Origin of the sequence: Pantoea sp. (genome assembly GCF_028283705.1) — a bacterium.
Classification (GTDB): Bacteria; Pseudomonadota; Gammaproteobacteria; order Enterobacterales; family Enterobacteriaceae; genus Pantoea.
In genome coordinates this window covers 173,015-229,416 of record NZ_JAPWKD010000008.1, presented here as the reverse complement: position 1 = coordinate 229,416, position 56,402 = coordinate 173,015, and the positions used below count along the sequence as shown (strand labels likewise).

Sequence of the window (56,402 nt, the reverse complement as noted above, 5' to 3'; positions counted from 1 at the left end):
TCAACTGACCACTCACGGTCGCCGGGCTGCCGCTCGACAGACCATTCGCTGCGTCATCATAAGAAACGTCAACGGTGTTCAGTTCAACTTTACCTGCGTTGCTGCCAGTTGTTCCATCAGTATCAACAGATACAGAGTAGTAATCGCTGCCAGACTGTACCACGTATTCGCTGGTGCCAGAGATCTGGTGCAGAGACAGAGTACCGCTGCTCACGCCCAGTTTGCTTGCTACGTCAGTCAGGTCGATATCTTTCATCACGCCGGTGCCGGTATCAGCAACCTGAGTGATAGAGTCAGACACATCCAGAGAGTTTTTAGAGACGGAGAAGCCGCTCAGACCCAGAGTAGAAGAGTCAATCTGCTGCAGGTTGATATCGATGGTTTCGCCATCGTTAGAACCGACCTGGATGCTCATTGAACCGTTTTTAGACAGCACGTTCACGCCGTTGAAGGTGGTCTGGCCAGACACACGGTCAATTTCGTCGAGACGTGATTTGATTTCGTCCTGGATTGAAGACAGGTCGGAATCAGAGTTGGTACCGTTCTGTGCCTGTACGGTCAGTTCACGGATACGCTGTAAGTTGTTGTTGATTTCAGACAGTGCGCCTTCAGTGGTCTGCGCAGCAGAGATACCGTCGTTGGCGTTACGCGCTGCCTGAGTCAGGCCGTTGATGTTAGAGGTGAAGCGGTTGGCAATCGCCTGGCCCGCTGCGTCATCTTTAGCGCTGTTAATACGAAGACCAGAAGACAGACGCTCGATAGAAGTAGACAGAGCAGACTGGTTCTTGTTGATGTTGTTCTGAGTGATCAGCGAGAGGCTGTTGGTATTAATGACTTGGGCCATGATAAATATTCCTGTTAATCAAGTCTTTCGGTTAAGGTGTGGGCTTCAACCCGCCGGCTTCAGCGCCGTCAAAGTTGTTATCGTCTGCCTTTAAACAACCTTTAGATTTTTTTTAGTACCAGGCAAAAATTTTTCACTTCAGCCTGTCACGCTTATCTTTATCGCCCAGGTCCTGCACTTCTTTAGTGCTGAATGATCACTTTTCTAGCGTCAGAAATACCCTTCTCTATATGCGCTATTCGCTTTATTACTCTAAGGTAAATACTTTTAAACTTTCACCATCCTAAGCCGATAACCCCGGTATTCACTCTCCGTGTCGACATAAATAAGGAAACAACATGGCAGCAACGATTACTAACCTGGGTGTCGGTTCAGGCCTTGATTTAAGTAGCATTCTGGATAGTCTGGAAACCGCCGAAAAAGCGTCATTAACACCGATCTCCAATCAGCAGACGGCGTACACCGCTAAACTGAGTGCCTATGGCACGCTGAAAAGTGCGTTGACGACGTTCCAGACAGCCAATACCGCGTTAAACAGTGCTGACCTGTTTACTGCAACAACCGCGACCAGCACTTCCAGCGCCTTTAGCGCCACCACGTCTGGTAACGTTGTCGCCGGTAATTACACTATCAGCGTATCTCAGCTGGCCCAGGCACAGACGCTGACCTCCGCCACGCAAACCAGCAACAGCACTGCACTAGGCGATAGCTCGGCCAGCAGCCGCACCATGACGATTAAACTGGTGGATGGCACCAGTAAAGACATCACCCTGACCAGCGATCAGACCTCGCTGACCGGTATGCGTGATGCCATCAACAGCGCCGATGCCGGTGTCACCGCCACTATTATTAAAACCGGCGATAGCAGCTACCGTCTGTCACTGACCTCAACTGAAACCGGCAGCGATAATGCCGTCAGCAGCATCACGGTGACAGGCGATGATACGTTGCAGGGTATCGTCGGCTATGACGCCAGCGCCAGCAGCAACGTCATGACAGAAAGCGTTGCCGCGCAGAACGCCAAACTGACAGTGAATAACGTGGCGATTGAGAACAGCAGCAACACCATCAGTGATGCGCTGGAAGGGATTACGCTTAATCTGAACGATACCACCACCGGCAACCAAACGCTGGCCATCACTAAAGACTCATCGAAAGCAGATAACGCAATCACCAGCTGGGTGAGTGCTTATAACGCCCTGCTGACGCAGTTCGACACCCTGACCAAATATACCGCGGTGGATGTGGGTTCAGATTCACAGGACTCCAGCAACGGCGCACTGCTCGGCGACAGTACCCTGCGTACCATTCAGACCCAGCTGAAAAGCATGCTGACCAATGCGCAGAGTTCATCTACCTATAAAACCCTGGCACAGATTGGCATCACCACCGATCCGACATCAGGTCAGCTGGAGCTGGATTCCGACAAACTGTCAACCGCACTGAGCACCGATGCCGCTGGCGTTAAAGAGATGATTGTCGGCGACGGTAAAACCACGGGTATTACCACCACCATTGCTACCAACCTGACCAGCTGGCTCTCGACTACCGGTATTGTGCAATCAGCAACTGATGGTGTCAGTAAGACCCTGAACGACCTGACCGATCAGTACAACGACATGAGCACGCGTATTGATAACCTGATTGCGCGCTATAAAACGCAATTTACCCAGCTCGACGTCACTATGAGCTCGCTGAATAGCACCAGTACTTACCTGACTCAACAGTTCAGTACGTCATCCAGCAGTAGCTCATCCTCATAAGGAGTGATTCATGTATAGCGCAAATGGCACAAAAGCCTATGCCAAAATCGGCGTTGAAAGCGCCGTCATGAGCGCCAGCCAGCAGCAACTGGTGGTGATGCTGTTTGACGGTGCGCTCAGTGCGCTGGTTCGCGCCCGCCTGTTTTTACAGGACGGTAATATGGAGGGCAAAGGCCGCTCGCTCTCACATGCGATCAACATTATCGAAAACGGACTCAAACAGGGTCTGGCAGACAGCAACGGTGATGAGCTCACCGATAACCTGTTAGGGCTGTATGCCTACATGGTTCGCCGTCTGTTACAGGCTAATCTGCGTAATGACGTGGAAGCCATCGAAGAAGTTGAAGGCCTTCTGCGTAATATCGCTGATGCCTGGAAAGAAGTCGCTCAACCTCAACACCTTCAGGACGCCGTTTAATGACTATCGCACCGCATCTGATTGCCATTTACCAACAGTTACTCGATCTCAGCCAGGGAATGCTGCGCCTTGCCGCAGATGGCGAATGGGATGAATTGATTCAAAAGGAGTTGGAGTATGTCAGTGCGGTGCAACAGCTAGCCCGATCAACGCAGGATGCTGCACCTTCGCTGCAAACCCAGGAACAGTTGCGCCCGGTACTCCGCCATATCCTCGACAACGAGAGTGAAGTCAGACGTCTGTTGCAGGCTCGTATGGATGAACTGGCACAGCTGGTAGGGCAGACATCACGGCAGAAGTCGGTGATGGGCGCTTACGGCAAGCAAGGCAGCGTACTGGTGCCGCGCGAATCGGTGTAAGTTTTACCCTCACGCAGCGGCAGAGAAAGACATTTCCCCGCCGCTGCGTCTTTTTATTGCTGAGCGACGCTCTGCATCGGTCGCAAAATTTCCGGCTCAATATTCTGAATCACCGCTTCATTTGGCCGCGCCGCCACTTCATGTAAGGCCTGCTGACATTCAACTGTCGGGCGCTCCACTTTGCGCATGCGCAGACCATCGTAACGCAGCTCACCATTTTGCAGTCGCAGCGGCATCACGCGCACCAGACGCGTCACGTTGACCCACTGATCGTCAAAACGCGTCAGTTTGCCCGGCTTGGCGATCACGCGTTGCCATTGACGGCAATCCAGCGTATCCCCTTTAGCACCGATGATCAGACTCGCCATCGCCTGGTCACTGATAAGCTTGCTCTGCGGCCCTGTGGTTTGCCAGTAACCCTGCAATTCTGCCGGAGGCGGGGTTTTCACGGCGGCTTCATAGTTGTTAATCTGCGCACAACCGGTCAGCGCCAGCGCCGCCAGTATCATCCACTTTTTCATCTTCGGTCCCTACACTCGCTTCAATGGCGGCTACGTTATAATTTTTCCAGTGAGTTTCGCAAGCTATCTGCGCGCTGGTTGTTCGTATCACGCTCTTTTTCCGTCATAGAAGCGCGCCCGGGCGACAACCCGGCTGCGGCACGTTACACTACGCGCCGAGTCGATCAGCAGGAATTCCGCATGAAAACACCAGAACAATATTACGCCCAGGCGCGCGAGATGTTTTTTGCCGCCCACCCTGATTTCCAGTCCGCACTGGATGAACTGACGGAGCAGGATGCCCAGCAGGCGAGCATGGCATTAGCCGCCCTGCGCCAGTGGCACGCGGAGCGTATCTACGCCGCATTTCTCCGCCAAAAAAATCTCGACGGTATGCTGTTTTCCATTCAACTCGCCGAGCCAGACAAGGAAGTGGCGGCAACCGCTATCGAAACTTATCTGAAATCACACGCTACGGCGCTGGGAATGACGTGGGAAGAGTTCTGCATCAAAAACGAACTCTGACTCCGCAGCACGATTTCATCTGGCCCTAAAAAGCTCAAAATGATCAGGATAAAGTTGTACAACTCAATAAAAGTTGTATAACTTAATCTCACGACTTCGGTCGTAGATTGTCCTTGAACGAATGGTGCCTTTGCACCGCCTCTGGAGGTGTTGCTGGATTTCCACCTCCAGAGGTAAAATTTTTTTGCTACTCTTCGCGTTCAATCGCCTTCACTTCTACATAACGCGCCACGGCCAGCAGACGGTTAATGTGCGTCAGCAACAGATCCACATCTGACTGCAAGAACTCCTGTGATGAGCGTGATGCCGTCACAATGGCGTCCTGCACCGTGTCACTGATGGTCAGCGAATTATCCTGTTTGGCCTGAATCAGCAGCGCAGCAATCAGCAGCGACTGTGCTTCCACCTGTGCCATGAGTTCTTTTGCTTCCACATCCATTTTTGCCATCTTGAGCAAAATATCGATGACCAATTGCCGCATGTTTACCCCCTGGAATGTAAAGTATCCTGATCAAAGATAATATTTTCGTCTTATCCCTTCCCGCCGCTTGATACTGTTTTTATTTACAGTAATATGACGCTCTGATTCATTAAATGGAATGCCCTGATGTTTGTGGAGCTGATTTACGACAAGCGCAACGTAGCGGGATTGCCCGGCGCGCGCGAAATGATTTTGCAGGAACTGGAAAAACGTGTGCAGCGGGTGTTTCCGGAAATTGAAGTGCGGGTTAAGCCGATGGAACGCAATGCCATCGAAACCGACATGAGTAAAAACGAGAAAGCCACCCTGGCACGTATCATCGAAGAGATGTTCGATGAGGCTGATATGTGGCTGGTGGCTGATTAACCACCAGCTCCATCGGCTTAGCTTTCCTGCTCGCTATGATTGATGGCGATTTCCAGATCCTGAATCGCCTGATCAATATCATCCAGCAATTTTCCCTGCCTGTTGATCAACCCATCAAACCGGGTGGCATACTCTTTATCTTTATATTCACCCGCATCAAAGGCCAGCCAGTGACTGGAAAGCGTTTCAGTATTGGTTTGCGCGTAATGACGCATCTCTTTTAGCTGTGAGGTGACATCACGCAGGTAGTCAGTTTTGGTTTTGATTGCCTCTGAATCACTCATGCTATTTTCCTTTTTCTAAAAATTGCCAGTTTTAATAACGTGCGAATGATTAAAGTTAGTAGAAAATAGCGGTAACGCCTTAGGAATAATCGGAACTGATTGCAGATCAATATCGGGCAAAAAACCCGCACAGTGGCGGGTCAAATAAGACAAAACTACGGCAAAAATTACAACACGTCGGTCAAGTGATCGACGACAACCCTTCCGTTTACATCGGTTTGCGTAATGCGATAACTGACGCACCAGGAACGCTGGATACACATTTTATCAAACAGGGACACCCGCCCTTTATGTTCGCCATTCGCACCGATAATGCGCCATTCAGTAATATCTTCCTGACCGCGATTGTTAAGCCTTTGCATACCCTGTTCTACTAAGCGATCGCTATCATCAATCTTCAAATAATCACGCAACATTGTACTCACCTCCCGTTAACGAAGGTTACATTACGCTTTTTATTTGTCGTTTCAATCTAATTTTTTTATCGATAAGCGAGTAACAATCTGATGCAGAAAGAATCCGACTTGACGTAAACCCATCGGCACGTTCCAGCCGGTGAAAGAAAGGAAAGCAACGGCAAAGATAAATCATCTGTCATATCGTCTTTTTCCGTCATCGCTCTGTTAATGTAGGTCACACAAAAATAATGCTGTGGAACCTGCCATGCTCTCAACCGTCCTTTATCGCAGCCATCTGTGCGACCATGTTCCGGTAAAAACTCTGGAAGATATGGTTGATAAAGCCAATAAAAAGAATGAATTATCGGATGTAACGGGCATTTTGTTATTTGATGGTCTGCATTTTTTCCAGCTGCTGGAGGGACCGCCTGAAGCCGTGCAGTCTATCTATGAGCGGATCTGTAAAGACGCGCGTCATGAGAACCTGGTTGAATTGTTGCATGACTATGCTCCCGCCCGCCGTTTTGGCAATTCCGGTATGGAGCTGTTTGACCTGCGCGAGCATGATAAAGCCACGGTGTTGCAGGCAGTGCTGAACAAGGGGACATCTAAGTATCAGCTTACCTTTGAAGATCGGGCGTTACGTTTTTTGCGTACCTTTGTCGAAGCCAGAGAAAAAGAAAACTATTTTGAAATTCCGCCGGCCAGCACCTGGGAATTTATCGCTGATAGCGGGGAAAAGGTGCTTATCGACGTGATTCCCGATCCCACCACGCAGTGCCACTTTGCTTTTCAACCGATTATCGACCCGTTCTCACGCGAAGTCCTGGCGCTGGAGGCGCTAATTCGCAGCGCGGATGGCGGACCGCCACAAAAGTTCTTTGCTCCCTACAGCCGCAAGCAAGCCTATGAGGTCGATCTCAAAAGTAAAAGCCAGGCCTTTAAGCTGGCAAAACAGTTCGGCATTCCGGAACTGACGCTGTCGATTAATCTGTTACCGATGTCGCTGGTGATGGTGCCCAACGCCGTGGATTATTTGCTGGCTGAAATTCGGGCCAGTGGCCTGGTGCCTGAGCAGATAGTGGTGGAGGTGACCGAGGATGAAGCCATCTCCCGTGCCGATGAATTCGCCGCCGCAATTAAACAATTAAAGGCCGCCGGGATCAGCGTGGCGCTGGATGACTTTGGTGCCGGGTTTGCTGGCCTGTCGCTGCTGGCAAAATTTCAGCCCGATAAGATCAAAATCGATCGCAGCATCATCAAAGACGTACACAAAAGCGGCCCGAAGCAGGCTATCGTGCATGCCATGATTAAGTGCTGCTCCTCACTGGAGATTTCAGTGATTGCCGAAGGGGTAGAAAAAGCTGAAGAGTGGATGTGGCTGGAAGCTGCCGGGATCAGCAAATTCCAGGGTTTCCTGTTTGCCCGCCCGCAGCTGAACGGCATTCCTGCCGTGGCCTGGCCGGAGATTCAATAGGTTTTATGATGCCATAGCAGACAGGCCACCCGCAGGTGGCCTGTCTTGAAATTAATGCCCCACCCGGCGCTTATCTCCGGCACTCGTAATTGGCTTAGCTCTTGAAGGGGCAGAACAATCATCTCAGATTATTCCCAACAAAACTTAGCAATAGTTGCTAAGTTTATTATTAGCCTGAAAACAGTATGTTTCGGGTATTAACTCTGTTTCTACACCGACATATTCATGATGTCGGTATAAGCCGAGACCAGCTTGTTTCTGACCTGAATTCCCATCTGCATTGAAATCGATGATTTCTGCAAATCGACCATCACGTCGTTCAGTGCGACGCCTGGTTTACCCATCTCAAAATCCTGCGCCTGGGTGCGTGCGTTGTTCTGGGTGTCGCTGATTTTATCCAGCGCGGCTTTCATGGTGGCTGCAAAATCCACCTGCTGTGTGGTGTCACTCTGCTGACCGCTGGCCTGCACCGATGTCAGCTGGAGCTGCTGCAGAACACCATCAATTGCCTGAATCGACATGCCATTACCTCGTTGAAGTTGATCCGAATTTTCACGATGGAAAAGTTAGCACACTGTCAATAAGACAAAGGCGCTAAATGACTGCAAAAAACCCGGCTTATTCAGCCATCAAATTTCGCGATTCAGAAAATAATGCAAAGCATTGGAGTGGAATTTCATTTTTCGACGTTTCAGGGAGTCAGTTTTGTCACCACAACACACCCGGTCAATTATGTCAGGCAGGAATCGGTCATGAATGCGAGTGCAGCCGCTACACAGGATACAACAAAGAAAGGCTTCAGTGACCTTATCGCCCGCCTGCGCGCCAATCCGCGAATTCCCTTAATTATCGCTGCCGCTGCGGCTATCGCAGTGGTTTTTGCATTGGTACTGTGGGCCAAAACCCCGGATTATCGCGTCCTTTATAGCAACCTTTCCGATGAGGACGGCGGCGCGATTGTTACCCAGCTGACCCAGATGAACATCCCTTACCAGTTCTCAGAGACTGGCGGTGCGCTGATGGTGCCTGCAGAAAAGGTGCATGAACTGCGCCTGCGTCTTGCCGAGCAGGGGTTGCCGAAAGGGGGTTCGGTCGGTTTTGAACTGATGGATAAAGAGAAATTCGGCATCAGTCAGTTCAGCGAACAGGTGAACTATCAACGCGCTCTGGAAGGTGAACTGGCGCGCACCATCGAAACGCTCGGCCCCGTCAAAAGTGCTCGCGTCCATCTGGCAATGCCAAAACCGACGCTGTTTGTCCGTGAACAGAAAGCCCCTTCTGCCTCAGTCACCCTGAACCTGCAACCAGGACGCGCGCTCGATGAAGGCCAGATTCAGGCCATCGTGCATATCGTCTCCAGCAGCGTTCCCGGTCTGCCGCCGGGTAACGTCACGGTGGTGGACCAGGCCGGTCGCCTGCTGACCCGTTCTGACAGCGAAGGTCGCGATCTTAACGATGCCCAGCTGAAATTCACTTCCGAAGTGGAAGCACGTTATCAACAACGCATCGAAGCTATCCTCAACCCGATTGTTGGCCAGGGCAATGTGCATGCGCAGGTGACGGCGCAACTCAACTTTGATCGCAGCGAACAAACCGACGAGAAATATCAGCCGAACGGTGGTCCGGATAACTCGGCAATCCGCTCACGCCAGACCAGTACCAGCCAGCAAAACGGCAGCCCTTATCCGGGTGGCGTACCGGGTGCATTGTCTAATCAGCCGGCACCGGCCAATACGGCACCGGTCACCAACCCGCCAGCCAATAATGCCAACGGCCAGAACGCCAATGGGCAGAACAACGCGGCGAATGGCAGTACCACCAGCACCGCCCAGAACAGCGGCCCGAGCAACTCGCGTCGTGACGACACGGTGAACTACGAGCTGGACCGCACCATCCGTCACACCAAAGTGAATGTCGGTGATGTACAGCGTCTGTCGGTTGCCGTGGTGGTGAACTATCGCGCTGACGACAAAGGCAAACCTGTTGCCCTTAACGACCAGCAGATTAAGCAGATTGAAGACCTGACGCGTGAAGCGATGGGCTATTCGCAGACCCGTGGCGACAGCATCAACGTGGTGAACTCACCGTTCAACATGACTGAGCCTGCCGGTGGCGACCTGCCCTTCTGGCAACAGCAGTCGTTCTTTGATCAGCTGATGACCGCCGGTCGCTGGCTGCTGGTCGCGCTGGTTGCCTTCATCCTCTACCGCAAGCTGGTCCGTCCGCAGTTGCTGCGTAAACGTGAACAGGAACAGGCTGCCGTTGAAGCTGCTGCCGCCCGCGCCGCTGCGCAGGAAGAAGAGCAGGCCTACAACGTGCAGCTCAGCAAAGATGAAGTGGATCAGGAGCGTAAATCAACTAACCGCATGAGCGCGGAAGTGTTGAGCCAGCGCATCCGCGATATGTCTGAAAACGATCCACGCGTTGTTGCGCTGGTGATCCGTGAATGGATGAGTAACGAACTATGAGTCTGACCGGTACTGAAAAAAGCGCCATTCTGATGATGACCATTGGCGAGGATCGTGCGTCTGAGGTGTTCAAACACCTCAACCAGCGCGAAGTGCAGCATCTGAGTGCGGCGATGGCCAGCATGAAACAGATTTCGCACAAGCAGCTGACCGAGGTGTTACGCGAGTTTGAGATGAATGCCGAGCAGTTTGCCGCGCTGAGTCTCAACTCCAATGAATACCTGCGCACGGTGCTGGTCAAAGCGCTGGGCGAAGAACGCGCCTCCAGCCTGCTGGAGGACATTCTCGAAACGCGTGAAACCACCAGCGGGATGGAAACCCTCAACTTTATGGAGCCGCAGGCAGCTGCGGACCTTATCCGCGACGAACACCCGCAGATTATCGCCACCATCCTGGTCCACCTTAAACGTGGCCAGGCGGCGGATATTCTGGCGCTGTTCGACGAGCGTCTGCGTCACGATGTGATGCTGCGTATCGCCACCTTCGGCGGCGTACAGCCAGCGGCGTTGGCAGAGCTGACCGAAGTGCTCAACAGCCTGCTGGATGGTACCAACCTCAAGCGCGCGAAGATGGGCGGCGTAAGAACCGCAGCAGAAATTATCAACCTGATGAAAACCCAGCAGGAAGAAGCGGTTATCGAAGCGGTTCGCGACTTCGATGGCGAGCTGGCACAGAAGATCATCGACGAGATGTTCCTGTTCGAAAACCTGGTGGAAGTGGACGACCGCAGCATCCAGCGTCTGTTGCAGGAAGTGGAATCCGAGCAGTTGCTGATCGCCCTGAAAGGCGCCGAGCAGCCGCTGCGCGAGAAGTTCCTCAAAAACATGTCCGCCCGTGCGGCCGACATCCTGCGCGACGACCTCGCCAACCGTGGCCCGGTGCGTATGTCGGCGGTGGAAAACGAACAGAAAGCCATCCTGCTGGTGGTACGCCGTCTGGCAGAAGCAGGCGAAATGGTAATTGGTGGTGGCGAGGAAACCTATGTCTGATGCCTTTTCCGCCCGTCCGTGGCAGCCCTGGCAGCCTGATGATTTAGGGCGTTCGTTTGATGTGGAACCGGAACCGTTGCCGCTGGAATCTATCAGCGACGAAGAGCTGAGTCCCGAAGATGAGCAGCAGCAACAGCTGGAACGTCTGCAACAGCAGATGCGCAAAGAAGCTCAAACCCAGGGCTACAGTGAGGGTTACCAGAAAGGCCATGCCGAATCACAGCAGCATGGTTATGACGCCGGTTTTCAGCAGGGATTAGCCGATGCCCAGCAGCAGCAGGCTCCTTTGCAGGCGCGTATGCAGCAACTGGTGACGGAATTCCAGCACACACTGGAATCCCTCGATAGCGTGATAGCCGCGCGACTGATGCAGCTGGCACTGGAAGCCGCCCGTACGGTGATTGGCCAGGCGACCACGGTCGATGGCAGCGCCCTGCTGCGCCAGATCCAGCAGCTGATCCAGCAGGAACCGATGTTCAGTGGCAAACCGCAACTGCGCGTCCATCCTGACGATTTACAACGTATCGAGCAGACACTCGGCCCGACACTGGATCTGCACGGCTGGCGTCTGCTGGCTGACAGTACCCTGCACCCCGGCGGCTGTAAGCTCAGTGCAGAGGATGGCGATCTCGATGCCAGCGTGGCAACGCGCTGGCAGGAATTGTGCCGCCTGGCGGCACCGGGAGAGTTCTGATGACTACGCGCCTCAATCGCTGGCTCGGGGCGCTGGACGCCTTCGAAGATCGTATTTCTCAGGTCCAGACCGTGCGCCGTTATGGTCGATTGATTCGTGCCACCGGCCTGGTGCTGGAAGCCACTGGCCTGCAACTGCCGCTCGGAGCCACCTGTGTGATTGAACGCCACGATGGCGCGAATATTACCGAAGTGGAAAGCGAAGTGGTCGGTTTTAACGGCCAGAAACTGTTTCTGATGCCGCTGGAAGAAGTGGACGGCATTTTGCCCGGTGCCCGCGTTTATGCCCGCGTCACCGGCGATAACGCCCACAGCGGTAAACAGCTGCTGCTCGGTCCGCAACTGCTGGGCCGCGTGCTCGATGGCAGCGGCAAACCGCTGGATGGCCTGCCTTCACCGGAAACCGGCTATCGCGCCCCGCTGATCACCGCGCCTTTCAACCCGTTGCAACGTACCCCAATCGAAGATGTGCTGGATACCGGTGTGCGCGCCATTAACGCCCTGCTCACCGTCGGTCGCGGCCAGCGTATGGGCCTGTTCGCCGGTTCCGGTGTCGGCAAAAGCGTGTTGCTCGGCATGATGGCACGTTACACCAAAGCCGATGTGATTGTGGTGGGGCTGATTGGTGAACGTGGTCGCGAAGTTAAAGAGTTTATTGAAAACATTCTCGGTGCAGAAGGCCGTGCCCGTTCAGTGGTGATTGCCGCACCGGCGGATGTCTCACCGCTGCTACGTATGCAGGGTGCCGCCTATGCCACGCGTATCGCCGAAGATTTCCGCGATCGGGGTCAGCACGTGTTGCTGATTATGGACTCTCTCACCCGCTACGCCATGGCTCAGCGTGAAATCGCGCTGGCTATCGGCGAGCCGCCGGCAACCAAAGGTTATCCGCCTTCGGTGTTCGCGAAACTGCCTGCGCTGGTGGAACGTGCCGGGAACGGCACCCACGGCGGCGGTTCCATCACCGCCTTCTATACCGTACTGACCGAAGGCGACGATCAGCAGGATCCGATTGCCGATTCGGCGCGTGCCATCCTTGACGGCCATATCGTGTTATCGCGCCGTCTGGCAGAAGCCGGACACTATCCGGCGATTGATATTGAAGCCTCGATCAGTCGTGCCATGACGGCGCTGATCGATGAAAACCACTACGCGCGCGTGCGTCAGTTTAAGCAACTGCTCTCCAGCTTCCAGCGTAACCGTGACCTGGTGAGTGTGGGGGCATATGCCGCAGGGAGCGATCCCATGCTGGATCGGGCCATCAAGCTCTATCCACAAATGGAGGCTTTCCTGCAACAGGGGATTTTCGAACGCAGCGACTACGACGATGCCTGCCTGCATTTACAGGCGATGTTCGGTTAACCCGGTGTTAAGGGGAATGCAATGAAAACGGCCAATGCTATTGATACATTGCGCGATCTGGCGGAACAGGACCTGGAAAAAGCGGTTATTCATCTCGGTGATATGCGCCGCGGTCAGCAACAGGCGGACGAGCAGCTGCATATGCTGCTCGATTACCAGGATGAATATCGCAACAAGTTAAATCAGGACATGTCAGGTGGCATCGCCAGCACCCGCTGGACCAACTACCACCAATTTATTCAGACGCTGGAAAAAGCCATTGAACAGCATCGCCAACAACTGCAGCAATGGGAAAAGCGTCTCGATCAGGCTCTCAACAACTGGCGCGAAAAGCAAAAGCGGCTCAATGCCTACCAAACGCTAATCACCCGCGCTGCCGAAAACGCTTTACGACAGGAAAACCGTCTCGACCAGAAACGGATGGATGAATACGCCCAACGGGCTGCATTGAGGAAAGGCGAATGATTACGCTGCCAACAGTGGTGACGCAAACCCTGACTGCGGGTGATGCGGACACTTCAGTTTCGACGGACATTCTGCAGGGGGTGGAAAACCTGCCGCAGGACTTCGTCACCGCGCTGGGAAATAAGCTGCTCACGCTGGCGCAACAACAAGGCACCAGCACGCAATCGGCTGATTCATCAACAGAAAGCGATGAAAAATCCAGCAAAGGTGTCTCTCTGAGTACGCTGATGGAGGCACTGGACAAACCAGAGACCCTGAACGCACTTTTACAACCGGAAAATATTAAAGCCACGCTGAAATCAGCCGATGATAAGGATAAGAGTGAGGCAAGTTCGTTAAGCGCCAGCGACTTACAGAATGTTCAGGCCCTGTTCGCCATGTTGCCAGCTGCGGTAGAAAACCGGACCACGCAGACAGCAGCAACCAGCGCGCTGAGTGACAGCACCAGCGATAAAAACGCCAGCCTGAATAGCTCGTTACTCAATTCGCTGGCCAGCGCCATGAAGGATGAACAGCCCGAGACAACGGCGGCCACCACAACGGTGACAGCGAAGAAAACCAGTGATGTCGCGGATGCGTTAACCACGCAGACCAGCGCCACAGCGGCCACCAGCAGCACGGCCAGTAGCAGTAGCACGAACAGCACAGCCCTGACGCTGGATGAAAGTTTCCAGCAGGTGCTGAGCACGTTGGCTAAGACGGATGATAAGCGTGACCTGAGCAACAGCAGCGACGCGACCACCCCGATCACCAGCGCGCCATTAAGCAGTACCAGTACCCTGACCAGCAGCACCGCGTCGACCAGCGCTACGCCATCGACCCCGATGCTCAACGCGCAACTCGGCAGCGCAGAGTGGCAGCAGGCGCTGAGTCAGCAGATTGTGATGTTCAGCCGCAATGGGCAGCAAAACGCCGAATTGCGTCTGCACCCGGAGGACCTGGGTGCAATTCAGATCAGCCTGACCCTCGATAAGGATCAGGCACAGTTAAATATGGTTTCCAGCCACAGCCATGTGAGGGCCGCGCTGGAAGCGGCTCTCCCACAGCTGAAAACGGCGCTGGCGGAGAGTGGCATCAACCTGGGACAGAGTAATGTCAGCAGCGACGCCTCCGCACAGGGCCAGAATTATCAGGGCCAGCAGGAAGGTCGCCGTGATGGACAGTACGGTAGCTTTACCCTCTCCCAGGACAGTGAAAACGAGATAACGCCTATTGCCGTCCCGGCAGCCCTCCAGGCGCGCGCGACCGGCAACGGCGCTGTCGATATCTTTGCCTGACAGCGGCTAACGCTGAAGGTAAGCGTAAAACCCGCGTCTTTTCTTCCCATTGTTTGACTTAAGACGCGGGATAATCTGTCCAGGCGAGCCGAAAGGCTTGCCCATAATTCACAGGAAGTAACTGCAAACATGTCTGATAACGCGAAAGCTAAAGGCCGCAAACGTTCAATATTAATTCCGGTGTTACTGATTGTGACGCTGGCCGCTTGCAGCGTGGCAGGCTATGCAGTCTGGCGAATGATGAATAAACACGAGGGCGCTAAGCCGGAAGTGGCGAAAGTTGAGCCGCCACCCGCCCCCGTATTTTTTGCAATGGATACTTTTACGGTTAACCTGGTCAATCCTGACAACGATCCTGACCGTGTGCTGTACGTGGGCTTTACGCTGCGTCTGCCCGATGAGGATACCCGTCGTCGGCTGAATGACTACCTGCCGGAAGTGCGCAGCCGCCTGCTGTTGCTGCTTTCCCGCCAGAGCGCAAGTTCACTGGCATCGGAGCAAGGCAAACAGGCCCTGGTTGATCAAATCAAACAGGTGCTGTCACCGCCGCTGGTAAAGGGTCAACCTCCGCAGGTGGTCAGTGACGTGCTGTTTACCGCCTTCATTTTGAGGTGATTTAATGGGCGATAGCATTCTCTCCCAGGCTGAGATTGACGCGCTGCTCAATGGCGACAGTGACAGCGCGGAAGTAGAGAAGAGTTCCACCGGGGGCGATGGTGATATTCGTCCCTATGATCCCAATACCCAGCGCCGCGTGGTACGCGAGCGTTTGCAGGCACTGGAGATCATCAATGAGCGTTTTGCCCGTCACTTTCGTATGGCGCTGTTTAACCTGCTGCGTCGCAGCCCGGATATCAGCGTTGGGGCGATCAAGATTCAGCCGTACCATGAGTTTGCCCGCAACCTGCCGGTGCCGACCAACCTGAACCTGATCCACCTGAAACCGCTGCGCGGTACCGCGCTGGTGGTGTTCTCGCCGAGTCTGGTGTTTATCGCCGTGGATAACCTGTTCGGTGGTGATGGCCGCTTTCCGACCAAAGTGGAAGGCCGCGAATTTACCCATACCGAGCAGCGCGTAATCCGCCGCATGCTGAAGCTGGCGCTGGAAGGTTACAGCGATGCATGGAAAGCGATTTATCCGCTGGATGTGGAATATGTCCGTTCCGAGATGCAGGTGAAGTTCACCAATATCACCACTTCACCGAACGACATCGTGGTGAATACCCCGTTCCAGGTAGAAATTGGAAACCTGGTGGGTGAATTCAACATCTGTATTCCGTTTTCAATGATTGAGCCGCTGCGCGAACTGCTGGTCAATCCCCCGCTGGAAAACTCCCGTCAGGAAGATAACCACTGGCGTGACAATCTGGTGAAACAGGTGCAGCACTCGGAGCTGGAGCTGATTGCCCACTTCGCCGATGTATCGCTGCGTCTGTCACGTATTTTGCAACTGAAACCTGGTGACGTCCTGCCCATTGAGAAGCCGGATCGCATCATCGCACACGTAGATGGCGTACCGGTGCTGACCAGCCAGTACGGCACGTTAAATGGCCAGTATGCGCTGCGTGTCGAGCACCTGATTAACCCGATTTTGAATTCGCTGAATGAGGAACAGCCCAATGAGTGACAGCAAGAAACCGTCCGATGACGACATCTCCGCGGACGATCTGTGGGCTGCAGCAATGAACGAGCAGGCGGCAACCAGTGCGCCGGAGCAAAGCGATGGCGTGTTCAAATCGCTCGAAAGCGGTGCGGCCAGCGGTTCATTGCAGGACATCGATCTGATCATGGATATCCCGGTCAAACTGACTGTGGAACTGGGTCGCACCAAGATGACCATTAAAGAGCTGCTGCGTCTGACCCAGGGGTCAGTGGTGGCGCTGGATGGACTGGCCGGTGAACCGCTGGATATCCTGATCAACGGCTACCTGATTGCCCAGGGTGAAGTCGTCGTGGTCAACGACAAATATGGCGTACGCATCACTGACATCATCACCCCATCCGAACGTATGCGTCGTCTGAGCCGCTAATAATGTTAAAAGATGCGCAAACCGGTCAGCCGGTAATCCATAGCGAACCGGTGGTTTCAACCGGTTCGGTGGTAGGCCAGGTCAGCAGCGTGCTGGCAGTGATTATCCTGCTGATCCTCGCCTGCGGTTGGCTGGCACGCCGCCTCGGTTTTGCGCCGAAAACGGTCAACGGTCAGGCACTGAAAGTCAGCGCCAGCGTGCTGGTCGGCAAACAGGAGCGGGTGGTGATTGTCGATACCGCGGATGCCCGTCTGGTACTTGGCGTGACCGCGCAGCAAATTACCCATCTGCACAGCCTGCCGCCGATTGCACCGGAAGAGCTTTCGGCTTCCCCGGCAGCCGCGCAGGATTTTCGTCAGCTGCTACAGACTTTAGTTAAACGCCCCGGAAAACCCCAATGATGCGTCGATTGCTTCCCCTTCTGCCACTGCTGTTGCTGGCACCGGTTGCCCATGCGCAACTGCCAGGTCTGGTAAGCCATCCGCTGGCAAACGGTGGCCAGAGTTGGTCGCTGCCGGTGCAGACGCTGGTATTTATCACCTCTCTGTCGTTTCTTCCGGCAGTGTTGCTGATGATGACCAGTTTCACCCGCATCATTATTGTGTTTGGTTTGTTGCGCAACGCACTGGGGACGCCGTCAGCCCCGCCGAACCAGGTGCTGGTCGGTCTGGCGTTGTTTCTGACCTTCTTCATCATGGCACCGACCTTCGACAAAATTTATACCGATGCTTATCTGCCGTTCAGTCAGGACAAGATCAGCATGGATGTCGCCATTGATAAAGGTGCCCAGCCGCTGCGTGACTTTATGTTGCGCCAAACCCGCGAAGCCGACCTCGCCTTGTTTGCCCGTTTGGCTAACACGCCACCGATTCAGGGACCGGAAGCCGTGCCGATGCGCATCCTGCTGCCTGCCTATGTGACCAGCGAGCTAAAAACGGCCTTCCAGATTGGTTTCTCGGTCTTTATCCCCTTCCTGATTATCGACCTGGTGGTTGCCAGCGTGCTGATGGCGCTGGGGATGATGATGGTGCCACCGGCCTCAATTTCGCTGCCGTTCAAACTGATGCTGTTCGTGCTGGTGGATGGCTGGCAGTTGCTGGTGGGTTCACTGGCACAAAGTTTCTATTCCTGAGTGGCGTCGTTCGCCACTTTTCTCAACACAGGAGCGCAACATGACACCCGAATCGGTAATGGTAATGGGACAGGAAGCGATGCGTATCGCGCTGATGATGGCCGCCCCGATGTTGCTGGTGGCGCTGGTCAGTGGATTGATCATCAGCGTGTTGCAGGCCGCTACGCAGATTAACGAACAAACGCTGTCGTTTATCCCTAAAATTCTCGCCGTTGCCGCCACCGCCGTGATTGCTGGCCCGTGGATGCTGAATCTGATCCTGGATTACATGCGCAACCTGTTCAGCAACCTGCCCTATATCATCGGTTAATGATTACCCTCGACAGCAGCCAACTGGTCCACTGGGTCAGCCAGTTTTTCTGGCCGATGGTGCGTTTGCTGGCACTGTTTGCCAGCGCACCGGTTTTGAGTGAAAAAAGCATTCCTAACCGCGTCAAAATTGGCCTGGCAGTGCTCACCACCTGGATTTTGATGCCGCTGCTGCCCTCAGTTAACGTTACGCTATTTAGCGCTGCCGGTTTCTGGCTGCTGCTGCAGCAAATATTGATTGGTGTCGGCCTCGGTCTGACCATGCAGTTTGCCTTTGGTGCGGTGCGCATGGCGGGTGAAGTGATTGGTTTGCAGATGGGGCTGTCGTTCGCGACGTTCTTTGATCCCGCCAGTCGCCTCAATATGCCGGTACTGGCGCGTATCCTTGATATGCTGGCGATGCTGCTGTTCCTGACTTTTAACGGTCATCTGTGGTTGATCTCGATGCTGGTCGATAGTTTTCACACCATGCCGATCAGCGATCACCCCCTTAACGCCAACGCTTTTATGGCGCTGGTGAAGGCAGCGGGATTAATTTTCCTTAACGGCATGATGTTAGCGCTGCCTTTGATAGTTCTGCTCCTCACGATCAACATGGCCCTGGGTTTGTTAAACCGTGTTACACCACAGTTATCAATTTTCGTGGTGGGCTTCCCGATAACCTTATCTGTGGGTATCCTCAGCCTGGGTCTGATGATGCCTCTGCTCGCCCCCTTCTGCGAACATCTCTTCAGCGAAGTCTTTGATTTGCTCGCTCAGTTCATGTCAGAACTCTCCCGGCAAGGATGATTAACGATTCTGTAGCCGTTCTTAAGTGATAGTTAAGGATTCAAAATCTATTTGTGCATTTTTCGAACCATATTTCTCAGAAATCAACTGAGGATATTCTGATAAATGCGCATTTATGGTGAAAATTATTCTTATTAAACGACGCTTCAAGTATTTTAGTCAGACGAATCCTACGATGCCTAAACGTGTGGATTCGTTGAGAAAATGCCCAAAAGATTGTTTTTGAACAAAAAAAATTTAACAGCGATTTTTCTTGTAAGAATTCTTTTTTTACGGCATTGTCAACACTCGCTGAAGCGTCACACTTTCGCAATTCAAATGTTTTTAAGATTTGTCCTATCAGATTTGTCTGTGACATGCGCGATAGTGACATGGCTCGCAAAAACAGTGCGATCTAAGTACTTAAGGCAACTTCCCGGCGATTCCCACTATCGCGGGGACAAGAGTGACGTGAAGTAACACAACAAACTTCGCAGGACGGGTCAGGGAAGAGTCATTATGGCGTACGAGTCGCCAGACTGCTGAGCAGAATAAAAAAGTGTCTTTGGAAATCTCTCTCGTACCGCAAACGCGTAATTCATCGTTGATTTAAACGGATAACAAATTTGGTGAGGGTCGCTAACATGCCAACGATTATTATGGATTCATGCAACTACACACGCCTGGGATTATCGGACTATATGTCCGCAAAAGGAGTTAAAAAGAAAAATATTACTTCCGTGTCGGATATCGAACAATTGCAGCAACGCTGTGAACAGCTCAAACCCGGAGTAGTATTTATTAACGAAGAGTGTTTCATTCATGAATCCGATTCCAGTGATCGTATTCGCGGTATTATCATGCAGCACCCTGACACCTTATTTTTCATCTTCATGGCGATTTCAAACATCCATTTTGAGGAATATCTCTACGTTCGTAAGAACCTGATTATTACATCAAAATCGATTAAAACATCGACCCTGGACTCTTTACTTGGCACCTATCTGCAAAAGAAACTCAATGCAGCGCCGCGAATTTCAGCTGGACTTGATATTCACCCTCTGACATTAAGCCAGACGGAATCGAACATGCTGAAAATGTGGATGTCAGGCCACGACACCATTCAGATTTCAGATAAGATGCAAATTAAGGCGAAAACAGTTTCGTCACACAAAGGTAATATTAAACGCAAAATTAAGACCCACAATAAACAGGTTATTTACCATGTTGTGCGTCTGACGGATAATGTTACTTCTGGCATCTATGTCAACGTGCGATAATTTCACACGGTAAAAATAAGGGCTAATCAGCAGATTAGCCCTTTTTGCGTTTTATCCGTTTTGCGATGCAGATCCCACTCTGCCATCTAATCCTTTCTCCTGCCTTGCCGATGTTAGCTTCAGCACACCTACCTAACTGAGAGCAAGGATATGAAAACAGCATCGATTGATGAGCAACATAAGCTCAGCATCTGGCAGAACCTGCGCCTGATGCCTCTTTTCAGCATGATCTTTGGTGGCATTCTGCTGCTTTTTGCCCTGTGCATTGGACTCGCCAGCTACTTTCTGATTCAAAGCAATACGTCGCTGAATGACGCCACGGATGAAATTCAAATCCGCATGGGGATTTCCAACAGTTCCAACCACTTACGCACCGCCCGTCTGAATGTGATCCAGTCCGGCGCGGCAGCACGTATTGGTGAGATGGATGGCTACCGTGCCGATCTGGCACGCACCGAGCAGCGCATTGAACAGGCTCGTGCGGGCTTCAAACTGTATATGGACCGTAAAACCAAAACCGCAGAAGACCTGGCACTGGATGCACCGCTAACCGAACGCTTCAATGCCTATATTGATAAAGGACTGAAGCCGATGATCGACTCGGCAAAGCAAGGCAGCTTTGAAGGAATTATCGCGCAGGAAACCGACGTAACGCGCAAGCTGGATGATGCGTATAACGCGGTGTTACTGAAGGCGATTAAGATTCGCACCGACCGGGCAGATGCCATTAACGCCATGGCCGCACATCAATCCCGCATCGGTTTTATCGCGATGGCAGCGGCATTTGCCGCCGCGCTGGTGCTGGTGCTACTGACCTTCCTGTTCCTGCGCCGCGTGGTGATTAACCCGCTGCGTCAATCCGTGGCGCGCATTGAACGCATCGCGCAGGGCGACCTGACCGCGCCAGAACAGCACTGGGGCCGCAGCGAGATTGGCAGCCTGCTGCATAATCTGCAACTGATGCAGGCTTCGCTGGTACGTACCGTCGGCACGGTCCGTGAAGGGGCAGTGGCGATTTATCAGGGGTCCAGTGAAATCTCTGCGGGTAATACCGACCTCTCCTCACGTACCGAAGAACAGGCTTCTGCGCTGGAGCAAACGGCGGCCAGCATGGAACAACTGACGGCCACGGTGAAGCAGAACGCAGAAAACGCCCATCATGCCAGCCAGCTGGCAGCGGATGCTTCCGGCAAAGCGCGCAGCGGTGGTGAGCTGGTTAACGGCGTGGTGAAAACCATGAACAACATTTCCGGCAGCTCAAAGAAAATTGCTGAGATTACCAATGTGATCAACAGCATCGCCTTCCAGACCAACATTCTGGCACTGAACGCTGCGGTTGAAGCTGCGCGAGCCGGTGAACAGGGGCGCGGTTTTGCTGTGGTCGCCAGCGAAGTGCGCAGCCTGGCACAGCGCAGCGCCCAGGCGGCGAAAGAGATTGAGTCACTCATTGGCGAGTCGGTTGATCTGATCAGCAATGGCTCCAGCCAGGTCGGCGCGGCGGGTGCCACCATGAGCGAGATTGTTGAGGCGGTACGTCGGGTAACCGATATTATGGCGGAAATTGCCGCCGCTTCAGATGAGCAGAGCCGTGGCATCCAGCAGGTGAGTCTGGCAGTGACTGAGATGGATAACGTGACGCAGCAGAACGCCTCGCTGGTGGAAGAAGCCTCTTCGGCGGCGGCATCGCTGGAAGATCAGGCGGGCAAACTGACGCAGGCCGTGGCGGCATTCCGTTTAAATGACAGCCCGGGATTGCTGGTGCCCACATCACTTGTGCAACCCATGCCAAAAACGTTTAACCCACGTCCGGCACTGGCCGCAACCAGTAACGATAACTGGGAAACGTTTTAAGCATCAGATATCCATCATATCCCGTAGCGGCGCGATTTATCGCCCCGCTACGGGGGCTACTCATTAATCCCCTGCATACGGCTCGACAAATATCCCTTCCGCATGATCGCTTTCATTAAAGAACCAGATACCCAGCGGATAATCCTCCAGCGCCACCAGGTACATCACCCCTTCATTAAAGGGTTCCACCGCCAGGATTGTCCCGCTACGGCGTGGACCGCCGTCTGTCTTTACCGTCACGCGGTCATTGACCTTCATTGATTACTCTCCAGAAATAGTGCCTCGGACACAGTGTAACGGAAGAAATGGGCAACTGCGTGATCGCGATCAGCATCAGATGATTCGCACGTCAGAACGACTAACGATGTGCCCGGTAAGGGATTTTCACTTTCTTAACGTTTAGTGGCGAGACTTTTGACGCCCTCAGCGCGTAGAATTTTTAGCACTGCACCAACCCCAAAGGCGCAGTCAACCTAAAAGTAACAAGGATTTTTGCCCGCGCAGCGCGGGCTTTTTTTTACCTGTCAATAAGCCGCCCGCCTATTTCTCACTGCCGTCTATACTGCTTTAAGACCCCTTGCGCCTTTCAGGAGGCTGATGATGGCAACTGCAAAAGAGTACAGCGATAACGTTCAGCGTGAAGTGAATATCGATGTTGAAGCGTTGCTTCAGGCTATTCAGGAAAAAACCTCGGGTGAGGTGAAAGAGTATATGGAACCCGAGCACGCGCACCGCGTAAAGGTGGGCGGTGAATCTTTCGACTCCTATACCGAGCTGGCGGAGGCCTTTGAACTGGATATCCGCGATTACACCATCACCGAAGTCAACCGCTAACCTTCGCGGCAAAAAAATACCCGGCGGGATGGCCGGGTAAAGATAAAACGTTAAATTCGTTACACCAGGAAAATCTCTAACACAGCAGCCAGATTACGCGCTGGTCTGAATAAGACAAGAGCCAGCACTTACTGGAGATGCAACGCTATGCGCGTTTGCCACGCAGGTTGTTACCGAAAACACCGCGCCTTTGCTGCCTTTTTTCTGCACAATCATCCAGCATGCACAATTCTGCTATCACTGCGTTTTCGGATTATTCTCAGCCCCGTTGCACGCTGACAGGCGAAAAACTGTGATCACGATTACGCTATTATACTGATAATTCCTCGCTTTACGCATACCCGAGGGGGTAAGGAGTGTGATGATGGTCAGTCTTGACCAACCGCTATTGATTGTCACCGACCTCGATGGTTCGCTACTGGACCATCACGATTATCGCTGGGATGCTGCCAGCGAATGGCTGATGCGCCTGAAACAACATCAAATCCCGCTGGTGATTTGTTCCAGCAAAACCGCTGCCGAGATTATCCCGTTACAGAAGAAACTCGGCATTGCCGGGGCACCCTTTATCGCTGAAAACGGTGCCCGTCTCGCCTGGGGCGGTGAACAAACCCTGCCCGAAGACCCGAGCCGTGACTATCTCGATCTCTGCCAGCAACTGAAAACCTTGCAGAGAAGATTTCACTTCACTGGCTTTCATGATTTCAGCGACATGGAGGTGGCGAAATTCACCGGGCTGACGCCTGCCGAAGCGCGACAGAGTCGGTTGCGCGAGGCATCCGAAGTCGTGCTGTGGCGCGATGAACCCACCCGTCTTGAAGAATTTCGCGCCGCACTGGCACCACTCGGGCTGGCGTTAACCCAGGGGGGGCGTTTCTGGCATGTTATGCCGCAAGGCAGTGGTAAAGGCATCGCCTTGCAACGTCTGCAACAACATCTTGCCCGCAGGGAAGGCCAGACGCGTATCACCATTGGCTTAGGCGATGGTCCCAATGATGCGCCGATGCTGGAAGGTGTCGATTATGCCGTGGTGATTAAGGGATTCAGTAAAACGCCGGTCATCCTGCAGCGCGATGATGATGAAAACGTCTACCACACCGCACATGTTGGCCCGCAGGGCTGGCGTGAAGGTCTGGATTATTTTCTTGCCCAACCCGATTAACGGGCCGCACAGCTAATCAGAAGGATGAGGCGATGAGTGATTTTTACCAGAATGGCGTGATTACTAACTTTCATAATCTCACCCACCGCAGCGTTGAATCGCTGGAAAAAGAGATGGTGCGCTTTGCACGTAAACGCAAAATGGGGCTGATTTTACCGTCGCTGTTTTCCGAACTGGAAGGTCCGGCACTGGATAATATCGTCAACGAACTGGCGAAAGTGCCCTACCTCGATGAAATCGTCATTGGGCTTGATCGTGCCGACCGCGATCAGTTTCTGTTTGCCCGTGACTTCTTCTCCCGCCTGCCGCAACGCCACCGAATTCTGTGGAATGACGGACCACGGCTAAAGGCGCTGGATGCCGAGCTGGATAAAGAAGGCTTATCCCCCAGCCAGCCAGGCAAAGGCCGCAACGTGTGGTTCTGCACCGGTTACACCCTGGCCTCTGACCGGACCAGCTGTGTCGCCCTGCACGACTGCGATATCGTCACCTATGAACGCAGCATGCTCGCCCGTCTCCTCTATCCGCTGGCTAACCCGGCTTTTCAGTATGAGTTCTGCAAAGGTTTTTACGCGCGCGTCGCGGGGGGCAAACTGAACGGGCGTGTTGGCCGTCTGCTGGTCGGTCCGTTGCTGCGTTCATTACAAAAAGTCTACGGCCATTCGGAGTATCTCGATTACCTCGCCAGCTTCCGCTATCCACTCTCCGGCGAATTTGCCATGCGCACCCATGTGCTGAATAACATCAAGATTCCCGGTGACTGGGGACTGGAAATTGGGGTGCTGTCGGAGATTTATCGCAATTATACCACCCGCCAGAGCTGTCAGGTTGAGATCGCCGATAACTATGATCATAAGCATCAGCCGTTGTCGGAAGAGGATGGTACCGGTGGATTGAAACGCATGAGTAACGACATTGTGCAGTCGCTGCTGCGTAAACTGGCAACGATGGGGGTTCCTCTGACCAGCGATTCATTCCGGGTGCTGAAAGCCACCTACTACCGCAATGCGCTGGATATGATGGAAATCTACAACCACGAAGCCACCATGAACGGCCTGAAGTTCGACCAGCATATCGAAGAAGCGGCGGTGGAAATGTTCACCCAGGCGATTCTCGACGCCGGTCAGGCGTTTATTGAACGCCCGAATGACAAACCTTTTATCCCCAGCTGGAGCCGCGTGCAATCCGCATTTCCCGATATCCTGCAACGGATTTATCAGGCAGTGGAAGAGGATAACGACGGTAAAGTCTAATCTTTACTGCACACGCGATTACGCCCGCTGGTTTTTGCCAGATAGAGCCTGCTGTCAGCCCTGGCCTGCAGGCTCTCGGCGTGGTAATCGTCCTGCTCCTCGCTGCTGGACACCCCGGCGGATAAGGTGATATTGAAAGTGGTGCTGGCATTAACCAGGATGGTTTTTGCCGCCAGCCGTGCCCGGATACGTTCTGCGACCGCAGAGGCCTCCTCAAGCCGGGTTTCCGGCAGCACAATGCAGAACTCCTCCCCGCCGATACGCCCCGCGCTATCATATTTACGCAATGTATGACTGATGACGCTGGCGACGCGAATCAGCGCCTGGTCACCTGCGTGATGTCCCCAGGTGTCATTCACTTTTTTGAAGTGGTCGACATCTAACTGAATCACCGAAATCGGCTGTCCCTGTTGCTGGCAACGGGCTGCCTGAGCGACGAATTGTTCAAAGAAGGCATTGCGATTAAGCAGGCGGGTTAACCCATCATAGTTGGCACGCCAGGTGAGGCGCGCAGAGAGATCGTCCATACGCCTTACCAGGCGAAAAATCACCTGATGCGCCACCGCCAACAGCAGCACAAACAATATCCACATGCCAAATAGGAACAAAGAGACGCGGCCTAACTCCTGCTGCATCCCCTGCTTCAGAGTTTGCACATTGATAATATAACCATCTACATTTTCCAGTTTGCTCCAGCTGGCAAATTTCGTCCCAAGCCGCAGAATCCCACTCGGTTCGTGTTGCATCCGACCTAATAATAGCTGCCGTTGTTCAGGGTTGAGGGGAACTTCATCCGGCGCATGCAGGCGGGCGATTTCATCCATTTTCCTGTCCAGGAATACCATATTGCCCTGCAACAACGTATGGCGCGTTTTCGCCATCAGATCGCGAATCCGTGCCTGCGGGAAATCCATCGACAACACACCATACCAGTAACCATTGCTGATAATCGGTGTGCTCAGAGTCAGCATCAGGCCTTCATTAAATAATCCCTGATAACCGCTGGTCCAGCGCAGGCGATTGGCAGGTGTTTGTGGCGGGGCAAGCGCGCGGAAATAGTTACGCTGCACCATAGTGGCGTAACTCAGCTCCAGCTCCTGCGCGCTTTGTGGCGGACGCGAACTGATGTAAAACCCGGCGCGTGAGATGTACCAGAAGCGCGAATGAAAATCGTGGTCGGGATCACTGAACTGCATAATAAAGCTGAACTCCAGCGCCGCTCGAATTTCCTCGTCAATACGCACTGGATCGCGCTGTAACAGCGAATCGCGTGCCATCCAGGCATCGCTCACCCCATTGAGTGGCATACTGCGCGGGCTATTCAGCTGCAATTGCCATTGCGGCTGCACACGCAGATGGCGAAAGCGTGTTATTGCTTCACGCGCATTATCGGAATCGAGTGGATGCCCTAAGGCATAACTGAGCATTTTCTCGTAGTAAACCAACTCATCAACACTTTCCTGAAACTGACTGTCGAGATTTTTCTGGATTTCGGACAGTTGCGCACGCTGACGGTCCTCATAACTGGTTTTTAGTTCCAGCGCTTCATGAACCGTGAGAAAAGCGGAGAAAAGGAAAACCGCAAAAAAACACAGGTGAACCGGTAAAAAAGGATTGCCCGACTGCCGGGGAAGTGGCGATTGTGCCATCAGCAACCATGCTCCGGAAAAAGGCGAATGAAAACAGTGTAGTCAGCAGGAGAAAAATCGTACAGGCGGGAATTAAATGAAAATCAGATAGTTCGCTGAATAACACGGGACGGCAAAAAACCGTCCCGGAGGCGGTTAGCTGGCCAGCTGACGCGCTGCGGATAAGTGACAGAGTTCGTCACTATGGAACGCCTCACGGCGCACGCTATAGCCATCATACCAACGACACTCTACCATTCCGCTGGCGTAGCCGGTCACCACCATAGTGGGTCCGCCCTGTTTATGCTGAACTTCGTCACTGATCGCAAAGGTCATTACGCGCCCTCCCTTCTACCGTTGAATGAACCTCATCAGGTATAGCAGGTGGGGGATGTTTTTGCCTATAAGAGTTTGTGATTACAACTGCAATTTAGGAATAAGCAGTTAAAAATGCGGAAAATAAAAAAAGCGGATAAAAATTATTATCCGCTTTGAAATCGTTTCCCGGGTGGGAAAATCAGATTTTGCAGCCTTCGCAATCGGCTTCATCGCTCAGATCGGTCGGCACTTCGCGCGCTTTTTCAGCTGCTTTCGCCTCAGCCTGTTCCAGCTGTGCATCGATATCAAATTCAAACATATCGTCGTTCATCATCGTTCTCCTGACCCGTGATTAAAAATTTCCTGCGCTTTATAACGATTATCCACGCAATTTGGCAACCAGATTCACCACTAATAGCACGATCGACCCAATCAGGAATCCCAGCACCAGATTGGCGCCGTTACTCAGCAGCGCAGAGATCAGCGGGCCAAATCCGCCGCTGTACTCGGTAATGGCATGATGCAGCGGCGTAATCCCATGCACCACGATGCCACCCCCGACCAAAAACATTGCTACCGTCCCCACCACCGACAGAATTTTCATCAGGATCGGTGCCGCCGCCAGCAACAGCCCGCCGATCGCCTGCGCCAGCGTGGATGACTTTTCCCGCAGCCAGTATCCGAGGTCGTCGATTTTCACAATCATCGCCACAATACCGTAGACGCCGACGGTGACCAGAATCGCGATACCCGCCAGAATCAGCACCTGATTCAGCAACGGTGCCGCAGAAACGATGCCAAGCGTAATCGCCACGATCTCAGCGGAAAGAATAAAATCGGTACGCACCGCACCTTTCACTTTATTCTTCTCAAATTCCCGGGGGTCCTGCTGTGCCAGCTGCTCAAGCCGCTGCTGCCGCGCCTCCGGGCTTTTTTCTGCTTTATCATGATTCAGGCTGTGCAGCACTTTCTCCACCCCCTCGTAGCAAAGATACGCGCCACCCGCCATCAGTAACGGCGTAATCAGCCAGGGAGCAAAAGCGGAGATCAGCAGCGCCAGCGGCACCAGAATCAATTTGTTAATAAACGAGCCTTTGGCAACACTCCACACCACCGGCAATTCGCGATTGGCTTTTACACCGGTAACCTGTTGCGCATTGAGCGAGAGATCATCTCCTAAGACACCCGCCGTTTTTTTTGCTGCCACCTTGCCCATGACCGAGATGTCATCAAGCAACGTTGCAATATCGTCCAGAAGCGTCAGTAAGCTGGTTCCTGCCAAAATATTATCCTTATTCCGGTTCGTGATCCTGACAACAGGGGCAACGCTCAACCGCCGTTACCGACATATCGGCGATGCCCGCACAATCCCACTCGACGCGTAATGGTTGCCCTGCCACATCTCCCGCGTGCAAATATTTGCTCACCGGACTTTCCGTCATACCCGTAATCTCTTCGGTTGCCACCAGCGTATCTCCCAGATAGATACGTGCGGTGGCTCGGGTGTTGATCATCCGTTCGTCACGAAGTTGGTACAGGCGTTTGACCGTCAGTTTAATGCTGCTCATGGCTATATTCCGCGTCCCAGAGAAAGGGGAGATCTAAACCGTTATGGCGTATAAAAGCAACAATCACCCTTATTCAGCACGATAATGATGCAAACCGGCATGATCAATTTCACCGCTATGGCTGGCTGCCAGTAACCACTCCTCCAGCCGTTCGATCAGCGCTTCATCATTCAGACGCAGCTTACCGCGCAGCGCGCATTCCCAGATGATCAGTACCTTCCAGCCACTCTCCTGTAGCTGGCGGACATAGCGCCTGTCGCGTTCAACATTGCTGTTAATTTTTCCGGTCCAGAATTCGGTGCGCGTGGCGGGCATCTTGAACAGGTAACAGTGATGGCGGTGCCAGAAGCAGCCATGAACAAAAATAATCGCCTGCTGGGCAGGCACAACAAAGTCAGGACGACCTGCTAATGCTTTATCCTGCACCCGATAGATAAAGCCGCGGTCTTTTAATATCAAAGCGATACGTTGTTCAATCTCAGTGTCCTGATTGCGAATCGCGCGCATATTTTTGCTGCGCACATCACGGGAATGGACGTCGGCCATAACGTTTCCTTCTTCTTGTGGCTCCTTCAACTTTAGCGGTTTGGGGCAAAAGCGAAAGCCTCCCCTGTTGCTGATTCTGCGGGCCAATTTCTTCATGGCGTGATGAGTGATAGCATAGTCGCTTCACTGTTAAGGAAAAACGCATGCACGCCGAAGAGACCGCCGCGACTGCCTCACCCTCCCCGCTCACTGTTTCCACCCATGACGATGCCAGCAACCTGCTGCAACAGGTACTGGCGATTTATGCCGCGCGTGATCTGGTCATCACACTCAGCAACGCCGGTGGTCGTGACTGGAACGTAACACGTCTCAACCGGATACGTCAGGGCAAGATGGCAGCACCGGCGCTAAGCAGCGCGGAAGTCACCAGCCTGCGGGCGTTGTTACCCAGCCGACCCGCACATTACGATGCGCCCCGCTTCCAGTTTGTTGACCTGTTCGCAGGTATTGGTGGCATTCGCCGTGGATTTGAGCAGATCGGTGGCCAGTGCGTCTTCACCAGTGAGTGGAATAAAGAGGCGGTTCGCACATACAAAGCCAATCATTATTGCGATCCGCAGACCCATAGTTTTAACAGTGATATCCGTCAGGTGACACAACCGGCGGGACTGACTGATGAACAGGAAATTTATCAGCACATCGCCAACACTATCCCTGACCATCAGGTACTGCTGGCCGGCTTCCCCTGCCAGCCGTTTTCGCTGGCGGGCGTGAGCAAAAAGAACGCCATGGGGCGAGCACACGGTTTTGAATGTGAAGCGCAGGGCACGCTGTTCTTCGATGTGGCACGTATTCTGGCCGCGAAAAAACCGCCATTCTTTGTGCTGGAAAATGTCAAAAACCTCAAGAGCCACGATAAAGGCCGCACTTTTGCCATCATCATGGCGACGCTGGATGAACTTGGCTATGACGTGGCTAATGCGCATGACGATGGACTGCCGGATGCCAAAATCGTTGATGCGCGCCATTTCCTGCCACAACACCGCGAGCGTATCGTGCTGGTGGGTATCCGGCGAGATACCGCGCTCAGTAAGGGTTTCTCACTGCGCACACTCTCCACGCTTTACCCAAAAACGATCCCCGCGCTAAACAGCTTGCTGGAGCCGCAGCCCGATGCCAAATACACACTCTCCCCGGTGCTGTGGAACTATCTCTATCAGTACGCTAAAAAACATAAAGCCAAAGGTAATGGATTCGGTTTCGGCCTGAACGATCCGCGTAATCCTGCGGTCTGTGTGCGTACTCTGTCGGCACGCTATTACAAGGATGGTTCGGAAATTCTTATCGATCGCGGCTGGGATAGCGCATTAGGCGAGCAGAACTTTCAGCATCCCGGAAATATGGCGCGCCGTCCGCGGCGTTTAACACCACGGGAATGCGCGCGCCTGATGGGATTTGAAGCGCCCGGTGAAGCACTTTTCCGCATTCCGGTCTCCGATACGCAAGCTTATAAACAGTTCGGCAACTCGGTGGTGGTGCCGGTATTTGCTGCTGTCGCGCAATTGCTGCTGCCGTTGATTGAGCAATACACGCACAACAATAAGTGATTTCGGTCCAGAATTTCCTTTAGGTACGCGTGTTCTGCTGTTTTCCCGGGCAGTCACTCCTCTGTCACCAAACTGTCACACGCCCTGCCAATACTGCTTTTTATTTTTTGGGGGCGTTTGATGTCACTCCTTTCCGTTATCTCTCTGCCAGCGCGGCTGCGCGCCCGGTTTTCCCTGCGCATACCTTTGTGGCTCACCAGTCTGCGCAGCCAGTTTTTGCTGTTTATGGTGCTGTTTTGCCTGCTGCAATCGGCAGGCGTGATGCTGCTTAACAGTAAAGTGAATCAGACCCAAACCTCGCTGCAACAGGCCAGCCTGCTCCGGGATAGACTGGCCCTGCTGGATAAAGCCCGTATTGAGTTACTCACCGCCAGTGATAATAGCCATGGGGCGGCCATCTATCTGATGCAGGATCAGCAAAGCGGCTCAGTGGATAGCTGGAAAAGTCTTGCCGCCGCCGCTCAGGACTCGTTAAATCAGGCACAGCAGCTGTTTACGCAATATCATGCGGCAGCCGATAGCCCGCTTGCGCAGGGTTTCGCTTTACTGGCTGGCGGGTTGCAGGAGCAGCTCAAAGGTCTCAGCGCCAATGATATCAACGCCTTCTTTATGGTGCCGATGCAGGCATTTCAGCAGCAATTCAACGATGCCTGGTTCAGCGAAATCGAGCAGGCCAACCATCAACTTAGCAGCGTGAATCAGAGCACCCTCAGCACCCTGAAACATAGCCGGGACCTGTCCTTGCTGGTCAGTGCGCTGTTAATGGTCCTGTTGTTACTGACGGCGACGCTGCTGATTCGTGGTGTATTACGACCACTGCGTCACGCCAATGCCCAGTTGGCACAAATCGCCACCGGTGACCTGCTTGCCAGCCACACTTTAGCCGGTCGCCAGTCGCTGGAAACTCGCCAGTTATTCCAGTCAATCGATACCATGCGCCAGGGGTTGCAGCAGATCGTGAGCGATATCAATACCGTCGCGGTGAGTGTTGCGGCCGGTGCCGAACATATGCAAACAGCATAACGAGCAGGTGATGCAGCAACATCAGGCGCAAAACGCCAGCTTCCATCACTTGTCACAGCGTCTGCATCGGGTATCAGAAGAAGTGGAAAATGGCGCGCGCTTCTCACAGCAGGCCACTCAGGAAGCCCAGTCTGCCGATACGTTAATGCGTAACTGCGCGCGGGAGGTGGATAACATGGAACATCAGATGCAGCAGATCGTCAACGCTTCCGGCGATATCGCCGGGATTGTCGATATGCTGGATAATCTGTCGCTGCAGACCCGGTTGCTGGCACTGAATGCGGCAATTGAATCGGCGCATGCCGGGGTATATGGCCGCAGCTTCTCGGTGGTAGCGAAAGAAATTGGGTTGTTGTCGCAGCAAAGCGGCCAGTCAACACGGCAGATCGATGGTTTGATTCAGCATACGCGCCAGCATGTCAGCGACGGTTTCGATAAGGTGAAAACGCTGGAAACGTTGTTTGCGCAAATAAGCCACGCGGTTTCGGGTGTGGTACAACAGCTGGACGATTTGCAAACCAATACCACGGCCCAGAGCCGTCGTGTCAGCACTATTGCCCAGGAAGTGGTGGCGATGAGCGAGCAACTCCAGAAAAATGAAACGCTTAACGCGCAGCAGGTGGACGCGGCTGCGCAGTTGCGTGATCTTTCAGACCGCCTGGCGCAGCGCGCGCAGCAGTTTCGCGTGGAACACGCTTAAATGTCTCAAAAGAAAAACCCGTCGGGCGACGGGTTTAATCTTATTTTTTCTTCTTACCCTGCTTCTTCAGTAGCGTACGGATCTGTTTCAGTTCCGCGGCACTCAGCTGTTCAGCCGGTGCTTCCTCTGTGTCCTGATTATCAATTGCGTCCTGAGACGGTGCCAGTAAGCTCGCCTGCAAGCGATTAACAATCTCCTGGCTCATGGAAATCTGGTTGTCCAGAGCCAGCTGTTTGATGTGTTCTTTCAGCGCAGGATCAATTTTAATGGTTAAGTTAACGGTCTCGGTCATCTTGTTACTCCTTTTTGATTTTCATCAACGTAGCGGAAGATGCCGAAAGTTAACAGGCTGTCATAAAAATTTAATATTAAACCTGTATAGGGCTGAAATCTCTTAATACCGATTCATCAATGGATGTCAGGTTGCCTTGCAGCTCCGCACAGAGCTTGGCCATGTAACGTACCAGGAAGTCAGCGTTGTATTCTGCCAGCTGCCGTCCGGCCTCTGTTTGCATGGTTTCGGGCAGGCGCAACAGCTTCTTCTGAAAATGATCCAGCGTCCACTGCACATCATTCAGCTCGCGGTCTTTACCCAGCGGGTCGTCGCTATCAAACAGCGGACGACCCAACGCACCCGCAGTATAAAAGACGCGCGCTAGTCCAATCGCCCCCAGTGATTCAAGCCGGTCCGCATCCTGCACAATCTTCGCTTCCAGCGTATGGGGAGCGATTCCGGCGCTAAAGCTGTGCGCCTGTACCGCATGGGCAACTGCATCAAGATGATCTGCGGGAAAATCAGGGAAGTCCTGCTGCAAAATACGACGCGTCTCTTCTGCGGCGTAGGTCGAGGCCAGATGGCGTTCCGGGTGGTTTTTCGGCAGGTTGACCACATCATGGAAGTAGCAGGCGGTGAGCACCACCAGCGGATCAGCATCACTCTGCTGCATAATGCGCGACGCGCTCATCCAGACACGTCGCAGGTGGGCGATATCATGGGCTTTATCATCATGCAGCCAGTTCTGCTGCAGCCAGTTTTCGAATCGTGTTTGCCAACCAGTTAGCGACATCGTGCTTCTCCTGTTATTGCTGTTATAAAGCACCGCCAGGCTCAGGGTGCTACTCCTGCGGACATCATAGCGGCCCGTTGATGACACTATCTTTACACCCCTCCTGCATAAGCCATGAGGAAAAAATGGGATCCTGATCCTGTTATAGCGCTGTTAACTCCGCTTTCCCAGCGTCATGGATGTTTTCGGTATTTCCTCATCCTCGTTTCAGTTAAACGACTCTGTTTAGCAGCCATAATGTTTTAAAGCCATACAGATATAGTGTGTTAATCAATTATTCTGGTTTAACCCGCTAGTTAAAAACGTTTCGGTAAAGCGATCACCCACGGCATATTCTGAAAGAGTTCCCATTTTGTCCGTTATAACGTACTGTATCTGAGAAAAATGTGATTTTGTTTTTCCGTCTAAGCCAAACAAGCATGCTTTTTGCTTATGAGCCATTTTTAAAACTGAAAACGCACGGATGGCCTGACTATAAGGCGACAAATTATTAAGCAAATTTATTTAAACCCATTATGCTAATTCTGCACATCCGCAGACGCGAATGAGGCAGCAGATTCTCCGGGTTCGTGACATAACAAGAGGTAAATCATGAAAGAACGGCCGATTCTTTTTTCCGAACAGCGGGTACGCGCCCTGTTGGTTGGCCAGCAAACACAGACCCGGCGCATTATGAAGACTCAGGCATTTGGTCCGGGTCAGGATCACCACGAAGGTGTGCACGCATTTGATGTCAGCGCGAACCATCTGCACGGCTACAAACTCATGTCGATGGCTGATATCAGTTATCACTGCCCCTATGGCAAACCCGGCGATCGTCTGTGGGTACGCGAGACCTGGCGTGGACCGATTGTCCCCGAAGATCAGCTTACAGAATACGAGCGTGACCCTATCCCGTTCCGCCTGCCGTCGTTCTGCCAGTACCGTGCCGACAGCAATGAACTGGGGCAACTGGATGAGAACATGCAGGACGCCGAGCAATTTGGCTGGCAGACGGCCATCCATATGCCGCGCTGGGCCAGTCGCATCGACCTGGAAATTACCTCAGTGCGCGCGGAGAAGATTCAGGACATCAGTGAAGACGACATCATGGCAGAAGGCGTCCAGACCGACTCGCACTTCCTGAATAACTTCTTCACCATGAATATGAATGCTGAATCACCGAAAGAGGCCTACCGCAAGGCCTGGCAAAAGCAATACGGTGCTACCAGTTGGGAAGTTAACCCCTGGGTATGGGTGATCGAGTTCCAGCGCGTAGAACGTGAATAAATCCTCCCTCCTCTCCCGCCTGCGGGAGAGGAAAACTCTCACCTTTGTAATCCCAGTCACAGACAAAATCCTCGCTAAGAGGTTGAATAGACAGCTTTGAATCCGCGCTGGTAATTTTCTCTGCACCGCGCGACGATACCGTCTTCCGCCCTGAAGAGTGAGTGATGCAATGTTCAAATGGCCGTGGCAAGCGCAGGTTGAATCTTCCGTTGCAGCGTTCCCGTGGCAACAGGCGCTGGCGCAGCCTATCTTCTCTCTGCTAGAGGAGGATGAGCACCGAGCCTTGATCGCCCTGGCCCAGCGCTTCCTGCAACAGAAAAAGATGACTCCACTTCAGGGTTTGCAACTGGATGAGCTGCGCACCGCGCGACTGGCGTTATTGTTTTGCCTGCCGGTGTTAAAACTCGGTCTGGAATGGCTTGACGGCTTCCACGAGATCCTTATCTATCCTGAGCCCTTTAATGTGGATGACCACTGGCAGGATGAAAGCGGTCTGGTGCACCAGGCGGCAGCCGTGCACGCCGGTCAGAGCTGGACACAAGGCCCGGTGGTGTTAAACGCACTGGATATTCAGGATTCGTTCGATCTCTCCGGCTATAACCTGGTGATCCACGAAGTGGCGCATAAGCTGGATGCACGCGGTAGCGGCTATACCAGCGGTATCCCGGCCATCGCGCTGCGCGATGTTGCCAGCTGGGAGAAAGATTTGCTGCATGCGATGGAACAAATTGAAGCCGAGGTCGAGCTGGTCGGTGAGCAGGCCGCCACTATCGATCCTTACGCCGCCAGCGATGCTGCCGAATGCTTTGCGGTGCTGTCCGAGTATTTCTTTAGCGCGCCGGATCTACTGGCGAACCGTTTCCCCGCCATGTACCAGCATCTGCAACAGTTTTACCACCAGGATCCGCTGGCGCGTTTAGCCCCCACGCCACCGGAATCTGCTTAAAGCGTGATCGCTTTGTATTAATGCTAGCCAATTGAATACAAATGTGTTTTTAGCTGTTGACACATCTGCCAGTGGCCATTAATATTCGCGCCATCAACACCGATTCCTCTGTAGTTCAGTCGGTAGAACGGCGGACTGTTAATCCGTATGTCACTGGTTCGAGTCCAGTCAGAGGAGCCATATTTAGAGAAACCCGCTCAGGGAAACCTGAGCGGGTTTTTTGCTTTTCTGTGCTGATCACCCTACGCGATCAGCCGCCATCACGGCTTTTCGTTAAATACATCTAAATCCTGGACCAAATCATCAATCAACTTGGTTAAAGGTTGCAGGCGGGCCGTCGGGTTGCGAAAACTGAACTGACCTAATAGTAATTGTTTGAGTTGATCCCGGGAAAATCTAATCCCATAAATCGTCTCTAATTCATCCATCCATTCAGGTGTGTAGATCCGTTTAAGCTGAGTAAGATAATCAACAACAGCAGTCATATTTTCATAACGGTCGTCCAATGCAAATGTATCATTTAGCTCCTTCAAATGATTCTTTTTCCCCTGTATGTAATTTTGCCGGATTTTTACATTTGATGTTTGGTAGTTTACCAATGCATTGTGTTTATCCTGATCCGAGAGATAAAAGTAAAATACAGAATCCAGGTTATCATCTATCGGGTTGAAATGTTGCAACCTCTTTTTACTCTTTTTTCGGTTACAAACACCACACACAGCTACAAAATTATGAATATTCAGGGCATAAAAACTGTATGTCGATTTATCCAGGTAATGGTCAAGTTCACCATAAAACTGTTTTCCCACATCCAGAAACGCCTTATCGCAGTAAGGGCACACCACCGTGCTTAGCGACTTAGCAAAACAAGGTGCCGAAACTGAATTTCTGAAGCGCTTATAGCTTGCTTCCATCCATGTATCAAAGTCGAGACGCTGCCGGGGTGTCAGGCGACATAATGCAGCTTCAAAAGCCTGACTTCGCGCGTTTAATCTTTTTCTCTGCCATGGTGTACTAATAAAAGCGGCTTTAACAAACGCAGCATGTGGTGTATTGAGGAAACGGCGCAGTGAATCGATTTTTGCTTTTGTTGTCTCAATCTGTTCCAGTCTGGCAATATCGCTATTAAAATTATTATAATCATTAATTTTTCCGTCGAAAAATACAGTTACGACTGCCGTTCTCAAGTTTTTATTAGAAGGTAACGTGATATTGAATTCGGAGAAATAATTGACCCGCACACACCACTCGAAAAAAGCCGAATCATCCCTCATTGAGTTTTCCTCTTAACAATGCACGCTGCTGATCCGTTAGCCTTGAAAGAAATTGATCTATCTCCTGATCTGCCATATTTTTTGTTGTCCTGAGTTTATTCTGCAAGGCATAAACCACAACTGGCTCTCCTGTTTCAGCAATCAGAAAACGCAACATCTCGTCATCAATCTCCTCGCTATCCAGCACCTCGCGGATTTTGCTGCTCGCAAATGCACCTACCGAGCGTTCGACAAAGAAGCGATGCTTGTACAAATCGTGAATGTTGCTGCCAAACGTTTTCCCTAATATATCAGTAGAAGAGTCTACCGCTATCACACTAGCAGAAGGCAGATCGGAAATAACGATCGGATTATGACTGGAAATAATCAACTGAATACGCTGTTTTGCATGAGTTGCTAATAAATCGAGCATCGATTTAATCAAACATCGTTGCAGGTCGGGATGCAAATCTGAATCGGGTTCATCAAGCAGCAACTGCATGTTATTTGCCCTGGCCCGCGATTCTTTCGCCTTTCGCTGTAATGTGGCATAAAGATCAATCAGTTTCCATTCTCCAGTACTAAATGGAGGCTCTATGGTAAAACGACTTTCACTGACATTTTCTTTAATTTGTACCATAACCGACAGAATACTGTGAAACGGTTCATCATTTTGTCTGTCAGGAGAACACTCATAACGCACCGTTCCATTTCGGGTGAAATTACTACGCTGCATATAATACAGAGACTTTACCAGCATGTAAGGTTCAACTGAAAAGAAATAATGACATAGTGGAGAGAACTCATTAAGCAGCTTAAAAGCACTCTCTTCCGAGCTAATCTGACTGATGTTTTCCAACAATGAGTCATTCCCAGGAATTAGATACCTGACATCCGGATTATCTTTATTAACCGTTCTCCAGAAATAATCATTTTCCTCATAGGAACGTGCTATACCCCATAACAATCTGAGTGCAACTAATGTTGCCACATATTTTTTCTTATAATGTAATGATGTATCCTCTGGCAACTTAACATCAATATTACCGAATTTTTGATACCATGAACGCTGAACATTCCACGTAAACAAACGCGATGCCATTCGCTCTCTCAGATCAAGATGTCCCATAACCTGATAGCAATAAAATATTTCATCGTGGCCTGCGTGACTTTTATTACGCCGCCGATGTGAAATCGATAGATCGTGTCGTGAGTTCTTATTCCCGGAGAAACTCAGCTGGAGATTGTTGGAAGCATAATACCAGGTATCTACTATGGGTGTACTTTTTATCTGCTCACAACTTAATCGCATGATCTTATCAGCACGAAACTTATCTCTTGTCTGCCATAAGCCAGACACTTTTCCCTGAGTCACTTTCACCACATACAGGTAGTCAAACCGGGTAAAAATATAGGTGAAGGCATAGGTACTGGCATCGGTTCCGCCTTCCACGGATTGCCCGATTTTTAACGACGTGCCAGTAAGGTTAAGTATGCCCATTACGCCCGATTTGCCACTACCATTCTTACCGGTGAGACACACCACCTCTGTATTTCCAGAAAAAAATTGTTCAGGAACGGCATCATCACGTAACTCAACGTTAATCTCTTGCTGGCCTTCATCAAATCGGTATCGATATTGCAGAGAGAAGTCGAACGTTTGTTCAACAATATTGCGCCAGCGTTCAATGCTGAGGGAAAGTGCACTCATCTCTGTTTCCTTACGAGTGGTTTAATGTGGAAAGGATATCAATATACAGATTCTATTTCAGAAACATCCTACTTCCACAAGCAATATTTAACCAAATCATTGCCAGAAAATGCCATTTTTATAGTAATACCGTAAGCGTATTTTTCTTTATTCATCGTCTTTCTTCCCGCTAACACCGCTGAAACCTTAAGTTACCGTTAAAAAAAAGTGGAAACACTTAGTTTGTCATGAAACGTCAATAAACGGCGATCTCAAACGAACCGAGCGGTACAATAAGGGTGCATTTTCACTAATCACAATTTACACATCATGAATACCATTCGTTTTAAAATCAGGCCATTGCCTGTAGCATTACTTTGTGCGCTGGCCATGCCTGCTGCACAGGCAACCGACTTTTTCCATCAGGATACGATGACTGGCGACTGGGGTGGTGCACGTACCGACCTGGCGCAACATGGCATCAACTTAACCGGCGATTATGTTTCTGAAACCGCCGGTGTCCTCAATGGTGGCCAGTCTTACGGCACCCGCTATGCGCAGCAAATTCGCCTCGGTGCCACTTTTGATCTGAATCGTCTGTTTAATGCTGAACATGCCGGTACGATCCAGCTCAGCATCAACGACCGTCGTGGACGCAGCACCTCTGCCGATTTGGTGGGCAACCGTCTGCCGATTCAGGAAGTTTATGGTGGGGAATATACCCGTCTGAGCGAATTCAGCTACACCAACACCCTGTTTACACCGCAATTGCAGTACAAACTGGGTTGGCTGGCGATGGGCAATGATTTTGGTGGTCTGTCGATTCTGACTAACTTTATGAACGCCGGATTCTGCGCCCACCCGCTTTCCATGTCAGGTGGCAGCGGCTGGGGCAACTACCCAAATGCGCATCTGGGGGGTGAGCTGAAGTACACCTTCAATGATAGCTGGGCACTGCAAACCGCCGTGTTTAACGTTAACCCGGAGCAAAACAGCGAATCATCAAACGCATTTAAACCCTTCGTACCTGGTACCACCGGTTATATCGTGCCCGTTGAGTTGATTTACAATTTCAACAGCGCCCTGCCCGGTCAGTACAAGTTAGGTTATTACTACGACAGCTCCAACGTCGCGCGTATTGACCAACCGGATCGCCGTGCGAATAAACGCTGGGGTGCTTATCTGCTGGCGGATCAAACCATCTGGCAGTCAACTTCCTCACGCAGCCAGAATCTGCATGTATTTGGTCAGGCCACCACCACCGACGAAGCCACTTCCCCCTTCCGTCACTGGTACTCCGCCGGTCTGGTGCTGAATGGTCCGTTTGAATCGCGTCCAAATGATGCAATTGCGATTGGTTATGGTCGTGCGGTGTATAACCAGCACAGCCGTGATAATGCCGTCGATAGTCTGCGCGCCAAAGGTGAATTAGCAGACGCTGCCATGGTGAGCGGTCTGGATATTGGTGAGCAACTGGTTGAAATGACCTATACCCTGCAGGCAACGCCGTGGCTGTCCGTGCGCCCGAGCGTGCAGTACATCAAAGAACCGGGTGCCTTCTCGAATAAAGAGATTAAAGATACCTGGGTAGCGGGTGTGCAGGTCAAAGTGAAGTTCTAAAAGAAAACGCCTTCCACGACAAACGTGGAAGGCGCATTTAACAGGCGGGAATTAATGACCGTTCAGCGCAACATCGATGGTTTTCAATACCTGATGCAGCTGTGCAGCATCAACCTGACCCGGCGCTGAAGCCGTGCCCAACATACCGAAAGTCAGATCGTCGCCAAACACTTCACCCGACAAACGGGAAATGGCACCCAATCCGCCCATCGACATGGTCAGCAGCGGTTTGCGTGAATATTGATTACGAATCTGCGCAGTCGCATCGATCAGTTTCACCACATCGCCGGAATCATGCGGCATCACCGCGATTTTCAGGATATCGGCACCCATGCTGTCCTGTTTACGCAGACGGGCGACGATCTCACTGGTTGATGGGGTTTTATGGAAATCATGGCTGGACATCACCACTTTAATCCCTGCCTGGTGGGCCGCAGTGACCACCTGATGAATCACCGCTGGATCGCGGAACATTTCCACATCAAGAATATCGATGAAATGGTCTTTAATCAGCGCCAGATATAACTTGCCATAATCCTTATCGCTGATGGCTTTCGCGCCACCTTCGGATTGAGTACGGAAAGTCAGGATCAACGGTTTGCCTTGTACGTCTGCGGCAACCTGTTTACCGAGCGCACCGACCTCGGCGGCGTCAGTGGCAAAATTCAGGTAATCAATACGATATTCAATCAGATCGGCATCCGGGTTGGCACCGATGGCTTTCGCCTGTGCTAAAACCTGGTCGGCTGTTGCACCCGTGGTCGGAATGATGACTTTCGGCATGCCTTCACCAATCGCGGTCTGGCGGATAACAATCGGTTCTGCGTGACGCACACTAACTGCGGCGGCAGGTGCGCTGGTGGCAGCGATGGCGTTGGTCACGCCCGGCAAGGCCAGCAGCAGAGAAATCGCTAATACATTTTTACGCAAGTTCATGGGTTGTTCCTGTTTCGCTAATGACACACCTGACAGGATGAGAGCGGCACGAATACCGTCTCTTTCCGGTCGGATTATTTTTTTAATTTCAGGTGAATGCTGTCAGGTAATGCGATGTCGAGGCTTATCCAGGAAAGAGTTATTGCATCGGGGCAGGCTTACTTAACGGTGAAGTTGCTCCGTCATTGGTGGTGGCTGTCGAGGTCACATTCGCAACCTGCAAATCAGCGCTTAGCGGGGTCTGATAATGAATGGTGCCATTGCCTTGCGCATTAATTGCCACCATTTCATAACCAAGGAAATGCTCAGCTTCATCCATGGCAGGTTTGCTGTTGGAGAAGAACTCAATACGGTATTCGGTATTTGCTTCACCTTTCACATTACCGTCTACGGTCAGCGTGTTCTGGTTACGGACGACACGGGTAATCGCCGGGGCATGCTGGTCTTTATTCGGCGTCTGTTCACAACCGGCAACGTTGCCATCAATAGCGCAGATTTTTTCCAGTTTGCTGGTGTCATCGCTGATACCACCACCACGATTACCGATAAAGGCCGCGTGTTCCAGACCTGGTACATTAAATACAATCGCTCCGGCATAACCCGGCAGGCAGCTACCACCGGCAAAGCAACGTTTAATTTCTTTACCGTTATCGACCATAATATTTTCAGTGATACGGTTTACGGCTGGTCCGGTAATACGGTTAATACCAAAGCTGCCATCTTTACCTGGCTCCCCCTGCGGACGAACGGAAACTGCCACACGGTTGCCGGTCATAATATTCCCCGCCACCACGTTGCCAGTGCCGCTTAACGTTACCGCTGAAGAAAGATTAGTAAAGGTATTATCGGCGATGTAGTTACGATTACCCCAGTTCAGCTGTACACCGTCAGAATAATTTTCAAAGTGGTTATGAATCACTTCGTTGTCATTACCCCATAACATTTCCAGGCCCTGCGACGGTTCCTGATTATGTACGCTATCCGTGGTGACAAAGTTATCCGCAATCAGATTGAATGAAGCACCACGAGTGGCTTCCATTGCATCGCCGTTGTTAATAAAGGTATTGCGGATAATTTTATTACGTTCGGTGGTGGTTGCCGTGGAGTTGCCTTTACCATCATCGCCGGTCATCATAATACCGGCACCGCCGTGGTTACCGACAATACGGTTATCTTCGATGACGTTATTTTTGGCGCGATTGATCAGAATGCCGATACAGAAATTACGCACCTCTACCCCTTGCAGGGTGACATCATGGGTATCGCGCAGCACCAGGCCCGGCATGGTGGTAGTACGAACATTCGCGCCATACTGGCCGCTAACGGCTCCCGGGCAGGATCGCGGATCGACGCCTTTAATGTAACCCGAACCGTCGATAGCCACATAGCTGCCATTTTTGAGGAAATCGCTGTTAATAATATCCACCGGTCCTTTAATTTCCGGCAGTGGTTTATTGGGTTTAATAATCAGTGGCTGGTTGTTAGTGGAATGTAATTCGATGCGATAATGACCAGGATTTTGATTATTCTTTTCCAGTGCCCAACGCAGCGTACCATTGCTGCCATCGTCAGCTGGAGAAGTAACCTGAAGTACTTCAAGACCCTGTGTTGCGTTATCCGCTGCGTATGATGCCAATGGCAATAGCAAGGCTATTGCGCAAGTAATTTTATTTTTAATCATGATAAATTCCGATCTTGCTTAAGATGCCGGAAAGTGAAGCACCCGTTTCCGGCCCCTGGATTTATAACATTTCCATCCCATTTTTAACGTGTTATTTACCCCTCCCTCTATTAAAAGAAACTGGTCCACAACGAAGAGATCGGCATGGCTAAAACCAGCGCAGGTAACATATTTGCCACCGGGAAGATTTTAATGCCGCAAATACGGAAGCCCGTAGCGAACATTAATACGCCGCCTACCGCTGAGAAATCAGCCTGCATCGCTGGGGTGGTCAGCGGTAAAATAAATACCGCACCATAGGCCAGCAGCAACTGAATAATGAGCTGTGGCACCGCCACCACTGCCACGGCAAAACCCAGTGAAGTGGCAAAGATTGCGGCAGTGAACAGATCAAGGAACGATTTCGCAATCAGGACGCTGGTATCGCCGGTCATGCCTTCGTGCATTGAACCGAATATCCCGGTGCCGCTGGCGCAAAACAGCACGATAATCGCCACATAGCTTTGCAGAAATTGTTCCTGCGATTCCTGATCCTGCGCACCTGAGCTGACAAACATCTCCACCAGCCCGCGCGCCTTACTGCCCAGCTTGCCAATGCCTTTTTCGAGATAACACAACTCACCGAGCAGTGCGCCAAGGATCACCGACAGCACCATTACCGGCATATGGCTGACTTTCACCACCAGCACAATCCCCATACACATCGAGGCGGCGCCGAAGATCAGCGGCATGGAGGTTCTGATACGCTCGGGCAAGCGTGAGCTGAGCAGCGCACCGACAATGCCACCAATCAGTACCGCAGAGCCATTAATATAGGGTCCAATAATCACGATTTATTACTCCTGGTCATTAAAGTCACGTCTTCTCCCCAGCGCGGCAGATCGGCGCAATCCAAATCCATCAGCCCCAGAGCACGTGCAACACTATGCGCAATAATCTCTTCCACACTTTGCGGCCTGGCATACAGCGCAGGCACCGGCGGGAAAACAATCGCGCCGGATTCGGTCGCCTGTTGCATATTGCGGATATGTCCCAGATGGAGCGGAGTTTCCCGCACCATCAGGACCAGCCTGCGCCGCTCTTTTAATACCACATCAGCAGCACGCGTCAGCAGATTGTCGGTCAGGCCGTTGGCGATAGCCGCCAGGGTATGCATCGAACAGGGAGCCACCAGCATGCCGAGGGTGCGGAATGAACCGCTGGCGATCGCCGCCCCTACGGCACGGATGGGATAAACCACATCGGCTAACTCCGCCACATCCTCTGCGCTGAGGTCGGTTTCATGTTCACGATTAAGATGCCCCGCCGGAGAGATCACCAGATGGCTCTCCACATCCAGCTGACGTAAATAGCGCAATGCCTGTACGCCATAAGAAAAACCGGAGGCACCGCTAATGCCCACAATCACCCGAGGTTTACCACTGTTGCGAACTACAGACCCTGACATGCTGCCTCCTTATTTTTTGTTAAAACCTGGGATAAAGCGATTTACATCCACCTCAAGAAATTCGCTGCGATGGAAATTGGCTTTCAGGTGATAAGGCACGGTGCAGTCAAAAATCGTTTTGCAGGCAATACCGTGATCGCGTACCGATGGGCTGTAGGCCGGATCGGAAGACGGATCGAGCGGATGGCAGCGCACGCCGGGGATAAATACGGTATCCACATCACCCTGGTAGCGGGTAGTCATCGCCCAGACGACGTCGTTGATATCGAACACATCCACGTCTTCATCCACCAGCATCACATGTTTCAGTTCGGAGAAGGCGGAGAAAGCCAGCAGAGCCGCCTGGCGCTGACGTCCTTCATCAGCCGGGGTGCGTTTTTTCACCTGCAACACCGCCAGATATTTGCCGGTACCTGGGGTCGGGCAATGCACGGTCTGCACAAAGCCAGGCAGTGCGCGTTCAACCATTTGCAGGATACTGGCTTCGGTCGGGATACCAGCCATATTGGTGTGTTCATCGCTTGGACCGATACAGGTTTGCAGAATCGGGGAACGACGATGGGTGATGGCTTTCACTTTAATCACAGGAACTTCAGCCTGGGCTGCACCGGTATAACCCGGGAATTCAGGCATGGCTTTACCGGAGTTGGTGTTCTGGTCTTCACGCACACGCACGCCTGGCAGCAGTTCACCTTCGATTACCACTTCAGCATTGGCGATGGCACGCGCATTCACGGTCACACATTCGGTCAATTCAACCGCCTGGTTGCGCAGGCTACCGGCGATGGACAGTTCATCGAAGCCCAGAGGCGTTGTCGGCGGCTCAAAGCAGGCACCAATTTCAATCGCTGGATCGACACCGATGCTGATAGAAATCGGCAGCGGTTTACCGGCGGCTTCCGCTTTCTGACGGAAGGTATCCAGATGGCGGCCCGGCACGAAATACATCGAGATTTCGTCTTTGCTCTGCACGCATAAACGGTGAATGGTGACGTCGTGCTCGCCGGTTTCAGGGTCGGCGGCATAACACATACCCAGAGTGAAATACGGACCGGCATCTTCCGGGGTATTGGTCGGCGCAGGCAGAATTTTCAGGATATCGAAATCCGGGTCGCTGGCCAGATGAACCACTTCCTGGCAAGCTGCCTGTTCACGGGGAATGACAATCGGCGCGATCGGGTTAGCCACGGAATCTTTCAACATAAACGCCAGGTTTTCCGGGGTGGTGCCAAACAGGCGCGCCACACGTTTACGTGAAGAAAGCAGGCCAATCAGCACCCGCATATCGTTATAGCCTTTGATTTTGTTGAAAATCATAGCCGGACCGATTTGCGTTGGGCGTTTCACAGTGCCGTGCGCACCAACATAGCGGTAAACCCCGGATAGCTCCGCAATCGGGTCTACCGGTTCATCGGTGTAGATCAATTCATCATCGTACTGGCTTAACACTTCCAGTGCGGAACGCAAATCGGTGACTTTCGTTTGCTTAACAGACATCTCAATGTCCCTCTTAGTCGTGGTAATCGGTGATGCAACGGCGCAGACAAACGCAGGCACACCTTGAGAACAACAGGAGTGAATTCAGTGGCATAGAACCGGCACCTCCCGTCGTTGCCCCCACAGTTTTAGAGGATCGGTGATAAGAGTCCAATAATAATACCGGCGGTTTTGATAAGGAGTTATTATCAGGAAAAATCAGGAGAGAACCGATGGATTACCGGCATTTACACGCATTCGTGGTACTGGCGGAGGAGCTGCATTTTGGCAAGGCGGCACTGCGCCTCAACATCGCCCAACCGGCGTTAAGTCAATACATTAAGGCGCTGGAAAAGGAGCTGGAATTCGAGCTATTCACCCGTGACAGGCGGCATGTAGCACTGACCTTTGAAGGCGAACAGCTGGTGGAAGAAGCGCGCATTGCATCGAGCCACTACGTTAAGTTTCGCGACAATGCCCGCAGCTTACGCCTGGGCTATCGCGGACAAATTAAGCTCGGCTATGTCGGGTCTTCCATCCTCGATCCGGCACTCACGCTGTTAATTAATGGTTATCGTAAGCGGAAACCGGACATCGATATCGTGATTGAAGAACGTAATGTTCACGAACAACTTACACTTTTGTTAACTAATCAAATAGATGTCGCGCTGGTTCGTTCACCGGTGCCACGATATGATCATCTGGCCTATCTCGATCTTGCCACCCGTCCCCTGATTGCGGTGCTGCCGCGCAGCCATGCGCTGGCCTGCCAGCCGCGAATTGCGTTAGCGCAACTGGCTACTGAACCGTTTTTGATGCAGGAAGACCCGCCAGGCGTCGGGCTGGGCTGGTCGGCACTGAACGCCTGCCAGCAGGCAGGATTTGTGCCGCAGAAAATCCAGCCGACCCGTGACGTCTCGGTGGCCATTGGCCTGGTTTCAATGGGGATGGGGGTGACGCTGGTCCCTGAGACCCAGCGTTCGGTGATGATACCGGACGTAGCCTACTGCTTTTTGCAGGATCAGCACGCCACCTCCACGCTGACCATGAGCTGGCAGCAGGAGATAAAAAATAAGGCATTACATGATTTTATCCAGTTTGCCCGCGAGCTGACGCAGTAGTCAGGCATTCAGCAATTGTTCGAGCGACAGCGTTGCACCGCCACACACCACCACCAGCGGGTTGCGGTAAGGCTGCATCACTGCTTTTTGCTGGTATAAACAGGCCAGGCTCGCCCCACAGGCGGGTTCGGTCAGCACCCGATGGTCATCGATAAACAGGCGACAGGCGCGCAATGCCTCTTCATCTGTCACCACTTCGCTGATCACCGGATGCTCCCCGGCAAGTTTTACTGCCTGGTCGCAGACCTTTTTCGCGCCGAGGCTGGTGGCAACCGTGTTGATGCGGTCGATTTCAACCGCATGCCCTGCCCTGATGGCCGCGTGAAACGATGCTGCACCTGCGGTTTCCACCGCAATCACCGGCACATCCGGCAAACCGTTGCGTTGCAAGCCTGTAATGACACCGGATAACAAGCCACCCCCACCCACCGACAACACCACCGCGTCGGGGCGTACACCGGCAGCCACCACCTCATCGACCAGCGTGGCATGTCCCTGCCACAGCAACGGATCATCAAAAGGATGAATAAAGGCATCGGTTGCGCTTAACAACGATTGTGCATACTGGTTCGCTTCCTGCCAGGACACGCCATGGACGATCACCTCGGCCTGTTCCAGCCTGAGCAGTTCTCTGGCGCGGATTGGGGTGGACTCCGGCACGATAACCGTCACCGGGATGCCCAGAGTTCGGCCTGCGTAAGCCACCGCCAGCCCGGCATTACCGCCGGAGGACGAGATAAAACGACGCGCCCCCTGTTGATAATAGCGCTGGCACGCGAGGCCAACGCCTCTGATCTTGAATGAACCCGAGGGTTGCAGCGCGTCCATCTTTAACCAGGCCTGGCTGCCGGTAAGCTGGCTCAAAGGACGGGAATTCAACAATGGCGTGTTGAGGTGTAATGGCATGTTAACTCACCTGTTCTGCTAAGGTTTTTTGGGCGACGGCCTGCACTTCGATTTCTACATCGAGGTCAAAAGCCAGCTTGCTACTGACCACCGAACGGGCCGGATAGCCATGCTGGAACCACTTTGCATATTCCTGATTAAATTCAGCGAAATGCTTCATGTCCGACAACCAGACCGTGACCTTAAAAATACTCTCCAGACTGGATCCCAGCTCCACCAATGTGTACCGGATACTGGCAAGAATATTGGCGGTCTGCGTGGCAATATCGCCGTACAGCGGCTCTGCATGCGCCGTCATCGACACCCGGCCGGAAAGATAAAGCACACCGTTGTTTCTGTCGCCGCCGCAAAAGGAAACGGCAAACTGCTGGCATAATTTTTAATGGCTGGATTCATGATTGCCCCCGCATGGACAGGCTCAATGGATAACCCAAAATAACAACGAAAAGTTTAAATATCAACATTGAGTTGAAAAAGTCGTAGCGGTAATCATGTTTCTATTTCAACAAATTGTTTATACTCGCAGGCAAAATTTGCTCTTACACCATGAGTTTGGCGCATGACAAACGATCACGAAAAATCACGCCTGATACAGCAACTGAGTGCGGTTATGGATGCCTTTGCTTCGATCTCAGGTCATCATGTTGAGGTGGTACTGCACGATCTGACGCAGCCTGAATCCTCCGTGGTAAAAATCATTAATGGTCATGTCTCCGGCAGAAAGCCAGGCAGTTCCCTGCTGGATGGCCCGGAGAATGATCGCGGATTTCTCGGCCTGCTGAACCTGGATACTCTGCCGTCCAGCACTGAACCCACGGTTTTTCCCAATTACCCGACCGCAAGTCTGCAGGGCAGCCCACTGCGCAGTTCAACCGCATTATTTAAAGATGAAAACGGCAAACCCGCACTGGCGCTGTGTTTCAACGCTGACAACCATGCGATAGAGGCGGCGCGCGATGCGCTGGCTATGCTCCTTCCGCAGAGCAGCAGCAAAGATGGGGGCGAGGCCGGGCTGGAAGAAAAGATGGATGAGATCATCCGCAGCTGTATCCCTCCCACCGGGCAGCTCAGAACCGGTACCAGTAAAAAAGAGAAAGTTGAAATCGTCCGGCAGATGCAGAACAAGGGAATGTTTATCGTACGCGGTGGTGTAGAAAAGGCGGCCAAAGTGCTCGGTGTCACCCGTTACACCATTTACAACTACCTGGATGAAATCAAAAAGAAGGGTGCGTAAAGCCTGAAGTAAAGTTTGCCTGCCTGCCGCCGATATAACGGAGAGAATCCATCAATCAGGGAATAATGATGCCTCTCCAGCGAACTATCCTGGCTTCCATGCTGTTACTCGGCGCAGTTTCTCCGGCCATGGCCGCCTCTTTTGACTGCACCCGCGCCAGCACGCCGCAGGAAAAACTGATTTGCCAGAATCCGCAGCTCTCGGCATTGGATGAAACTTTAGCCGCCGCTTATCGCAACAAGATGTCTGGCCTTACCGGTAACGATGCAGCGCAGTTAAAACAATCGCAGCGTGACTGGCTGAAACAACTGCGCAGCCGCGGCACCGATGCCGCCCAATTACAGACGGCATACCAGCAACGCATCGCGGCACTTAACACCGCAGCGGTTTCCCCTATGGCTGAAACCAAAGCACCCGCAGCGGATGCGCCACACGCGCCGGCGAAACCTGCGCCAGAGCAGCCGATCACCACGGCTCATTATGTTTACCAGCCAGGTTCTGTCACACCTGAACCCTACACGCCGCCGCCTAACACGGGTGTGAGCCGCATCATGCCAGAAGGTCGTGTGATTATCCGTACCGGTACCTACCGTTGCGGCTTCAATAATATCCCGGACCCGGCCAACGGTACCGCCTACACCCTGGTTTCTCTCCAGGTGGGAACGGACAGTATCAATATGCTTAATCAGCATTTCTCGCTGGTGCAGATTAAGCATCAGCCTTACGACCACACCCGCAGTGTCCCCTCCTTTATGGTGAAGACGTTCCGCTCGGCCGATAATCAGACCATTATTACCCATCAATTCAATGAATTTCGTCTGCTGTTCATTGGCGTGATCAAGGGCAAAAAGGCCATGACGGAGTGCGAGTTTGAGCACTAACGAGCTGGTTTACACCTCTGTCCAGCCACGCAGCAGGTTATGATACATATTCAGCAGCGACAGCAGCTCCTCGCTGTCGCCGTGGCGCGCTTTCAGGCTCTGAATATTGCGGTCCAGCTCGAATAACATGGCGCGCTGTTTATCATCGCGCACCATCGACTGAACCCACAGGAAGGACGCCACGCGCGCACCGCGCGTCACCGGTGTGACGCAGTGCAGGCTGCTGGAGGGATACAACACCAGATGCCCGGCGGGAAGTTTGACCTTGTGCTGGCCGTAAGTGTCCTCAATCACCAGCTCGCCGCCGTCATAGCTGTCCGGTTCACACAGGAACAGCGTGGCGGAAAGATCGGTACGCATCCAGCCCGCCGCACCGTTGTGACGTACTGCGCCGTCCACATGAAATCCGTAGGTTTCCCCCTGTTCATAGCGATTAAACAACGGTGTGGAAATGGTGCGCGGTAGCGCAGCGGAAAAGAACAGCGGATTGTTGTTCAGTGCCTGCAATACCGCCGCCTGCAACCGATCGTATAAGGGGGTACGGGTATCGATTTGCTGGTTGTTTTTGACCGTCGCCCCCTGGCTGCCGACAGTAACCCGGCCATCGACCCATTCAGCCTGTTGCAGCAGGGAAGTAAAACTGGCGACCTCTTCCGGCGTCAGCACGGCAGGAATGTGATACATCATCGCGTTGTTCTCTCTTAAAAAAGTGAGGCTGGCACATTCCGTAGCGGCGCGATTTATCGCGCGCAGTTAATCGCGCCGCTACAGTCGGTTAGAAATGGACGTTGGCGGTCAACAGGAAAGTCCGCGGCTCACCCGGATGGTAGCGGTAACCACTCTTGTTGATCGAGGCAACATAGTTGGTATCAAAGATGTTGTAGACGTTAAGTTGCAGATCAAGGTTGTTATTCACCTTATAGCCCAGCTTCGCATCGGCCACCCAATACCCCTCGGTATGGTCCGGCGTGCCCACTGCGCCATCACTGCCACGACGCAGGCTGCCGACATAACGCGCACCGGCACCGACTGACAGCGCATCCGTCGCCTGGTAGTTGGTCCACAGGGTAAAGGCATGTTTCGGCGTATAGGCCAGCGCAGAAGAACCGTCCTGGGCTACACTGTCACCTTCAGTCACCGAGGCATGTTGCTGGGTAAACCCGGCGATGATTTGCCAGTCCGGCGTGATGTTACCGGTGGCCGACAACTCATAACCCTCTACACGTTTCTTACCGTATTGCGAATAAGTACCGTCATCATTTTCCGCCACTTCGTTCTCAATATCGGTACGGAATAGCGCCGCGTTCAGCAGCAGACGTTTATCCAGCACTTCCCACTTGGTGCCCACTTCACTGGATTTGGCTTTTTGTGGTTTGAAATCGGTACGATTGGCGCTATTGCCGCTGCCACCGGCCGCCAGTGCAAAGTTGCTGCCACCTGGCGGTTGCTGGGAGATGGCGTAGTTAACATATACGTTGCCGTGTTCAGTCAGACGATACAACGCACCCGCTTTCCAGTTCACCAGGTTACCCGATTTCGCCGTATCCACCGTGGTGACCGGCGTACCGGTTGCCACGCCAGCTGGGCAGGCCAGCGCACCGCGACCGGTGCCGCCACAGGCGGTGGCGCTGTCGTAATCAGTGTGATAGTTGTCGAGGCGAATGCCGCCGTTCAGCTCGAAGTTTTTGGTGATCGCCAGGGTATCGAAGGCGTAGATGCCAAAGGTGTCGGTCTGGCCATTAGCGTTCGCGCCATTACGATCCAATCCCCCCACCGATATGCTGCTGATCGGATGGTAGATATTGACCGCTGGCGCGGTAATCGCATTCACACCATAGTTGGTCTGGTTTTCACGGGTAAACTCCACCCCGGCGCTAACATCATGCCCGACCGAACCGGTATAAAACTTCGAGGTGATATTGGTCTGGTTGGTCAGGATACGGTTGCTGACGTCTTTCAGGTTGGCGTTACGCGTCCAGGTCCAGGTGCCCACATCATTCGGGTCCGGCATGCCAATGGTGCTGCCCATCACTGCCGTCAGCAGATACTCCTGCTTCACCCGCGACCAGCGCGTGGTGTTACGGATGGTGGTGTTATCCGACAGATCATGTTCAAAACGAATCGTGGCGGTATCGGTAGTCGATTTGTCGAAATCCGAATCAGTGCCGTAGTAGTTACTGGTCGCCACCTTACCGGAATTATTCAGCGCGGAGGTTGCGGCGGTTGGTGAGGAGTAACCCGGCAGGCCGATGGTCGGAATGCCGCCATCCGGGGTATTGTTCTGGTGCACATGCAGGTAATTGAGATACAGGCGGGTTGAAGTATCCAGCCCAAACGCCAGCGACGGTGCCACGCCATAACGTTCATTCTGGATATTATCTCGCCCGGCATCGTGGGTTTTTTCTCCCATCAGATTAAGCCGGAAAGCGGCGTTATCGCTGATGGCCTGGTTGTAATCCAGTGTTCCGCGACGCATCCAGGCGCTGCCAACACTGACTGAGGCATCAAGACCGGTATCCAGTCGCGGCTGTTTGCTGATCATATTGATGGAACCAGAGGGTGCGCTGCGACCATAGTCGGTCCCTGACGGGCCTTTGATCACCTCAACCTGCTCGGTGTTGAAGGTATCGCGCGTCACACTACCGATATCACGGATGCCATCAACGTAAATGCTGTTCGAGGTATCGATACCACGCATATACACCGCATCCCCGGTGGACGAGCTGCCGTTTTCTCCGGCATAAAACGCCCCCACACCCGGTACGTTTTTCAGCGCATCGGTGAGGTTATTGACGCCCTGATCCTTAATCACCTGTTCAGGGATCACCGTGATGGTACGTGTGGTATCCACCAGCGGCTGGGTGAATTTCGGATCGGCGGAAACGCCTGGTGAATAGAGCGAAGGGGTCTGCGCTTCCACTACCAGGGTATCGTCGGTTTTTTTGCCGGTATTGTCTGCCGCCAGCGCTGCCGCTGGAGAGATACCGATGCACAGCCCGGTGAACAAGGTCAGCGAGTTAAAGCTGCCAAACGGCAGATTGCGATTTTTATCCATTTTTAAACGTGTGGGTTTGATTGTTGTTATTGATGCGCACATCAGGCCACAGGGGAAATTTCACGCAGGTCTGGCCTGATCCCTTAAACGATAAAAAGAATGGTTATCATTTACTTTCGTATTTTTACACGAGCGCAACGGTAAAGAAAAACATTTCTTTACGCATTTATTACACAATCAATACAGTTGAACGAATCAAGCAGGGTTTGTAAGAATTATTTAAACAATGTGCAGAAATTCGTCAGATTGGGCGCATAAAAAAAGCGCGATAAATCGCGCCGTTACACCAATACCTGCACCTACCGGGCTGACCTGGATAAAATGCCGGTGATCTACTGATTACCCGTCACAGCGCACAGCTCATTCCAGTAGCTGTAGCGCATCACCAGATGGAATCGTTCATCTTTCATAGTAACGATACACCGAGGGATGGAATTCAATGCCATACAGCTGGCTGATGGGGATGAGCAGCTCAATATGTTTCGCGACATCGATGTCACGCTGTTGCGGCACCGCGTTCTGCGGCTGATTGAAACGATTAAACCACTGCTGTAGTAACTTTTTCATCGGCTGTTCTCCAGAAATGATTGACCATGTCAGTAAAGCGCACCCCGGCTTATAACCAAAACAATTAGTTCTGCGCTTCATTGCCGCAAATTGCATATAACATCAGGCATGAGGTGGCAGCGCGGCACCTTCCATGCGGCAGCGCAACCAATCCCGTGCACGGTAATAACGCAGCGTCAGTTGTGGGCCAAAGCCCATCCAGAACGGGGCTTTATGCAGCGGTTCAATTTTCAGCGCCAGCTCACTCTCCGGCACCTCCAGCGCCCATTCGGCCAGAATACCGCCCAGCATACTGCCAGTGGGCACGCCTCGCCCGGAAAGGCCGGTCAGCGCCACCACACCGGGTGCCAGCTGATACAGCCGCGGGATAGTGCGCTGCTGCATATCCAGCTCGCCATACCAGAAATATTCCCAGCGTAACGGCTGGTCGATAGCCGGATGCAGCCAGCGCAGTCGGTCACTCATCACCTGATGGGTATAGTTCATCTCACGCCCGCGCCGCCCCATCGGAAACATCGAGGCAACAATACGCCCCTGCTGGTTGTATTTATAAACGTAGATATCACCGCGTCCGTCATGGAGGGTGGTATTCAGGGGCAGTACATGGCGGCGCAACGCCTCATCCAGCGGCTGGGTTGCCGCCACAAACACCCGCATGATACGAAAACTTTGTGCCAGCTGCGGCCACCCCGCAACGGTGTAAGCGCCGGTGGCGAAAATCACTTTATCTGCCAGCACGGCACCCTGCGGCGTCATCACCTGCCATTTTGTACCCTGTTTTTTCACCTCACTGACCGGCGATTCACAATAGATCTCGCCGCTCTCCTGCACCACCGCACGCGCCAGGCCGCGTGCATAGCCCAACGGATTGAGGTGCCCCCCTTCATGATGAAACCAGCCACCATAAAAGCGCGGGCTGCCACTGATGCGTTCCGCCTGCGCGGCATCTACCGCTTCAGTATGCGCCCCCACCGCGTTGTACTGACGGGCTTTCTCTTCGACAAGTTTCATGGCTCCGGGCCGTGCCGCTGCCTGCAGATAACCGTTTTGCTGCCATTCGCAGTCAATCTGGTAATCACGAATCATCGCGCTGACCTGATGATTCGCCTGGGTCTGACGCGTAATCAATCGTTCCGCCCAGGGTTCACCTAACAAGCGTCGCAGTTCCGGCAGGGAAAAATGGGTGAAGGTGGGTGTACAGTGACCAGCGTTGCGTCCTGAGCCACCAAAACCCGCCTGCTGTGCCTCCAGCAGAATGACTTTTACCCCCTGCTTTGCCAGCGTCAGCGCCGTGGTCAGGCCGGTATAACCGCCGCCCACCACACAGACATCGGCCTGGCGCTCGCCCTGCAACGGGGGCAATGGCGGCGCGGTAGCCGCAGTAGCAAACCACAGCGAATCTTCAAACGGGGAGAACCGGGCCATGAGTCACCTCACTCTTTCTCGCTGCGGGCGTCCAGCGCATCGCGCAGCCCATCGCCAATAAAGTTAAAGCAGGTTACCGCCAGAGTAATGGCGATGCCCGGCACCAGTGCCAGCCAGGGCGCGCGAATCAGGTACTGCTGTGCACCGTTGAGCATGTTGCCCCAGCTCGGAAGCGGTGGCTGAATGCCATAGCCGAGAAAGCTGATATAGGCTTCCAGCAGGATGGCGCGTGCCACCGTCAGCGTCGCGGCGACAATAATCGGCCCGACCACGTTGGGTAGCAGCTCACGGAACATAATCCAGCGCCCGGACAGACCCAGCATGCGCGCCGCCAGAATATATTCACGTTCACGCAGCGAACGTACTTCCGCCTCAACAATGCGTGCCACTTCCATCCAGCTGGTCACCGCGATAATCACGGTAATCATCGCCGGATCCGGTTTAATAAACGCCGCCAGCGCCAGCAGCAAAAACACGCTGGGAAAAGCGAGAAACGCATCGACGACGCGCATCAGCAGCGCGCCAACACGTCCGCCGTAATAGCCAGCCACAATCCCCACCAGCGTGCCCAGCATGATACTGAGCAACATGGCAAAGAAACCCACCAGCAGCGAAATACGCCCGGCCATCAACAGTCGCGCCAGCAAATCACGCCCGAGTGGATCGGTGCCCAGCCAGTGCCAGCCGGTAAGCGGCGGCGCAAAACGCGCGCGCAGGTCGATATGGAGATCGTCAAACGGCAGCAATGCGGGGCCGAATGCGCAGGCCAGTGCCATCAGGATAATCAGCAGCAGACTGGTGCAGGCCAGCCGGTGACGCAAAAAGCGTTGCAGCGTACGGTTGCCTCGCCAGCGTGACGTGGCGACCGGTGGCGTAATCACGGAAGATGCCATCTTGCCTCCTTAAGCGGGACGAATACGCGGATCGACCAGCGCGGTGATCACATCCGCCAGCAGATTGCCAATCAGCACCAGAATGGCCGAACACATCAGCAACCCCATCACCACCGGGTAATCGCTGTAGCCGAGGCTGTCGAGGAACAGACGCCCCATGCCCGGCCAGGTGAACACCGTCTCCGCCACCAGCGCGCCACCGAGAATGGTCGGCAGTTGCATGCCCGCGAGGGTAATCATCGGCAGCAGCGCATTGCCCACCACATGCTTCATCAGCACGCGACGTGGGGAAACACCTTTCGCACGCGCGGTTTTGA

61 protein-coding genes, 1 tRNA gene and 1 pseudogene (2 of these 63 running past the window's edge) are annotated in these 56,402 nt (G+C 52.9%); 33 read left to right on the top strand and 30 right to left on the bottom strand.

All coding sequences use genetic code 11. The features are described 5' to 3' along the window. Positions 1–844, bottom strand: the 5' portion of a protein-coding gene (locus PW844_RS06550; RefSeq protein ID WP_299449583.1) for a FliC/FljB family flagellin. The gene continues 464 nt to the left of window position 1, outside the view; only the first 844 of its 1,308 coding nucleotides appear in the window; the start codon lies at positions 842–844; the stop codon falls past the left edge of the window. Between the two features lie 338 nt (positions 845–1,182). On the opposite strand from PW844_RS06550, the gene fliD reads away from it, so the two are divergent. The 3 genes from fliD to fliT are packed head-to-tail and all read left to right on the top strand — an operon-like array spanning position 1,183 to position 3,384. After that, positions 1,183–2,607 carry a flagellar filament capping protein FliD gene (gene fliD, locus PW844_RS06545; protein ID WP_299449582.1) on the top strand — a complete coding sequence of 475 codons (1,425 nt, stop codon included), beginning with the start codon at positions 1,183–1,185 and terminating at the stop codon, positions 2,605–2,607. A 10-nt stretch (positions 2,608–2,617) separates the two neighbouring features. Continuing rightward, on the top strand, positions 2,618–3,025 hold the full coding sequence (gene fliS / locus PW844_RS06540; protein WP_299449581.1) for a flagellar export chaperone FliS: 408 nt from the start codon (positions 2,618–2,620) through the stop codon (positions 3,023–3,025). Then, complete coding sequence (fliT, locus tag PW844_RS06535; RefSeq protein ID WP_299449580.1) at positions 3,025–3,384, top strand: flagella biosynthesis regulatory protein FliT; 360 nt, start codon at positions 3,025–3,027, stop codon at positions 3,382–3,384. Before fliS ends, fliT begins: the two co-directional genes overlap by 1 nt. Positions 3,385–3,437: 53 nt before the next feature. On the opposite strand, the gene yedD is transcribed toward fliT, so the two are convergent. Continuing rightward, complete coding sequence (gene yedD, locus PW844_RS06530; RefSeq protein ID WP_299449579.1) at positions 3,438–3,905, bottom strand: lipoprotein YedD; 468 nt, start codon at positions 3,903–3,905, stop codon at positions 3,438–3,440. 180 nt (positions 3,906–4,085) lie between these two features. Here yedD and PW844_RS06525 point away from each other — a divergent pair, with 180 nt between their 5' ends. After that, positions 4,086–4,409 carry a DUF6388 family protein gene (locus PW844_RS06525; protein ID WP_299449578.1) on the top strand — a complete coding sequence of 108 codons (324 nt, stop codon included), beginning with the start codon at positions 4,086–4,088 and terminating at the stop codon, positions 4,407–4,409. 187 nt (positions 4,410–4,596) lie between these two features. Here the strand turns inward: PW844_RS06525 and iraP are convergent, their stop codons facing one another. Then, positions 4,597–4,890 carry an anti-adapter protein IraP gene (gene iraP / locus PW844_RS06520; RefSeq protein ID WP_084875588.1) on the bottom strand — a complete coding sequence of 98 codons (294 nt, stop codon included), beginning with the start codon at positions 4,888–4,890 and terminating at the stop codon, positions 4,597–4,599. 126 nt (positions 4,891–5,016) lie between these two features. Between iraP and PW844_RS06515 the strand changes: the two genes are divergently transcribed. Then, the gene (locus tag PW844_RS06515; protein ID WP_084875590.1) at positions 5,017–5,256 is read left to right on the top strand and encodes a DinI-like family protein; all 240 of its coding nucleotides are present in this window, start codon (positions 5,017–5,019) and stop codon (positions 5,254–5,256) included. A 17-nt stretch (positions 5,257–5,273) separates the two neighbouring features. Here the strand turns inward: PW844_RS06515 and PW844_RS06510 are convergent, their stop codons facing one another. Together PW844_RS06510 and PW844_RS06505 are read right to left on the bottom strand one after the other, a co-directional pair. Continuing rightward, on the bottom strand, positions 5,274–5,540 hold the full coding sequence (locus tag PW844_RS06510) for a hypothetical protein (RefSeq protein WP_084875593.1): 267 nt from the start codon (positions 5,538–5,540) through the stop codon (positions 5,274–5,276). Positions 5,541–5,707: 167 nt separating this feature from the next. Further along, positions 5,708–5,956 carry a hypothetical protein gene (locus PW844_RS06505; RefSeq protein ID WP_084875595.1) on the bottom strand — a complete coding sequence of 83 codons (249 nt, stop codon included), beginning with the start codon at positions 5,954–5,956 and terminating at the stop codon, positions 5,708–5,710. A gap of 247 nt (positions 5,957–6,203) precedes the next feature. Between PW844_RS06505 and PW844_RS06500 the strand changes: the two genes are divergently transcribed. Beyond that, complete coding sequence (locus PW844_RS06500) at positions 6,204–7,415, top strand: diguanylate phosphodiesterase (protein ID WP_299449577.1); 1,212 nt, start codon at positions 6,204–6,206, stop codon at positions 7,413–7,415. Positions 7,416–7,624: 209 nt separating this feature from the next. On the opposite strand, the gene fliE is transcribed toward PW844_RS06500, so the two are convergent. Then, positions 7,625–7,936 (bottom strand): flagellar hook-basal body complex protein FliE, encoded by a 312-nt coding sequence (gene fliE / locus PW844_RS06495; protein WP_299449576.1) that lies wholly within the window; start codon positions 7,934–7,936, stop codon positions 7,625–7,627. Between the two features lie 231 nt (positions 7,937–8,167). Here fliE and fliF point away from each other — a divergent pair, with 231 nt between their 5' ends. From fliF to PW844_RS06420, 15 genes are all read left to right on the top strand, one after another. Next, positions 8,168–9,883, top strand: coding sequence for a flagellar basal-body MS-ring/collar protein FliF (gene fliF, locus PW844_RS06490; protein ID WP_299449575.1), 1,716 nt, complete (start codon positions 8,168–8,170; stop codon positions 9,881–9,883). Continuing rightward, the gene (fliG, locus tag PW844_RS06485; RefSeq protein WP_299449574.1) at positions 9,880–10,872 is read left to right on the top strand and encodes a flagellar motor switch protein FliG; all 993 of its coding nucleotides are present in this window, start codon (positions 9,880–9,882) and stop codon (positions 10,870–10,872) included. The genes fliF and fliG overlap by 4 nt, the downstream gene beginning before the upstream one ends. Next, positions 10,865–11,566 carry a flagellar assembly protein FliH gene (gene fliH, locus PW844_RS06480; protein WP_299449573.1) on the top strand — a complete coding sequence of 234 codons (702 nt, stop codon included), beginning with the start codon at positions 10,865–10,867 and terminating at the stop codon, positions 11,564–11,566. The genes fliG and fliH overlap by 8 nt, the downstream gene beginning before the upstream one ends. Further along, positions 11,566–12,927 carry a flagellar protein export ATPase FliI gene (fliI, locus tag PW844_RS06475; protein ID WP_084875607.1) on the top strand — a complete coding sequence of 454 codons (1,362 nt, stop codon included), beginning with the start codon at positions 11,566–11,568 and terminating at the stop codon, positions 12,925–12,927. Before fliH ends, fliI begins: the two co-directional genes overlap by 1 nt. Positions 12,928–12,948: 21 nt before the next feature. Beyond that, positions 12,949–13,392, top strand: coding sequence for a flagellar export protein FliJ (gene fliJ / locus PW844_RS06470; protein WP_299449572.1), 444 nt, complete (start codon positions 12,949–12,951; stop codon positions 13,390–13,392). Then, a complete protein-coding gene (locus PW844_RS06465; RefSeq protein ID WP_299449571.1) occupies positions 13,389–14,669 on the top strand; it encodes a flagellar hook-length control protein FliK in 1,281 nt (426 codons plus the stop codon). Before fliJ ends, PW844_RS06465 begins: the two co-directional genes overlap by 4 nt. 129 nt (positions 14,670–14,798) lie before the next feature. Then, a complete protein-coding gene (gene fliL / locus PW844_RS06460) occupies positions 14,799–15,284 on the top strand; it encodes a flagellar basal body-associated protein FliL (RefSeq protein ID WP_299449570.1) in 486 nt (161 codons plus the stop codon). A 4-nt stretch (positions 15,285–15,288) separates the two neighbouring features. Then, entirely contained in the window at positions 15,289–16,296 is a 1,008-nt protein-coding gene (gene fliM, locus PW844_RS06455) for a flagellar motor switch protein FliM (protein ID WP_013509553.1), read from the top strand. Continuing rightward, a complete protein-coding gene (gene fliN, locus PW844_RS06450) occupies positions 16,289–16,699 on the top strand; it encodes a flagellar motor switch protein FliN (RefSeq protein ID WP_084875614.1) in 411 nt (136 codons plus the stop codon). Before fliM ends, fliN begins: the two co-directional genes overlap by 8 nt. A gap of 2 nt (positions 16,700–16,701) precedes the next feature. Further along, positions 16,702–17,100 carry a flagellar biosynthetic protein FliO gene (fliO, locus tag PW844_RS06445; protein ID WP_299449569.1) on the top strand — a complete coding sequence of 133 codons (399 nt, stop codon included), beginning with the start codon at positions 16,702–16,704 and terminating at the stop codon, positions 17,098–17,100. Beyond that, entirely contained in the window at positions 17,100–17,831 is a 732-nt protein-coding gene (gene fliP / locus PW844_RS06440) for a flagellar type III secretion system pore protein FliP (protein WP_084878493.1), read from the top strand. Before fliO ends, fliP begins: the two co-directional genes overlap by 1 nt. A 40-nt stretch (positions 17,832–17,871) precedes the next feature. Then, a complete protein-coding gene (fliQ, locus tag PW844_RS06435; protein ID WP_299449568.1) occupies positions 17,872–18,141 on the top strand; it encodes a flagellar biosynthesis protein FliQ in 270 nt (89 codons plus the stop codon). Continuing rightward, positions 18,141–18,929: a flagellar biosynthetic protein FliR gene (fliR, locus tag PW844_RS06430; RefSeq protein WP_299449567.1), complete on the top strand. Its 789-nt coding sequence runs from the start codon at positions 18,141–18,143 to the stop codon at positions 18,927–18,929. The genes fliQ and fliR overlap by 1 nt, the downstream gene beginning before the upstream one ends. 623 nt (positions 18,930–19,552) lie before the next feature. Next, positions 19,553–20,188: a transcriptional regulator RcsA gene (gene rcsA / locus PW844_RS06425; RefSeq protein WP_013509559.1), complete on the top strand. Its 636-nt coding sequence runs from the start codon at positions 19,553–19,555 to the stop codon at positions 20,186–20,188. Between the two features lie 150 nt (positions 20,189–20,338). Next, positions 20,339–22,039: a methyl-accepting chemotaxis protein gene (locus tag PW844_RS06420; protein ID WP_299449566.1), complete on the top strand. Its 1,701-nt coding sequence runs from the start codon at positions 20,339–20,341 to the stop codon at positions 22,037–22,039. 63 nt (positions 22,040–22,102) lie between these two features. Here the strand turns inward: PW844_RS06420 and dsrB are convergent, their stop codons facing one another. After that, a complete protein-coding gene (gene dsrB / locus PW844_RS06415) occupies positions 22,103–22,297 on the bottom strand; it encodes a protein DsrB (protein ID WP_299449565.1) in 195 nt (64 codons plus the stop codon). Between the two features lie 342 nt (positions 22,298–22,639). Between dsrB and PW844_RS06410 the strand changes: the two genes are divergently transcribed. The 3 genes from PW844_RS06410 to PW844_RS06400 all read left to right on the top strand — a co-directional run bounded on the left by PW844_RS06410 (position 22,640) and on the right by PW844_RS06400 (position 25,288). Continuing rightward, positions 22,640–22,873 carry a DUF2525 domain-containing protein gene (locus PW844_RS06410; protein ID WP_084875628.1) on the top strand — a complete coding sequence of 78 codons (234 nt, stop codon included), beginning with the start codon at positions 22,640–22,642 and terminating at the stop codon, positions 22,871–22,873. Between the two features lie 364 nt (positions 22,874–23,237). Beyond that, positions 23,238–24,035 carry a mannosyl-3-phosphoglycerate phosphatase-related protein gene (locus PW844_RS06405; RefSeq protein ID WP_299449618.1) on the top strand — a complete coding sequence of 266 codons (798 nt, stop codon included), beginning with the start codon at positions 23,238–23,240 and terminating at the stop codon, positions 24,033–24,035. A 32-nt stretch (positions 24,036–24,067) separates the two neighbouring features. Further along, positions 24,068–25,288 carry a glycosyl transferase gene (locus PW844_RS06400; protein WP_208715474.1) on the top strand — a complete coding sequence of 407 codons (1,221 nt, stop codon included), beginning with the start codon at positions 24,068–24,070 and terminating at the stop codon, positions 25,286–25,288. Here PW844_RS06400 and dgcQ read toward each other — a convergent pair. The 6 genes from dgcQ to PW844_RS06370 all read right to left on the bottom strand — a co-directional run bounded on the left by dgcQ (position 25,285) and on the right by PW844_RS06370 (position 29,348). Then, the gene (gene dgcQ / locus PW844_RS06395; RefSeq protein ID WP_299449564.1) at positions 25,285–26,937 is read right to left on the bottom strand and encodes a cellulose biosynthesis regulator diguanylate cyclase DgcQ; all 1,653 of its coding nucleotides are present in this window, start codon (positions 26,935–26,937) and stop codon (positions 25,285–25,287) included. The genes PW844_RS06400 and dgcQ overlap by 4 nt on opposite strands. A 135-nt stretch (positions 26,938–27,072) precedes the next feature. Then, positions 27,073–27,252: a DUF2158 domain-containing protein gene (locus tag PW844_RS06390; RefSeq protein ID WP_021182850.1), complete on the bottom strand. Its 180-nt coding sequence runs from the start codon at positions 27,250–27,252 to the stop codon at positions 27,073–27,075. A gap of 181 nt (positions 27,253–27,433) precedes the next feature. After that, positions 27,434–27,568, bottom strand: coding sequence for a hypothetical protein (locus PW844_RS06385; RefSeq protein WP_021182849.1), 135 nt, complete (start codon positions 27,566–27,568; stop codon positions 27,434–27,436). Positions 27,569–27,613: 45 nt separating this feature from the next. Then, positions 27,614–28,516, bottom strand: coding sequence for a DUF808 domain-containing protein (locus tag PW844_RS06380; protein WP_299449563.1), 903 nt, complete (start codon positions 28,514–28,516; stop codon positions 27,614–27,616). A 10-nt stretch (positions 28,517–28,526) separates the two neighbouring features. Continuing rightward, complete coding sequence (locus tag PW844_RS06375) at positions 28,527–28,802, bottom strand: hypothetical protein (RefSeq protein ID WP_299449562.1); 276 nt, start codon at positions 28,800–28,802, stop codon at positions 28,527–28,529. A gap of 69 nt (positions 28,803–28,871) precedes the next feature. Next, positions 28,872–29,348: a very short patch repair endonuclease gene (locus PW844_RS06370; protein ID WP_299449561.1), complete on the bottom strand. Its 477-nt coding sequence runs from the start codon at positions 29,346–29,348 to the stop codon at positions 28,872–28,874. 143 nt (positions 29,349–29,491) lie between these two features. On the opposite strand from PW844_RS06370, the gene dcm reads away from it, so the two are divergent. Together dcm and PW844_RS06360 are read left to right on the top strand one after the other, a co-directional pair. Next, positions 29,492–30,895, top strand: a complete 1,404-nt coding sequence (gene dcm / locus PW844_RS06365) for a DNA (cytosine-5-)-methyltransferase (protein WP_299449560.1) — start codon at positions 29,492–29,494, stop codon at positions 30,893–30,895. A gap of 120 nt (positions 30,896–31,015) precedes the next feature. Then, positions 31,016–32,618 (top strand): annotated as a pseudogene (locus PW844_RS06360) (methyl-accepting chemotaxis protein). A gap of 40 nt (positions 32,619–32,658) precedes the next feature. Here the strand turns inward: PW844_RS06360 and PW844_RS06355 are convergent. Together PW844_RS06355 and PW844_RS06350 are read right to left on the bottom strand one after the other, a co-directional pair. Further along, positions 32,659–32,910: a hypothetical protein gene (locus PW844_RS06355; RefSeq protein ID WP_084875645.1), complete on the bottom strand. Its 252-nt coding sequence runs from the start codon at positions 32,908–32,910 to the stop codon at positions 32,659–32,661. A gap of 76 nt (positions 32,911–32,986) precedes the next feature. Continuing rightward, entirely contained in the window at positions 32,987–33,685 is a 699-nt protein-coding gene (locus PW844_RS06350) for a phosphohydrolase (protein ID WP_208715483.1), read from the bottom strand. Positions 33,686–34,276: 591 nt separating this feature from the next. Here PW844_RS06350 and PW844_RS06345 point away from each other — a divergent pair. The 3 genes from PW844_RS06345 (at position 34,277) to PW844_RS06335 (ending at position 36,080) form a co-directional block, all read left to right on the top strand. After that, positions 34,277–34,954 (top strand): hypothetical protein, encoded by a 678-nt coding sequence (locus PW844_RS06345; protein ID WP_299449558.1) that lies wholly within the window; start codon positions 34,277–34,279, stop codon positions 34,952–34,954. Positions 34,955–35,123: 169 nt separating this feature from the next. Then, entirely contained in the window at positions 35,124–35,900 is a 777-nt protein-coding gene (gene mtfA / locus PW844_RS06340; RefSeq protein WP_299449557.1) for a DgsA anti-repressor MtfA, read from the top strand. 104 nt (positions 35,901–36,004) lie between these two features. Beyond that, positions 36,005–36,080: transfer RNA gene (locus PW844_RS06335), tRNA-Asn, on the top strand. Positions 36,081–36,160: 80 nt separating this feature from the next. On the opposite strand, the gene PW844_RS06330 is transcribed toward PW844_RS06335, so the two are convergent. Both PW844_RS06330 and PW844_RS06325 read right to left on the bottom strand, forming a co-directional pair. Then, a complete protein-coding gene (locus PW844_RS06330) occupies positions 36,161–37,174 on the bottom strand; it encodes a hypothetical protein (protein WP_299449555.1) in 1,014 nt (337 codons plus the stop codon). Further along, positions 37,164–38,864: an AAA family ATPase gene (locus tag PW844_RS06325; RefSeq protein WP_299449554.1), complete on the bottom strand. Its 1,701-nt coding sequence runs from the start codon at positions 38,862–38,864 to the stop codon at positions 37,164–37,166. The genes PW844_RS06330 and PW844_RS06325 overlap by 11 nt, the downstream gene beginning before the upstream one ends. Before the next feature lie 309 nt (positions 38,865–39,173). On the opposite strand from PW844_RS06325, the gene PW844_RS06320 reads away from it, so the two are divergent. Then, entirely contained in the window at positions 39,174–40,463 is a 1,290-nt protein-coding gene (locus PW844_RS06320) for a carbohydrate porin (RefSeq protein WP_299449553.1), read from the top strand. A 51-nt stretch (positions 40,464–40,514) separates the two neighbouring features. Here PW844_RS06320 and aroD read toward each other — a convergent pair whose 3' ends face one another. The 5 genes from aroD to PW844_RS06295 form a co-directional block, all read right to left on the bottom strand. Continuing rightward, positions 40,515–41,399 carry a type I 3-dehydroquinate dehydratase gene (gene aroD, locus PW844_RS06315; protein ID WP_299449552.1) on the bottom strand — a complete coding sequence of 295 codons (885 nt, stop codon included), beginning with the start codon at positions 41,397–41,399 and terminating at the stop codon, positions 40,515–40,517. 139 nt (positions 41,400–41,538) lie between these two features. Continuing rightward, entirely contained in the window at positions 41,539–43,080 is a 1,542-nt protein-coding gene (locus tag PW844_RS06310) for a NosD domain-containing protein (RefSeq protein WP_299449551.1), read from the bottom strand. A 110-nt stretch (positions 43,081–43,190) separates the two neighbouring features. Beyond that, a complete protein-coding gene (locus PW844_RS06305) occupies positions 43,191–43,910 on the bottom strand; it encodes a DUF554 domain-containing protein (protein WP_084875667.1) in 720 nt (239 codons plus the stop codon). Continuing rightward, a complete protein-coding gene (locus PW844_RS06300; protein WP_084875669.1) occupies positions 43,907–44,527 on the bottom strand; it encodes a UbiX family flavin prenyltransferase in 621 nt (206 codons plus the stop codon). The genes PW844_RS06305 and PW844_RS06300 overlap by 4 nt, the downstream gene beginning before the upstream one ends. 9 nt (positions 44,528–44,536) lie before the next feature. Next, positions 44,537–46,024 (bottom strand): UbiD family decarboxylase, encoded by a 1,488-nt coding sequence (locus PW844_RS06295; RefSeq protein ID WP_299449549.1) that lies wholly within the window; start codon positions 46,022–46,024, stop codon positions 44,537–44,539. A 212-nt stretch (positions 46,025–46,236) separates the two neighbouring features. Between PW844_RS06295 and PW844_RS06290 the strand changes: the two genes are divergently transcribed. Beyond that, positions 46,237–47,124: a LysR substrate-binding domain-containing protein gene (locus PW844_RS06290; RefSeq protein WP_299449548.1), complete on the top strand. Its 888-nt coding sequence runs from the start codon at positions 46,237–46,239 to the stop codon at positions 47,122–47,124. Here PW844_RS06290 and PW844_RS06285 read toward each other — a convergent pair whose 3' ends face one another. After that, positions 47,125–48,030, bottom strand: coding sequence for a pyridoxal-phosphate dependent enzyme (locus PW844_RS06285; protein ID WP_299449547.1), 906 nt, complete (start codon positions 48,028–48,030; stop codon positions 47,125–47,127). Position 48,031: 1 nt separating this feature from the next. Next, entirely contained in the window at positions 48,032–48,355 is a 324-nt protein-coding gene (locus tag PW844_RS06280) for a RidA family protein (RefSeq protein WP_299449546.1), read from the bottom strand. Between the two features lie 234 nt (positions 48,356–48,589). On the opposite strand from PW844_RS06280, the gene PW844_RS06275 reads away from it, so the two are divergent. Together PW844_RS06275 and PW844_RS06270 are read left to right on the top strand one after the other, a co-directional pair. After that, positions 48,590–49,264, top strand: a complete 675-nt coding sequence (locus PW844_RS06275; protein WP_299449545.1) for a PAS domain-containing protein — start codon at positions 48,590–48,592, stop codon at positions 49,262–49,264. A 65-nt stretch (positions 49,265–49,329) separates the two neighbouring features. Beyond that, positions 49,330–50,145, top strand: a complete 816-nt coding sequence (locus PW844_RS06270) for a lysozyme inhibitor LprI family protein (protein ID WP_299449544.1) — start codon at positions 49,330–49,332, stop codon at positions 50,143–50,145. 9 nt (positions 50,146–50,154) lie between these two features. Here the strand turns inward: PW844_RS06270 and ybiX are convergent, their stop codons facing one another. The 6 genes from ybiX to PW844_RS06240 form a co-directional block, all read right to left on the bottom strand. Beyond that, the gene (gene ybiX, locus PW844_RS06265; protein WP_299449543.1) at positions 50,155–50,832 is read right to left on the bottom strand and encodes a PKHD-type hydroxylase YbiX; all 678 of its coding nucleotides are present in this window, start codon (positions 50,830–50,832) and stop codon (positions 50,155–50,157) included. A gap of 88 nt (positions 50,833–50,920) precedes the next feature. Next, positions 50,921–53,200: a catecholate siderophore receptor Fiu gene (locus tag PW844_RS06260; RefSeq protein ID WP_299449542.1), complete on the bottom strand. Its 2,280-nt coding sequence runs from the start codon at positions 53,198–53,200 to the stop codon at positions 50,921–50,923. A gap of 399 nt (positions 53,201–53,599) precedes the next feature. Further along, a complete protein-coding gene (locus PW844_RS06255) occupies positions 53,600–53,767 on the bottom strand; it encodes a hypothetical protein (RefSeq protein WP_299449541.1) in 168 nt (55 codons plus the stop codon). Positions 53,768–53,869: 102 nt separating this feature from the next. Beyond that, on the bottom strand, positions 53,870–55,192 hold the full coding sequence (locus PW844_RS06250) for an FAD-binding oxidoreductase (protein WP_299449540.1): 1,323 nt from the start codon (positions 55,190–55,192) through the stop codon (positions 53,870–53,872). A gap of 8 nt (positions 55,193–55,200) precedes the next feature. Beyond that, positions 55,201–56,085 (bottom strand): ABC transporter permease, encoded by an 885-nt coding sequence (locus PW844_RS06245; protein WP_299449539.1) that lies wholly within the window; start codon positions 56,083–56,085, stop codon positions 55,201–55,203. Between the two features lie 9 nt (positions 56,086–56,094). After that, a protein-coding gene (locus PW844_RS06240; RefSeq protein WP_299449538.1) for an ABC transporter permease crosses the window boundary here: on the bottom strand, positions 56,095–56,402 show its 3' end. It continues 643 nt past the right edge of the window; only the last 308 of its 951 coding nucleotides appear in the window; its start codon lies beyond the right edge, outside the window — the gene reads right to left on this strand; the stop codon is at positions 56,095–56,097.

Coding starts and splice junctions, on each gene's coding strand:
- mtfA (WP_299449557.1), top strand. CDS start 35,124: ATGTTCAAATGGCCGTGGCAAGCGCAGGTTGAATCTTCCGTTGCAGCG.
- PW844_RS06515 (WP_084875590.1), top strand. CDS start 5,017: ATGTTTGTGGAGCTGATTTACGACAAGCGCAACGTAGCGGGATTGCCC.
- PW844_RS06405 (WP_299449618.1), top strand. CDS start 23,238: ATGGTCAGTCTTGACCAACCGCTATTGATTGTCACCGACCTCGATGGT.
- fliL (WP_299449570.1), top strand. CDS start 14,799: ATGTCTGATAACGCGAAAGCTAAAGGCCGCAAACGTTCAATATTAATT.
- PW844_RS06400 (WP_208715474.1), top strand. CDS start 24,068: ATGAGTGATTTTTACCAGAATGGCGTGATTACTAACTTTCATAATCTC.
- PW844_RS06310 (WP_299449551.1), bottom strand. CDS start 43,080: ATGATTAAAAATAAAATTACTTGCGCAATAGCCTTGCTATTGCCATTG.
- yedD (WP_299449579.1), bottom strand. CDS start 3,905: ATGAAAAAGTGGATGATACTGGCGGCGCTGGCGCTGACCGGTTGTGCG.
- PW844_RS06390 (WP_021182850.1), bottom strand. CDS start 27,252: ATGACCTTTGCGATCAGTGACGAAGTTCAGCATAAACAGGGCGGACCC.
- fliS (WP_299449581.1), top strand. CDS start 2,618: ATGTATAGCGCAAATGGCACAAAAGCCTATGCCAAAATCGGCGTTGAA.
- PW844_RS06505 (WP_084875595.1), bottom strand. CDS start 5,956: ATGTTGCGTGATTATTTGAAGATTGATGATAGCGATCGCTTAGTAGAA.
- PW844_RS06290 (WP_299449548.1), top strand. CDS start 46,237: ATGGATTACCGGCATTTACACGCATTCGTGGTACTGGCGGAGGAGCTG.
- PW844_RS06510 (WP_084875593.1), bottom strand. CDS start 5,540: ATGAGTGATTCAGAGGCAATCAAAACCAAAACTGACTACCTGCGTGAT.
- PW844_RS06245 (WP_299449539.1), bottom strand. CDS start 56,085: ATGGCATCTTCCGTGATTACGCCACCGGTCGCCACGTCACGCTGGCGA.
- fliJ (WP_299449572.1), top strand. CDS start 12,949: ATGAAAACGGCCAATGCTATTGATACATTGCGCGATCTGGCGGAACAG.
- PW844_RS06275 (WP_299449545.1), top strand. CDS start 48,590: ATGACAAACGATCACGAAAAATCACGCCTGATACAGCAACTGAGTGCG.
- PW844_RS06320 (WP_299449553.1), top strand. CDS start 39,174: ATGAATACCATTCGTTTTAAAATCAGGCCATTGCCTGTAGCATTACTT.
- PW844_RS06465 (WP_299449571.1), top strand. CDS start 13,389: ATGATTACGCTGCCAACAGTGGTGACGCAAACCCTGACTGCGGGTGAT.
- aroD (WP_299449552.1), bottom strand. CDS start 41,399: ATGAACTTGCGTAAAAATGTATTAGCGATTTCTCTGCTGCTGGCCTTG.
- PW844_RS06300 (WP_084875669.1), bottom strand. CDS start 44,527: ATGTCAGGGTCTGTAGTTCGCAACAGTGGTAAACCTCGGGTGATTGTG.
- PW844_RS06260 (WP_299449542.1), bottom strand. CDS start 53,200: ATGGATAAAAATCGCAATCTGCCGTTTGGCAGCTTTAACTCGCTGACC.
- PW844_RS06355 (WP_084875645.1), bottom strand. CDS start 32,910: ATGACCGAGACCGTTAACTTAACCATTAAAATTGATCCTGCGCTGAAA.
- PW844_RS06250 (WP_299449540.1), bottom strand. CDS start 55,192: ATGGCCCGGTTCTCCCCGTTTGAAGATTCGCTGTGGTTTGCTACTGCG.
- fliO (WP_299449569.1), top strand. CDS start 16,702: ATGTTAAAAGATGCGCAAACCGGTCAGCCGGTAATCCATAGCGAACCG.
- PW844_RS06330 (WP_299449555.1), bottom strand. CDS start 37,174: ATGAGGGATGATTCGGCTTTTTTCGAGTGGTGTGTGCGGGTCAATTAT.
- fliN (WP_084875614.1), top strand. CDS start 16,289: ATGAGTGACAGCAAGAAACCGTCCGATGACGACATCTCCGCGGACGAT.
- fliR (WP_299449567.1), top strand. CDS start 18,141: ATGATTACCCTCGACAGCAGCCAACTGGTCCACTGGGTCAGCCAGTTT.
- iraP (WP_084875588.1), bottom strand. CDS start 4,890: ATGCGGCAATTGGTCATCGATATTTTGCTCAAGATGGCAAAAATGGAT.
- fliD (WP_299449582.1), top strand. CDS start 1,183: ATGGCAGCAACGATTACTAACCTGGGTGTCGGTTCAGGCCTTGATTTA.
- rcsA (WP_013509559.1), top strand. CDS start 19,553: ATGCCAACGATTATTATGGATTCATGCAACTACACACGCCTGGGATTA.
- PW844_RS06370 (WP_299449561.1), bottom strand. CDS start 29,348: ATGGCCGACGTCCATTCCCGTGATGTGCGCAGCAAAAATATGCGCGCG.
- PW844_RS06350 (WP_208715483.1), bottom strand. CDS start 33,685: ATGTCGCTAACTGGTTGGCAAACACGATTCGAAAACTGGCTGCAGCAG.
- PW844_RS06285 (WP_299449547.1), bottom strand. CDS start 48,030: ATGCCATTACACCTCAACACGCCATTGTTGAATTCCCGTCCTTTGAGC.
- fliQ (WP_299449568.1), top strand. CDS start 17,872: ATGACACCCGAATCGGTAATGGTAATGGGACAGGAAGCGATGCGTATC.
- fliP (WP_084878493.1), top strand. CDS start 17,100: ATGCGTCGATTGCTTCCCCTTCTGCCACTGCTGTTGCTGGCACCGGTT.
- PW844_RS06295 (WP_299449549.1), bottom strand. CDS start 46,024: ATGTCTGTTAAGCAAACGAAAGTCACCGATTTGCGTTCCGCACTGGAA.
- PW844_RS06500 (WP_299449577.1), top strand. CDS start 6,204: ATGCTCTCAACCGTCCTTTATCGCAGCCATCTGTGCGACCATGTTCCG.
- PW844_RS06345 (WP_299449558.1), top strand. CDS start 34,277: ATGAAAGAACGGCCGATTCTTTTTTCCGAACAGCGGGTACGCGCCCTG.
- fliF (WP_299449575.1), top strand. CDS start 8,168: ATGAATGCGAGTGCAGCCGCTACACAGGATACAACAAAGAAAGGCTTC.
- PW844_RS06325 (WP_299449554.1), bottom strand. CDS start 38,864: ATGAGTGCACTTTCCCTCAGCATTGAACGCTGGCGCAATATTGTTGAA.
- PW844_RS06270 (WP_299449544.1), top strand. CDS start 49,330: ATGATGCCTCTCCAGCGAACTATCCTGGCTTCCATGCTGTTACTCGGC.
- fliT (WP_299449580.1), top strand. CDS start 3,025: ATGACTATCGCACCGCATCTGATTGCCATTTACCAACAGTTACTCGAT.
- fliI (WP_084875607.1), top strand. CDS start 11,566: ATGACTACGCGCCTCAATCGCTGGCTCGGGGCGCTGGACGCCTTCGAA.
- PW844_RS06420 (WP_299449566.1), top strand. CDS start 20,339: ATGAAAACAGCATCGATTGATGAGCAACATAAGCTCAGCATCTGGCAG.
- PW844_RS06410 (WP_084875628.1), top strand. CDS start 22,640: ATGGCAACTGCAAAAGAGTACAGCGATAACGTTCAGCGTGAAGTGAAT.
- PW844_RS06375 (WP_299449562.1), bottom strand. CDS start 28,802: ATGAGCAGCATTAAACTGACGGTCAAACGCCTGTACCAACTTCGTGAC.
- fliE (WP_299449576.1), bottom strand. CDS start 7,936: ATGTCGATTCAGGCAATTGATGGTGTTCTGCAGCAGCTCCAGCTGACA.
- dcm (WP_299449560.1), top strand. CDS start 29,492: ATGCACGCCGAAGAGACCGCCGCGACTGCCTCACCCTCCCCGCTCACT.
- dsrB (WP_299449565.1), bottom strand. CDS start 22,297: ATGAAGGTCAATGACCGCGTGACGGTAAAGACAGACGGCGGTCCACGC.
- fliM (WP_013509553.1), top strand. CDS start 15,289: ATGGGCGATAGCATTCTCTCCCAGGCTGAGATTGACGCGCTGCTCAAT.
- PW844_RS06525 (WP_299449578.1), top strand. CDS start 4,086: ATGAAAACACCAGAACAATATTACGCCCAGGCGCGCGAGATGTTTTTT.
- PW844_RS06385 (WP_021182849.1), bottom strand. CDS start 27,568: ATGATGAACGACGATATGTTTGAATTTGATATCGATGCACAGCTGGAA.
- fliH (WP_299449573.1), top strand. CDS start 10,865: ATGTCTGATGCCTTTTCCGCCCGTCCGTGGCAGCCCTGGCAGCCTGAT.
- ybiX (WP_299449543.1), bottom strand. CDS start 50,832: ATGATGTATCACATTCCTGCCGTGCTGACGCCGGAAGAGGTCGCCAGT.
- fliG (WP_299449574.1), top strand. CDS start 9,880: ATGAGTCTGACCGGTACTGAAAAAAGCGCCATTCTGATGATGACCATT.
- PW844_RS06255 (WP_299449541.1), bottom strand. CDS start 53,767: ATGAAAAAGTTACTACAGCAGTGGTTTAATCGTTTCAATCAGCCGCAG.
- dgcQ (WP_299449564.1), bottom strand. CDS start 26,937: ATGGCACAATCGCCACTTCCCCGGCAGTCGGGCAATCCTTTTTTACCG.